Source organism: Variovorax sp. J2L1-78 (assembly GCF_030317205.1).
GTDB lineage: Bacteria > Pseudomonadota > Gammaproteobacteria > Burkholderiales > Burkholderiaceae_C > Variovorax > Variovorax arabinosiphilus.
The window spans coordinates 449,542-504,899 of the sequence record NZ_JASZYB010000001.1 but is presented as its reverse complement, the minus strand read 5'-3'; the positions used below and the strand labels follow the sequence as shown (position 1 = coordinate 504,899).

Genomic DNA, 55,358 nt, shown 5'->3' with positions numbered 1-55,358 from the left:
GAGCAGCAACACACGACGCCATCTGATGGTCGGCGGCGCGGCCACGGTGGCCGGGGCCCTGGCGGGCTGCGCGAGCCCGGCGGGCCGCAGCGGATCGACCCGGACGCCGTTCGACGTCCCGTCAGTGACCATTCCCATCGTGGGCACCGACCAGGTGTTTCCGGTGCGGCGCATCTACTGCATCGGTCGCAACTACGCGGCGCACGCGCGCGAGATGGGATCCGATCCGACGCGCGAGCCGCCCTTCTTCTTCCAGAAGCCGGCGGACGCCATCCAGGTGGTCACGCCCGGCGAGGTGGCCGACCACCCCTACCCGACGCTCACGAAGAACTACCACTACGAGGTGGAGCTGGTGGTGGCGTTGTCCAAGGGCGGGCGCAACATCGCCGCCGCCGACGCGCTGAGTCTGGTGTACGGCTATTCGCTGGGACTCGACATGACGCGGCGCGACCTGCAGCGCGAGATGGGCGACCAGAAGAAGCCGTGGGAGATCGGCAAGAGCTTCGACCACTCGGCACCGGTCGGCCCCATCCACCCGGTGGCGAAGGTCGGACACTTCGCCGACGGTGCGATCTGGCTCAAGGTGAACGGCCAGACCAAGCAGAGCGCCACGCTCAAGTACATGATCTGGTCGGTGGCCGAGCAGATCAGCCGGCTGTCGCAGGCCTTCGAGCTGATGCCCGGCGACATCATCTATTCCGGCACGCCCGAAAACGTCGGGCCGGTGGTGCGCGGCGATCTGATCGAGATCCACATCGACGGCTTGCCGAACCTGTCGGTGCGAATCGTCTGAACGCGGACGCGCGGGACATCCCGACCCTCTTCAGGGTTTGAACGTGCCTTCACACGTACGCGACAAAAAACTGGGGGGGCAAGATGCGGAGATTCGTCGTCTGGCTTTGTTCGATGGTTGCGGCCACCGCTTTTGCGCAGGAGTTGCAGCCTTGGCGAATGTCGCCCCCTCAAGAGCAGCACCTCGACGCAGCCGTCTTCGAAGGCTTCGACGAAGGTATTGCCACGGGCCTGGGTGATGTCCAGAGCGTGGTGGTCGTTCTCCAGGGCCGCAAGGTGTACGAGTATTACCGTGATGGCAATCCCGATACTCTGCGAGACGCGCAGTCCGTCAGCAAGAGCGCCATGGCCCTGCTGGTGGGAACCGCTCTGCAGCGCGGGCAGCTTGCTTCGTTGGAACAGCCGGTGGTCGACCTCATCCCCGAGTGGCGCGCCCTCAACTCGGACCCTCGTTCGCAAGCCATCACGCTTCGACATCTCCTCGCCATGACAACTGGCTTCGAGGTGGATGACGCCACAGGGACTGCCGCGCCACTCGCTCCAGCGGTGGCTTGGGCCCGGCCGATTCGGGCAGCCCCAGGCGAGCGGTTCGCTTACGACAACAGCGGTCCGCTCATGGTTCAAGCCATTCTCGAACGAATCACCGGCCGCCGCATCGCCGACCTGGTGCGCGACCAACTTGTGACGCCACTGGCTTTACGGGAGCCCCAATACGTTCACAACAGTGCGTGGATGAGAACGGTGGACATGACCAAGGTCGGCGCGCTGCTGCTACAGGACGGGCGATGGGCAGACCACCAAGTTCTGCCCCGCGGGTTCGTAGCGCAGCTGGTTAAACCTCAAACTGCCGGCGGGCCGCCCGTCGGCTTGCCGTACGGACTGGGCTGGTGGATCGCGTCCGGTCCGACGTACATCGCAAGCGGCTACGCAGGCCAGGTGATCTGGGTTCACCCGCCGCTGGACCTGGTCGTGGCCGTGAACTCGACGGTCTCGCCAGAGAGCCAACAGCGCGGGCAGGCCATGCGGCTCGCACGGGGTCGCATCTTTCAAGCCGCGCAGAAGCGGCTGGCACTGAACGGCAAGTAGTCAGCTTTCGGCGGAGGCGGGTGAAGCCATTGGCATAGCGCAAGGCGATGGTGCCGTTGGTTGTGCAGCTGCCCTGCACTTTGTCGCGGCACGACGGCCTGCACCGGCGCCCTACGCGCAGGGCCGGGCCCCAGGCCTATGATGGCTCTGTGAAGGACCTGCGATATTTCGACCCTCACCGGCGCGCGACGTGGCTGGAGCTGTTCTTCGACCTGATCTTCGTCGTTGCCCTGCACGGCGCCGGCGAGATTCTGAGCGAAGCGCATGAGGGCCACATCGGGGGGCAGCAGGTCATGCGCTTCGTACTGGTGTTCCTGCCGCTGTGGTGGATCTGGGCGGGCCACACGATCTACGCCAACCGCTTCGACACCGACAGCCGCCAGCATCGGCTGTCCACCCTGCTGATCATGTTCCTGCTGATCGTGATCTCGGCGCAGAGCTCCGCCGGTACCCAGGAACACTACGTGCTGGCCGTAGCCTGCTACTGCGGGGCGCGGCTGATCATCGCCGCGATGTACTTCGTCTCCAGGCGCAAGCACCACGACGGGGGCGGCTTCGCGTCGACGGTGGGCACCGTGTTCGCCGTCGGCGCCGCGATCAGTCTTTCCTCGGTCCTGCTGGAGCCACCGTGGCGCTACCTGGTCTTCTATGCCGGGATCGTGTTCGACATGGCGGCCCTGGTGCTGCTGCGCCGGAGACTGCACGTCGTGCCGGCGCACGCGGCACATCTGGTCGAGCGAGTGGGCCTGCTGACCATCATCATGCTGGGCGAATCGGTGATCAGCATCTCCGCGGCGCTGGCGCACATCGCGTGGGACCGTTCCAGCGTCATCGCCGCGGTCAGCGGATTCGTCATGGTGTCGGCCATCTGGTGGATCTACTACGACAGCTTCCACCTGCTGGAACAGCGCAAGTTGGCGACCGGGCACTCGATCCTCTATTCGCACTTCTTCCTGTTCATCGGCCTGGCGATCCTGGCCTCGCTGATCCGGCATGCGATCCTGGATGACCTCGACCCGGACGACTTCCGTCGGCTGGCCGCGGCCGGTACGGTGCTGTTCTTCCTGGGCAAGCAGTACGGCTACTACATGGAGGTGCCCGAGCTGCGGCCTTACCTGCTGTCCAACACGGCGGCCGTGTTCGCGCTGACGGCACTCGTGCTGATGTTGCCGCTCGGGCTCTGCGCCATGCTGGTGGGCATCACGACGACCATGATCTGCTACGTGCTGCTCAACCTGCGCTACCGCCACCTGGTGCGCTAGGCAGGAGGCGGCCTGAGCCGCTGCCTGCGCAGCTTGAGGGATGAGGCGAGCACGACCGCCTTCCTCGACTCGCTTGATTCCTCACACGGCTGCCGGCCCTCCGTCACCGGCGCCGGCCTTGCCTGGGTTCGAGACGTCGTCCGAGGCATCTCCGGCCGGCCTGAGCGCCGAGGTCCGCCGCCGGGCTGCGACCGCACGAACGGAACATCCCCCGCACTTTCATTCAAGACCGGCGGACATCCGATCGCTAACGTCGGCGACACCAATCCCTGCCATTGAACCTGAGGAGAACCCGCCATGGCTGCATCCACCCACCTGCTCACGCCGGAAAACTGCGCACTGGTCCTGATCGATCACCAGGCCGGACTGGCCTTCGGCGTGCAGTCGATGGACCGGCAGGTCCTGCTGAACAACACGGTGGCGCTGGCGCGCACGGCCCGGGCGTTCGACCTGCCGATCGTCATCAGTACGTCCGCGACGAAGGTCTACAGCGGGCCGCTGCTGCCCGACCTCCAGGCGGAGTTGCCGGCGCACCCCGTGATCGATCGGCGAAGCATGAACGTGTTCGAGGACGAGGCTGCCCTGGCGGCCATCGAGGCCACCGGTCGAAAGAAGCTGCTGTTCTCGGGCATGCTGACCGAGGCATGCATCAGCTTCGCGGTGCTGAGCGCCCAGGAGGCCGGCTTCGACAGCTACGTCGTCGCCGACACCTGCGGCGGCCTGACCGAGACGGGACACGAACTGGCACTGCGCCGCATGCAGGACGGCGGCGCCACGATGACCAGCTGGCTGCAGGTGGTGCTGGAGCTGCAGCGCGACTGGACACGCAAGGCCACCTACGATGCCGCGCGCGCCGTGATCGCGCGCAACGGCGGCGGCTATGGCATCGGCTTGAACTACGCGCGGGACATGCTGCCCCGTTAGCCGCGTCGATCCCGGTGGCCGGCCCAGGAGGCCGGCGGGCCGTCAGTCGGCCTCGATCTTCGCGGCCTTCACCACCGCGGCCCAGTCCTCCGACTCCTTCTTCACCTTCGCATCGAGCTGCGTCGGCGTCTGGTAGTCGGCCGTCGCGCCCTGCTCTTCGGCCTTCTTCTGGAAGGCCGGGGTGCCCACCACCTTGGCGATGTCGGCCGACAGCTTGTCGACGATCGGCTTCGGCGTCTTGGCCGGCGCATAGACGGCGAACCAGGAGGTCGCGTCCAGCTTCGGCAGGCCCGCCTCCGCGGTGGTGGGCACATCGGGCAGGCTGGGCAGCCGGGCCTTGCCGGTGGTCGCGAGCACCCGCAGCTTGCCGCTGTGGATGTGCGGGATGAAGGGCGGCGCGGTGCCGAAGGTGATGTCGACCTGGCCGGCCAGCAGGTCCTGCAGCGCCGGCCCGGTGCCCTTGTACGGGATATGCGTCATGCGGATGCCAGCCTGTTGTTCGAGCATGGCGCCGGTCGCGTGCTGCAGCGAGCCGTTGCCCGACGAGGCGTAGTTCACCTTGCCGGGGTTGGCCTTGGCGTAGGCCACGAACTCGGCCATCGTCTTGTACGGCAGGTCGGCGCGCACCACCACGATCTGCGGGGCGGAGATGACGTTGGCCACGGCCGTGAGGTCCTGCGGGCCCCATTGCGGCGTCTGCTTGCTGACCAGCGGCGTGATGACGTGGTAGCCCGAGTACTGCATCAGCAGCGTGTAGCCGTCGGCCTCGGCGCGCTTGACCGCGATGGCCGCGATGGCGCCGTTGCCGCCGCCGCGGTTGTCGACCACCACCGGCTGGCCGAGCGCCGTACCCAGCGGCACGCCGAGCATGCGTGCCGAGATGTCGGTCGTGCCGCCGGCCGCCGTCGGCACCAGCAGCGTGACCGGACGGCTCGGGTAGGTGCCCGGCTGGGCCGATGCACCGAGGGTGACTGCGGCGAGCAGCGCGGCAGAGGCCGCCAGCGTGCGACGGCGGGACAGAGGAAGGGAACGCATGAGGAAGTCTCCGTGGCTATAGGTATGGGATCGGGGGATTCAGTCGGTCAACCGCGCGCCGCCGCACGCGCGCGCCAGGTCTCGAAATCGGGCGGCGGCGCGTGCAGGTCGAGGCGGCGGCCGGCCTTGGCGATCTGGCTCGGCGTGTCGTGGCCGATGAGGGCGGGCAGCCGGCGTGCGGCTTCCAGCAGCACCGCGAGGTCGCAGCCGGTATCGAAATCCATCAGTTCGAGCGCATGCACGATCTCCTCGGTGCACACGTTGCCGCTGGCGCCGGGCGCATACGGGCAACCGCCCAGGCCGCCGAGCGAGGCGTCGAAGCGGTCCGCACCGGCGTCGATGGACGCCAGCACGTTGGCCAGGCCCATGCCGCGCGTGTTGTGGAAATGCAGGGTCAGTTCAGTGTCGGCGAAGCGCTCGCGAAAGCCGCGCGTCAATGCCGCGACCTGGGTCGGGAAGGCCATGCCGGTGGTGTCGCACAGCGTGATGCCGCGCGCACCGAGTGCGACGAAGCGCGCCGCCCAGTCGAGCACCACATCCGGCGGCACGTCGCCTTCCATCGGGCAGCCGAAGGCGCACGACAGCGACACGTTGATGGGCACCTGCGCCTGCTGTGCCAGCGCCATCACGGCGGTCAGTGCGACGAAGGACTGCTCGCGCGTCATGCGCAGGTTGGCGAGGTTGTGCGTCTCGCTGCACGACATCACCAGGTTCAGTTCGTCGGCCCGGGCCTCGATGGCGCGTTCGGCGCCGCGCAGATTGGGCACCAGGCAGGTGTAGACGATGCCCGGCGCGCGGCGGATCTCGCGCAGCACGATCTCGGCATCGCGCAGCGCGGGGATGGCCTGCGGCGACACGAAGGAGGTCACCTCGATCTTCGCCAGGCCCGCGGTGGACAGCAGGTCGACCAGTGCGATCTTGTCGGCCGTGGGCACGAAGGCCTGCTCCATCTGCAGGCCGTCGCGCGGGCCGACGTCCTGCAGGTGGATGCGCCGGCGCCCGCCCTGCCAGGCCGTCGATGCAGACGTATTCAGTGTATTCATGCCACGATGCCTTTCTCGCGCAAGACCGCGATCTGCGTGTCGGTGAGGCCGGCTTCGCGCAGCACGGCATCGGTGTCGTCGCCGAGCCGCGGCGCGGACGAGCGGATGCTGCCGGGCGTGCCCGACAGCTTGGGCACGATGCCCGGCACGTCCACCGTGTGGCCGTCGCGGGTCTGCTGCGCCAGGATCATGTCGCGCGCCCGGTAGTGCGGGTCCTCGTGGATGTCCTTGGCGGTGTAGACCTTGCCGGCCGGCACCTTGGCCGCGCCCAGAACGGCCAGCACCTCGGCCATGGGCCGCGTGCGCGTCCAGTCGCCGATGGCGGCATCGAGTTCCTGCACGCGGGCCACGCGGCCGGCATTGCTCTGAAGGTCGGGCGCGCTCGCCAGGTCGGGCCGGCCGATGGTGTCCATCAGGCGGCGGAAGATGCTGTCGCCGTTGCCCGCGACGAGCACGTAGCCGTCGGTGCAGGCGTAGGCGTTGCTGGGCGCGATGCCCGGCAGCGCACTGCCGGCGGCGTCGCGCACCGCGCCGAAGGCGCTGTACTCGGGGATCAGGCTCTCCATCACGTTGAACACCGCCTCGTGCAACGCCACGTCGATCACTTGGCCCTGGCCGCCATTCACCTTGCGGTGGTAGAGCGCGGTGAGCACACCGATGGCGCCGTGCAGCGCGGCCAGCGTGTCGCCGATGGACACGCCCACGCGCACCGGCACCCGGCCCGGTTCGCCGGTGAGATGGCGCAGGCCGCCCATGGCCTCGCCGATCACGCCGAAGCCCGGCAGGTCACGGTAGGGGCCGGTCTGCCCATAGCCGGAGATGCGCAACATCACGAGGCCCGGGTTGCGCTCGCGCAGGTCGTCCCAGCCCAGGCCCCAGCCCTCGAGCGTGCCGGGGCGGAAGTTCTCGATCAGCACGTCGGCTTCGCCGATGAGCTTGCGCGCGATCTCCTGGCCTTCGGCGCTGCGCAGGTCGAGCGCGATGCTGCGCTTGTTGCGCGACTGCACCTGCCACCAGACGGACGTGCCGTCCTGCAGCAGCCGCCAGTTGCGCAGCGGATCGCCGCTGCCCGGTGCCTCGATCTTGATCACCTCGGCGCCGAAATCGCCGAGCGTCTTGCCGCAAAAGGGGCCGGCGATCAACTGGCCCATCTCGATGATGCGGACGCCGGCGAGTGCGCCAGTATGCGCGGCGGGGACAGTGGTGGCGGTGTTCATGGGGTTGTCTCTCTTCGCTCGGCCCCGTCGGAAACGGCAGGCGGCAAGCTCGAGATGGATGATCGCCAGGCAGGCGCGGTCTGCAAAGCGCTCATCGACGAGCCCACCATCGCAATCCGCGATGATGGGCGATCATCATGAAACTCGATCCGATATCCCTGCGCCTGTTCGTCGCGGTCATGGAGACCGGCACCATCGCCGCCGCGGCCGCACGCGAACACATCGCCACCGCCGCGGCCAGCCGGCGCATCAGCGAGTTGGAAGGCGCCCTGTCCGCCGTGCTGTTCGCGCGCAGCAACAAGGGCACCGAGCCGACCGCCGCGGCCTATGCGCTGCTCGGCCTGGCGCGCGGCGTGCTCAACGGCCTGGACGACATCGCTGCGCAGATGCAGGGCTACGCCGACGGCGTGCGCGGCCAGGTGCGCGTGTCGGCCAACATCTCGGCCATCACGCAGTTCCTGCCGCGCGAGCTGCGCGACTTCATGGACCGCTACCCGCGTGTGCAGGTGCATCTGCAGGAGCGCATCAGCACCGCGGTGGCCCGCGAAGTCGCCGAGAACATCGCGGACATCGGCATCCTCAACGCCGGCCATTTCGGCGACGAACGCATCGCGCTGCTGCCCTACCGGGAAGACGAACTGGTGGTGGTGGTGCCCAAGGGGCATCCGCTGTCGCGCCGCCGCATCGCGCTGCGCGACGCCCTGCCCTTCGACTTCGTGGGCATGCATCCGGGCAGCGCCATCAACAACCGCGTCACGCAAGCAGCGGCCGAGATGGGCCTGCCCCTGAAGACGCGCATGCAGGTGACCGGCTACGACGCGCTGTGCCTGATGGTCGCCAACGGCATGGGCTTCGGCGTGATGCCGCGCGGCAGCGCGGGCCTGTACCTGCGCGCGCTGGCCCTGGTGGCCGTGAAGCTCGACGAGCCCTGGGCACGGCGCGAGCTGGTGCTCTGCGTGCGCCAGGGCAGCGAGCTGCTGCCGGCGACCCGCCTGCTGGTCGAGCACCTGCAGCAGCGCCGGGCCGACGAACGGGCTAGTCCATAAGACCATTCGCGCGCGAGCAGACGGCTGCCTACACTCGGCGGCAGCCCGAACACACCCTCGCATGAACGATCGGATCGACGCCATCTATGCGCTCTGGGAAGAGCTGGCGGACTTTCCCATGGGTGAAAGCGATGCGGCGCTCACCCACCTGCTCACATCGCTGTGCGACATGCTCGGCGCCCAGAACGCCCTGTGGTCCGCGCTGGTGCGCCTTCCCACGCCTCCGGCAGGCGACCGGCTGGAAGGCTGGCGTCCGCGGCTGGTGCGGCTGCTGCACCCAATCCCCGCCGTGGTCGAGTCGATGCGGCAACAGCAGGACCAACTCTGCTCACCCGAGGTCGACGTCTCGCAGGTCCTGGCGGTCTCGGGGGACGAGCCCTTCCGCACGCGGCTGCTCTTCGAAACGCTGCCACCCGAATGGTTCGATGGCGAGCACTACCGCCGCCACTACCTGGGCATCGGCTTTGCAGACAGCCTCTCCGTGCGCTGGGCCCTGAACGACGACGTGCGGGTGCACCTGTTTCTCTTTCGCAGCGCAGCGGCGCCTCGCTTCACCGCCGACGACAAGGCGCCGCTGGCCCTGGCGATGCGGGGATTGAAGTGGTTTCTGCGGCGGCAGCTGCTCGGCCACGGCCTGCTGATCGCCAGCACGCCGCTGACCCCGACGGAACGCAAGGTCCTGCGGGCCCTGCTCGACGGCCAGGGGGAAAAGCAGATCGCTCAAGACCTGGCGCAGAGCCCCACCACGACGCACGTCCAGGTGAAATCCATCTACGGCAAGTTCGGCGTGACCAAGCGCTCGGCGCTGACGGCGCTGTGGCTGGGGAACCTTCGCTAGGCCGGGCGCGCGAAGCCCTCCACCTACAGCACGCGCCGCCCGCCGCCGACAGGTCGAAAACGCCCTTTCGGCGACGCTATGGCTGTCGTCAACAATGAGGAGCCCTTACGTGAATTCCATCATCTACATCGTCGGTCTGGTCGTGGTCGTGGTCGCCGTTCTTTCTTTCTTCGGACTGCGCTGAACGCTGCCATCGGCGTTCAGTCGATCCGAACGGGGCCGCTTGCGGCCCCGTTCGCCGTTGAGGCGCTGCATCGAGGCGCACGAAGCGGCCGGCAGCGCACGGCATAATTTCCCGCCCGCCGGTGCGCCGCACCGGTGCCGCAGACACAAGGGAAGCCGTTGAACATCGCACCGCGCCCGTCCGCCCTTTCAGGCGCGGTGGTCACCGAAGCCGTCCGGCTCATCGAAGAAGCCGGCCCCCTGGACGACGCGGCCGCCATGCGCCAGGCCGCTGCCGCCCGCACCACGCTCCCTGCGCGCATCGCGCACCGTGCCGACCTGCTCGGCCGTCGCATCGGGCTCGACCGTGAGCTGGCGCGCATGCGCCAATGGTCGCCCTGGGTCGGCGCCGGACTCGTGCTGCTGATCGTGCTCGCCGGACTGGCCCTGGCCGGCAGCGTGGTGGGCGGCAGCGATCGGCGCATCAACATCATGGCGGCGCTGCTCAGCCTGCTGGGTGCGCACCTGCTCACCCTGGTGGCCTGGGGGCTGGGCCTGCTGCTGCCGCTGCGCGCGCCGCGCGCCTCCTTCGGCTGGCTGTGGATGACGCTGACGGCGCGCGTCGCCGGGGGCCGCCGCGGCCAGGCGCCATTGCTCATGCGCGCCTTCACGCGGCTGCTGCAGCAGGCCCGCCTGCTGCCCTGGGCGCTGGGCCTGGCCAGCCATGGCATTTGGGCGCTGTCCTTCGTCGTGGTGCTGGGCACGATGCTGTTCGCGCTGGCCTTCCACCGCTACACGCTGAGCTGGGAAACCACCATCCTCGAGCCGCAGTTCTTCCTGCAGACGGTGCAGGCGCTGGGCCGCATCCCTGCCTGGTTCGGCTTCGCCACGCCGGACGCGAGTGCGGTGCTCGCGCCGCAGCCGAACGACGCCGCAGGGCAGCGCGCCTGGGCATGGTGGCTCACCGGCTGCATCGCCGTCTACGGCCTGCTGCCGCGCCTGTTGCTGCTGCTGGCGAGTGCCGCGATGTGGCAACTGCGCAGGCGCGATCTGCAACCGCCACTCGAGGCGCCCTACTACCGCCAGCTCGCATCGCGCTTCGAGGCGCTGGCACCAGCCGCCATCGTCGATGCCGACCCCGGCGCCACGCATCTTCCCGCGCCGCCGCGCGCCGCCGACACCACGGACGCCTTCGTCGTCGCGGCCTACGAGCTGCCGCCCGAGCATCCCTGGCCGCCGGCCGGCCTGCCCGGCACGGCCGCGGCCGTGCTGCGCGTCGACGGCAGCGCCGCCGACCGACGCATGCTGCTCGACACCGCCGCCCGCCTGCGCCCGCGCGCCCTGCTGCTGGCTTGCCGCGCCGCCGCCAGCCCCGATCGCGGCACCGAGCGCCTGCTGCGCGAGCTGCTGGCGCACTGCGGCGACTGCCGGCTCTGGCTGGTGCCCGAGGTCGACACGCCCGCACCGCCCGGCGACACCGCCCCAGCCCGTTGGCGGCGCTGGCTGGCCGAGGGCGGCCTCGCGCGCATCACGGCGCACGATACCCTGGCGGGCGCGCTGGCAGACACGCTGGCCGACACTGGGGCACAAGGGTGAGCATGGACGAACAACCCCTGCGCATCGCCGTCGTCGGCCACACCAACGCGGGCAAGACCTCGCTGCTGCGCACGCTCACGCGCCGCGCCGATTTCGGCGAGGTGTCCGACCGGCCCGGCACCACGCGCCACGTCGAGCGCATCGAACTGAGGGTGCGCGACCGCGCCGCGGTGCGCTTCTTCGACACACCGGGCCTGGAAGACGCGGTGAGCCTGCGCGAGCACATCGATCGCATCGCCGATGCCGGCACGCCGCCCGAGCGCATCCGCCGTTTCCTGCAGGGGCCGGAGGCGCACGGCGTGTTCGAGCAGGAAGCCAAGGTGCTGCGCGCCCTGCTCGACGTCGACGCCGCCTTCCTCGTGATCGACGCGCGCGAACCGGTGCTGCCCAAGTACCGCGACGAGATCGAGCTGCTGCGCTCCTGCGCCCGGCCGGTCCTGCCGGTGCTCAACTTCGTGCGCGACCCGGCCAGCCGCGAGGTCGCCTGGAAGGAACTGCTGGCCGCCTACGGCATGCATGCGGTGGTGCGCTTCGATGCGGCCGCGCCCTTCGTCGGCGCCGAGCGCGACCTGTACCAGGACCTGGTCACGCTGCTGCGCGATCGGCGCCAGGCGCTGGAGGCGGTGGTCGCGTCGCTGGCGCAGGAAGCCACCGAACGGCGCACCGCCGCCGCAGCGCGCATCGCCGAACTGCTGGTCGACGTGGCGGCCCTGCGCCGCCACGTGGCCGCCGTCGACTTCGAGGACGAAAGCCGCCGCGCGCCCCTGGTGGCCGACCTGCGGCAGGCCGTGTTCGACAAGGCGCAGCGCTGCGCGTCCGACCTGCTCGCGCTCTACCGCTTTCGCGACGACGACGCCAGCGAGGCACCGCTGCCGCTGCTCGAGGGCCGCTGGTCGATGGATTTCTTCAGCCCCGAAGCCATGAAGGACGCCGGCCTGCGCCTGGGCAAGGGCGCCGCCGTCGGCGCGGCCGTGGGCGTGGTGGCCGACCTGGCCGCGGGTGGGCTGTCGCTCGGTGCCGGTGCGGCGCTTGGGGGGGTGATCGGCGGCGCCATCTCGCAGGGCCTCGGCCCGCTCGGGCGCAAGCTCTTGAACACGCTGCGCGACGTGCACGAACTCAGCGTCGACGACGGCGTGCTCTTCGTGCTGGCCGACTGGCAGTGGGCCCTGGTGCGCGCCCTCGAGCGCCGCGGCCACGCCGCCATGTCGCGCATCCAGGTCGAGCCCGAACGCGGCGCCGGCCACAGCCAGGCGCTGACCGCCGCCGTGCGTGCGACGGCGCCGGCGCGCAGCCACCCCGACTGGGCCCGCGCTCCGGGCCGCCACCGGATGGACGACGCGCCCCAGCGCCAGCAAGCGGTGGCCGAGGTGGCGCGCCAGATCGCCCGCGCCTTCGACACGGGCGCATGAGCCCATGAAAGAAACCCGCACCGTCGGGCGCATCCCGTACCGGCTGCGGCATGATGGGGCCCACGTGCCGACCGCGGCGCTGTGCGCCTCTTCCTTCATGCCATGAACATCACCGACGCTGCCTTTCTGACCAGCGTCATGGACCTGCTGGTCGACACCATCTGTGTGGTGAACGTGGAGGGACGCTTCGTCTTCGTGAGCGCGGCCTGCCGCCAGACCTTCGGCTACACGCCGGCCGAAATGATCGGCCAGCCGATGATCGACTTCGTCCACCCGGACGACCGCGCGCGCACCCTGGCCCGCGTCGACAACATCTACGCCGGGACGAAGGAGCCGCACTTCGAGAACCGCTACGTGCGCAAGGACGGCAGCACGGTGCACATCATGTGGTCGGCACGCTGGTCGCCCGAGGCCGGCGTGCGGGTGGCCGTGGCGCGGGACGTGACGGAGCGCAAGCGGGCCGAGTCGATGCAGGCGGCGCTCTACGCCGTCTCAGAGGCGGCGCATACCGCCGAAGACCTGCTGGCGCTGTTTCGCCATGTGCACCAGATCGTCGGCGGGCTGCTGCCGGCCGTGAACTTCTTCGTCGCGCTGTACGACAAGGCCGCGGACGAACTGTCCTTCCCCTACTACGTCGACGCACAGCACGAGGCACCGGCGCCACGCCCGCTCGATTCGGGCACGCTGAGCGCCGAGGTGATCCGCAGCGGCCAGGCGATGCTGTTGCGGGCCGACACCGCGCTGGACCTGCCGCCGCGGGTGAAGCTGGACGTCGGCCGCAATTCGCTCGACTGGCTCGGCGTGCCGCTGCAGACGCAGCAGGGTCCGATCGGCGTGCTGGTGGTGCAGAGCTACACCGGCGATGTGCGCTACACCGAGCGCGACCTCGAACTGCTGCAGTTCGTCTCGACCCAGGTGGCGACCGCCATCGAGCGCAAGCAGATGGACGCGCGGCTGCGCCACATCGCCCGCCACGATCCGCTCACCGACCTGCCCAACCGCACCCTGCTGCACGAACGCATCCAGGCCGCGCTGCAGCACGCGCGCGACGAACGCCGCCGGATGGCGCTGCTGTATGTCGACCTCGACATGTTCAAGGAAGTCAACGACCGTTTCGGCCATTCGGCGGGCGACCTGCTGCTGCAGGAAACCGCGGTGCGCCTGCGCCGCGGCGTGGCGCAGGCCGGCATGGTCGGGCGCATCGGCGGCGACGAATTCCTGGTGCTGCTCGACAGCGACTGCCCGGTCGAACAGACCCTGGCGATCGCGGAGTCCCTGCGCTCGCACCTGAGCGAGCCTTTCACGCTGGCCGGCGACGCGGTCACCGTGTCGCCCAGCATCGGCATTGCGCTCTACCCGGCGCACGGCGACGAGTACCAGCAGCTCATCCGCTGCGCCGACGAAGCCATGTACGCGGCCAAGACCTCGGGCGGCAACCGCGTGCGGCTCGCCGGCGGCCCGGTCGCGCCGGATTGAACCTACAGGAGGCGGCGCGCAATTGCGCTAAGGTCCGGCACAGCGCTCCGCCGGAATGCGCGCTTTTTTCCGACCTCTTCCGAGGGACCCCGCCATGTCTTCTTCACCCTCCCAGGCCGATCCGGCCCGCAAGCATTTCTCGATGCTTCGCGGGTTCCACCTGGCCGACGCCTTCACGCTCGGCAATGCGGCCTGCGGCGTCGGCGCGGTCTTCCTCGCGATGGCCTACATGGCGAGCCAGTCGCTGGGGCACTTCCTGTGGGCGGCCGCGCTCGCACCTGCGGCCTTCGTGTTCGACGTGTTCGACGGGCGCATCGCGCGCTGGCGTCAGACCCACTCGGCCCTCGGCCGCGAGCTCGACTCGCTGGCCGACGTGATCTCCTTCGGCGTGGCGCCGGCGGCCCTGGCCTTCGCGGCGGGCCTGAACGGCGGCTGGGACTGCGCCGTGCTCATCTACTTCGTCGGCTGCGGCGTGAGCCGCCTCGCGCGCTACAACGTGACGGCCGAGACGCTTTCCGAAGGCGCCGACAAGGTGAAGTACTTCGAAGGCACCCCGATCCCGACCAGCGTGGTGCTGGTCGGCGTGCTGGCCTGGGCGGCCTGGCAGGGCCGCGTGGGCGACGCGCTGTGGGGCGGTGCCTGGGCGGTCGGGCCGTGGACGCTGCACCCGCTGGTGCTGCTGTTCGCGCTGTCGGGCACACTGATGATCAGCAAGACCCTGCGCATCCCCAAGTTCTGAGACGATCCGCATGAGCACACCCCACTTCACCCAGCAGCACCCGGCCGGCTTCGACGCACTGGTGCGTCTGGCTGCCACCGAACCGATCACGCCCGAGGTCGACCACTTCTACTTCCTGCGCCACGGCCAGACCGGGCGCAACGCTTCGCGCATCTTCCAGGCGGTGGACGAGCCGCTGAGCGAACTGGGCCAGCAGCAGGCCGCGCGGGCGGCCGAGCGCCTGGCCGGCGAGCCGATCCGCACCATCGTCGCCAGCGATTCGCGTCGCGCCTTCGACACCGCCAACACCGTGGCCGAGCGGCTGCGCATCGTGCCGATGCCGCGCGAGGATCTGCGCGAGCGGCACTTCGGCGCGCTCATCGGCACCTCGTCGGTCGACCTGGACTGGGCCTGCGCGCCCGAGGGGGGCGAGACGCTGCAGCAGTTCGTCGACCGCAAGCGCGTCGCGCTGCGCTTCGCCCTGGCGCAGCCCGCGCCGGTGCTGGTGGTGGCGCACGGCGGCACGCTCTACGTGCTGACCGCGCTGCTCGGCGTGTCGATCGAGCCGGCGGTGCTCGGCAACGCGCAGCCATTGCGTTTCCAGCGCACCGGCCCCACCTGGACGATCGAACCCCTGCTGGCGCGGACGACTGAAGCCGCGTCGCTGGCCTAGAAATGTGACCCACCCCCGAAGCGGCGCACTGCGTGTCGCCGCCTCCCCCTCGAGGGGGCGATACCAACAGCCCGGCAAAGCCGGTTCTGCGGTATCCCTGGCATCAGGCCTCGCCCCATCGGACGGCGGCTGGTCACGGTGGCGAGTGGGGCATTGAACAGGATCGGAACCGAGATGGACTTCAAGGACTACTACAAGGTGCTCGGCGTCGAGCGCACCGCGTCGGACGACGAGGTGCGCAAGGCCTACCGCAAGCTCGCCCGCAAATACCACCCCGACGTCAGCAAGGAAGCCGACGCCGAGTTGAAGATGCGCGACGTGAACGAAGCGAACGACGTGCTGCGCGACAAGGAGAAGCGCGCGGCCTACGACGCGCTGGCCGACCGCGTGGCGCGCGGCGGCAGCCCCGAGGGCGACTTCCGGCCGCCGCCGGGCTGGGACGAAGGCTTCGAGTTCCACCGCGGTCCGTCCTCGGGCCCGGCCGACCACGCCGAATTCAGCGACTTCTTCTCCTCGCTGTTCGGCGCCGCCGAGCGCCGCAGCGCGACGCGCCAGAACCGCCGTGCGCGCGGCGAAGACCACCACGCGGCCATCGAGATCTCGCTGGAAGACGCGCTCAACGGTGCCGAGCGCGAGATCACGCTGCGCGGCATCGAGACCGGCGCCGACGGCCAGCCCGAACTCAAGACCCGCACGCTGAGCGTGAAGATTCCGCCCGGCATGCACCCGGGCCAGTACATCCGGCTCGCCAAGCAAGGCATGCCGGGCCACGGCGGCGAGCCGGCGGGCGACCTGTACCTGGAGGTGCGGATCGCGCCGCACCCGCGCTACCGCATCGAGGGACGCGACCTGTACATGACGCTGCCGGTGACACCCAGCGAAGCCGCGCTCGGCGCGCAGGTCGAGGTGCCCACGCCCACCGGCGGCACGGTCGAGCTGACCGTGCCGGCCAAGGCGCGCAACGGCCTGAAGCTGCGGCTCAAGGGACGCGGCCTGGGCGGCAACCCGCCCGGCGACCTGTACCTGCTGCTGGAGATCGTGCTGCCGCCCGCCGACAGCGAGGCCGCGCGGCAGGCCTACGAACAGCTGGCCGCCGCCAGCACCGCCTTCAACCCCCGCCGTCACCTGGGAGCGTGATGACCATGGCCACCGTATCCGTCACCACCACCGCGCCGGGCCTGGCGCACCCGCTGGCCGCCCATGAATTGGCCCACGCCTGCGGCGCCGAGATCGAGTGGGTCGTCCAACTGGTCGAGGTCGGCATCGTCGAGCTGTCGGCACCGTCGCCGCGGCCCGACGAGTGGCGCTTCCAGAGCGCCGACCTGCAACAGGCGCTGGCCGCTCGCCGGCTGGAGCGCGACTTCGGCGTCGGGCTCGACGCCGCCGCGCTGATCCTCGACCTGCAGCGAGAGGTGCGGCGCCTCAAGGCAGTGCTGCACGCCCAGGGCCTCTCGCCGGGACGGTGAGCGGCTTGCCTCGCACGGGCACGGCTGAACGGGAGGGGTCGACACGGGCTGCTGCCCTACGCAGGGGGCTCTATGCGAGGACTACAAAGGTTCACTAGATTCAAACTCCGGAGAACTTCCCATGGCCACGCGCACCGAAACCAAATCCGACAACCTCAGCGCCACCCAGAAGCAGCAACCCAGCGAGGTCGCCCCCGACCTCGACCAACGCAGCCACGAGACGCAGAAGTTCGGCGAGATCGTCAAGTTGCCGAACGGCCTGTCCGAGAAGGTCTGCAAGGACAGCGTCGCCCTGTTGAACCAGTGCCTGGCGGACACCATCACGCTGCGCGACATGTACAAGAAGCACCACTGGCAGGTGGTCGGCCCGACCTTCAACCAACTGCACCTGATGTACGACCAGCACTTCGAGGCCCAGGTGCTGATCGTCGACATCCTGGCCGAGCGCATCCAGCTGCTCGGCGGCATCGCACTGGCCATGGCGGCGGACATCGCCGAGACCACCAAGATCAAGCGCCCGCCGCGCGGTCGCGAGCCGGCGGCGGTCCAGATCCGACGCCTCGCCGAGGCGCACGAGCACATCATCATCGAAGCGCGCAAGGCGGCCAAGGCGGTCGACGAGGCGGGTGACGACGGCAGCAACGACGTGTTCGTCAGCAACGTGCTGCGCACCAACGAGCTGCAGGTGTGGTTCCTCACCGAGCACCTGGTCGCCGCCTCGCCGGTGAGCGCCTGACCTTCGCCCGATCCCTGACCGACGGGTCGCCATTGCCCGGCGGGCAGACCCATGGTCGGGATCGACGCGATGTGGTGGTGATCGGTGCCGGCTCGGGCGGACTGACCGCCCTGTGCAAGCTGCTGGCCGCCCTCCCCCGGACCTTCGACGCCGCCGTCCTGCTGGCGCTGGACGTGGGTTCGCAACCGGCATCCAGCGTGCTGCAGATCCTCTGCGGCTATTCACGCATGCCCGTCATCTATGCCACCGACGGCCTCATGGTGCGTCGGGGCCGCGTGGTGGTGGCACCCGCGCGCCAGCACATGGTCATCGTGCCGCCGGACATCATCGCGCTGGAGTACGAACGTGCCTTCTCCGAGGGGGGTCCCTCGGTCAACCGCCTTTTCGAAACGGCGGCGGCGACGTTCGGGCGGCGGGTGATCGGCGTCGTGCTCAGCGGCGCCTCGCACGACGGCACCGCCGGGCTCACGCGCGTCGAGGCGGCCGGCGGGATCGGCGTGGTCCAGGACCCCGGCGAGGCGGTGGAGAGCGGCATGCCCGCCAGCGCGCTCCGGCTGGACCACCCGGACTACTGCTGCACGCTCGACGACATGGCCCCGTTGCTCGTCCAACTGGTCCACGGCGATCTGCCGGCCCTCGCAGCGGAACAAGCCAGCAAAAAGAAGTAAGCCGCGGCGCCAGTCGCTCCGGCAATTTCGCACCGAATCCTCCAAACCATCCAGGTGGATGGTGTTAGGATGGCGTATGGCTGCCGAATTCGCATCATCTCCCGTCAAGCTTCCCGAGTCCGAGAAGATCACGATCAACCTGGGCTACGTCGACCTCGGCCACATCGACCTGCTGGTGGCCGAGCGCTTCTACGCGAATCGGACCGACTTCATCCGTACCGCCATCCGCGGGCAGCTGGCCATCCACGCCGACGCCCTGCGGCAGGCCGCCTCCCGCAAGATGCTGGTGCTGGGCCTGCAGCAGTTCTCGGCCAAAGACCTGGAAGCGGCGCGTGCCGCGAACGAGCGGCTCGACATCCGCGTGCTCGGGCTGGCCGTGATCGGCCGGGACGTCTCGCCCGAACTGGCTGCCGCCACCATCGACTCCATCACCGTGCTCGGCGCCCTGCACGCCAGCGCTTCCGTCAAGGACGCCCTGGCCGGGCGCATCCATTGATCCAGTGATCCGCCCACCGAAAGACCTCTTGAACCCTCTTCTCCACCGCATGAGCGACGCCATGCAGCAGACCCGGCTCGGGCAACTGATGGACGCCACGCGGGCGATCCAGCGCGCGCTGCGCGGCCCGAGCGCGCAGCGCCAGGACACCGTCGATGCGCCCAATCCCGCCCCCGTCGCGCAGCGGGTGCCCCCCGCAATGCCGACGGGCGAGCGCACCGCGCACGGCACCGAGCGGTGGCTGGACGGCAGCGCCAGCCACCGGGGACGCACCCTGGCCTACAAGCTCTATGTGCCACCCCACGCCAGCGACAGCGGCGCGGCGCAGCGCCCGCTGATCGTCATGCTCCACGGCTGCACCCAGGGCGCTGCGGACTTTGCTGCCGGCACGCGCATGAACGTGCTCGCCCGCGAGGCCGGGGCACTCGTCCTGTACCCCGAGCAGACCCAGCACGCCAATGCGCAGCGGTGCTGGAACTGGTTCAAGCCACAGCACCAGGCGCGCGGCGCGGGCGAGCCGGAAGCGCTCGCGATGCTCATCCGATCGATCGCGGCCGAACACGACGTCGATGCGTCCCGGATCTACGTGGCGGGGCTGTCCGCCGGCGGTGCCATGGCCGACATCCTCGGGCGCTGCTACCCCGACCTGGTCGCCGCCGTGGGCGTGCACTCGGGCCTGCCCAGCGGGGCGGCCAGCGACCTGCCGTCGGCGCTGGCGGCCATGCGCCATGGCGTGGGTTCGGACGCCGGCAACGGCGTGTCGGCCCCGGTTCCGCCGACGATCGTCTTCCACGGCGATGCCGATGCCACGGTGCACGTGCGCAACGCGACGGCCATCGTCGACGCGGTGCGGGCAGCCCACCGCGACCCGTCGGGCGCGTTGCCCGAGGCGAAGGCTTCCGAGGGAAGCGCGCCTGCAGGCCGGCGCTACACGCGCACCGTCTACACCGACCGCGACGGCGGCGCGCGGGCCGAATACTGGCGGCTGCACGGTGCCGGCCACGCCTGGTCGGGCGGCAGCACGCAAGGCAGCTACACCGACCCCACGGGCATCGATGCGAGTGCGCAGATGCTGCGCTTCTTCCTCGCGCATCGGCTGCAGACCGTCATCGACGCGTAGCCGCCCAGCACCCGGCGAGCCGACGCGCCGCCGGTCGGCTCACCGCTCGAAACGGCTCGGCAGGTAAGGCGCCGGGTCGGTGAACGGCGTCTCGCCATCCATCATCTCAGTCAGCAGGCGCCCCGTGGCCGGGCCGAGCGTGAAGCCCTGGTGCGAATGGCCGAAGTTGAACCACAGGCCCGCGTGCCGCGGCGCCGGGCCGATCACCGGCTTCATGTCGGCGGTACACGGCCGGGCGCCCAGCCAGGGCACCGCCTCCACCGGCGCGCCGAGGTCGATCAGTGCCTGCGTGCTGCGCTCGGCGTGGCGCAACTGAACCGGCGTCGCCGGGGCGTCGATGCGGGCGAACTCCGCGCCGGTGGTCAGGCGCAGGCCGAGCGACATCGGCGCCAGCATCACGCCATGGGCCACATCGAGCATCGGCGCGTTCAGCCGCACCGGCGTAGCGTAGTGGCGGTGGTAGCCGCGCTTGACGAAGAGCGGCAGGCGGTAGCCGAGCTGGCGGGTGAGCGTGCCGGCCCATGGGCCGAGCGCCACCACCATGCGTTCGGCCTCGACCGGGCCGTCGTCCGTCTGCACCGACCAGCCGCTGCCGCGCTGGCGCAGCGTCGACGCATCGCCATGGGCGAAGCGGCCGCCGCGGCGCACGAAGAGCTGCGCATAGCGCGCCACCAGTTCGCCGGGGTCGCTGATCGACCACGGGTCGCGCCAGTGGATGGCCCCGGCCAGCGGAAGGCGCAGGGCCGGCTCGGCCACCGACAGCGCGGCGCTGTCGAGCACCACCGCATCGAGTCCGGTGCGCTGCGCCAACTGGCGTGCCGCCGCGGCCGCCGCCTCGAAGCCCGCCGGGTCGCGGTAGGCCTGGCGCCAGCCGTTGCGGCTCACCAGCGCGTCGGCGCCGGCGTCGGCGATGAGCGGGCGGTGGGCCTCGATGGACTGCGCGATCAGCTTGCCGTAGGCGTCGGCGATGGGCGCATAGCGCCGGGGCGCCGAGGCATGCCAGTAGCGCGCCAGGGGCGGCAGCAGCGACCACAGGGCGCCCAGGTGGTAGTTCGCGTCGTTGCTGCGACCGGTCGCGACGCGCAGCAGCGTGGACAGGTCGCGCGGGAAGGCATAGGGCTCGACCGCCTCGCGCTGGATGATGCCGGCGTTGCCGTAGGAGGTTTCGCGGCCGGGCCGCTTGCGGTCGACCAGCGTGACCGCATGGCCGCGCTGCTGCAGCGCCAGCGCGGTGCCCAGGCCGACCATGCCGGCGCCGAGCACGACGGTTGCGGTGTTCTTCATGGGAGATGAGTGCGTGGAAGGAAGCTGCCGGAATTGTGCCGCCGGGCCGCCTCCGGCGACGGTGCCGCGGCCGCAATTAATCGAACCATCGATTGCCGTTACGGCAATCTGTTGGCCGCTCTCGTCCGCTAGATACCGGCCTTGATCGCATCCGTCAGGTACTGGACGAAGGCCTTGCCAGCCTCCGGCAGCGGGCGGCCGGCCAGCGTCTCGACCTCGAGGTAGCGCTCGTTCATTTCGCGGTCGCGCAGCGGGATCGCCACCAGGGCGCTGCTCACCAGCCGCGTCCGGATCGACAGCTCGCCATAGAAGGCGATGCCACCGCCGCCGGCGGCCGCAAAGCTCACGAGCGCGTCGGCGTGGTTGCTCGACATGGCGACCTCGTACTGCAGGCCCTGGCGGCTGCAGCTGATGTCGAGCAACTGCCGCAGCGAGCTGTGCTTGAGCGGCAGCGCCAGCGGGTAGGCCACCACCTGGCTCAGCGACAGCTGGCGCTGCCCGGCCAGCGGATGGCCGGCGGCCATCACCGCAAGGATGGGGCTCGGGTGGCGCAGTTCCAGCTTGATGCCGGCCTCGGGCACGCCGCTGAGCGTGAGGCCGACATCGGCCTCGCCGTCGCGGATGCGCCGCGCCACCTCGCTCTGCCCGCACACCTCCAGGTGGAAGCGGATGCCGGTGTAGCGCTCGCGGAAGCGCGCGATCAGCGTCGGGATGAAGTCGAAGGCGAAGCCCTCGGCACTGACCACCCGCACATGGCCGCTGCGCAGGCCGCGCAGCGCCGAGATGTCGCCGGTGACGCGCTCGATGTCCTGCTGGGTGCGCTTGGCATGCGCAGCCAGCAATTCGCCGGCGGCGTTGGGCACCATGCCGCGCGAACGCCGTTCGAAGAGCAGCGTGTCGAGCTCGCTCTCGAGCCGCGCCACCTGGCGGCTCACCGCCGAGGGCGCGACGTTGAGCTTGGCCGCGGCGTCCTTGATCGAGCCGGCCTTCACCACTTCGAGGAAGTAGCGGACCGCGGTCTCCTGCAGGGCATGGCTGGGCGGCATGGGCGCTTTCGTCGTGGTTGACCTAGGAATTCTGGCCGGTCGATTGCCTTTTTGGCAATCCAATATTCTAAACATGGTGCTTGTCGCAACAGAGGTCGACGCCTAGCATCGCGTCATGAAAGCCTCCACCGCCCTCACCCGCCTTGCGACCGCCGGCTGCCTCGTGGCCGCCACGCTGGCCGCGCCGTTCGCCGCCGTCGCGGCCGACTACCCGACCAAGCCGATCACGCTGGTGATCCCCTTCCCACCAGGCGGCGCCACCGACGTGCTCGGCCGCGTGATCGGCCTGCGCCTGGGCCAGGAACTGGGCCAGCCGGTGGTGGTGGAGAACCGCGCCGGCGCCGGCACCGTCATCGGTGCGGCCTACGTCGCCAAGGCGCCGGCCGACGGCTACACGCTGCTGGTGAGTTCGGGCACCACCTTCACGGTGAACCCGGCCATCCGCAACAACCTGCCCTACGACCCGGTCAAGAGCTTCGACCCGATCGGCATCACCGGCCGCACCAGCCTGATCCTGCTGGCCAACAAGGACGTGCCGGTCACCACGGTGAAGCAGTTCGTCGACTACGTGAAGGCCGCGCCGGGCAAGTACGCCTACGGCTCCTACGGCAGCGGCACCACGGCGCAGTTCGCCGGCGAGACCGTGCTGTACGCCGCCGGCTTGAAGATGACGCACGTGCCCTACAAGGGCAGCGCACCGGCCATGACCGACCTGATGGGCGGGCAGATCCCCTTCAGCGTGGACACCGTGTCGGCGGCCATTCCGCAGCTCAAGAGCGGCAAGATCAAGGCCATCGCCGTGACGGCGGCCAAGCGCTCTGCCCTGCTGCCCAACGTGCCGACGATGGCCGAGAGCGGCTACCCGGACATCGACATGGACACCTGGCTCATCCTGGCGGCGCCGAAGGGCCTGCCGGCGGACGTCAAGGCCCGCCTCGAAAAGGCGCTGGCCGTCACCATGGCCGACGCCGACACCCGCGCCAAGCTGGTCGCCCAGGGCTTCGAGCCGTCGTACAGCAACGCGGCCGCCTCCGCCGCGCTGATCAACCGCGAACTGCCGGTGATGCGCGCCCTCGCCGTACGCGCCAACATCACGGCAGACTGAGGCCCATGAGCGAACTCGTCGAAACCTCCGCCGTCGAACTGCGCCGCCTGATCGGCCGCAAGGCCATCTCCCCCGTCGAACTGCTCGATGCCTGCATCGCGCGCATCGAAGACCTCAACCCGCATGTCAACGCCGTCACCGCGACCGCCTTCGAGCGCGCGCGGGGCGAAGCCCAGGCCGCCGAACGCGCGGTGCTGGCGGGCGAGCCCCTCGGCCTGCTGCACGGCCTGCCGCTGGGCGTGAAGGACCTCGAGCCGACCGCGGGCCTGCTGACCACCTGGGGCTCGCCGATCTACCGCGCCCATGTGCCCGACGAAGACATCGTGCTGGTCGCGCGGCTGCGTCAGGCCGGCGCCATCGTCGCGGGCAAGACCAACGTGCCCGAGATGGGCGCGGGCGCGAATTCGCGCAACGTCGTGTGGGGCGCAACCGGCAACCCCTTCGACCCGAACCTCAACGCCGGCGGCTCCTCCGGCGGCTCGGCCGCGGCGCTGGCCTGCGACATGCTGCCGCTGTGCACCGGCTCCGACACCGGCGGGTCGCTGCGCATTCCGGCGGCCAAGTGCGGCGTGGTGGGCTTCCGCCCCTCGCCCGGCGTGGTGCCGAGCGTGCGCAAGCTGCTGGGATGGACGCCCATCTCGGTCGTCGGCCCCATGGGCCGCAGCGTGGAGGACGCCTGCCTGCAGATGGCCGCCTCCGCCGGCATGCATGCGGGCGACCCGCTGAGCTACCCGCTCGACCCGCTGGCTTTCCTCAAGCCGCAGGACGTCGACCTGAGCCGCCTGCGCGTGGCTTACACCGAAGACTTCGGCACCTGCGCCGTCGACAACGACATCCGCGCCACCTTCCGCCAGAAGATCGCCGCGATGAAGCACCTGTTCGCCCGTTGCGACGAGGTCACGTTCGACCTCGGCGAGGCGCACCGCTGCTTCGACGTGCTGCGCGCCGAAGCCTTCGTGGCCGGCATGCACGCCGCCTACCAGAAGGACCCGGCCAGCCTCGGCTCCAACTCGCGCGCCAACTACGAGATGGGCGCACGCATGTCGCTGCCCGACAGCGCCTGGGCGCAGGCCGAGCAGACCCGGCTCATCGCCCGCTTCCAGCGCACCTTCGCCGAGTACGACCTGGTGCTCTCGCCCACCACGCCGGTGTCGCCCTTCCCGTGGACGCAGATGTACGCCGACACCATCAACGGTGAGCCGCAGGAGAACTACTACCGCTGGCTCGCACTGACCTACGTGGTCACGCTCGCGACCAACCCGGCCATGGCCCTGCCCTGCGGCGTCGACCACCGCGGCATGCCCTTCGGCCTGCAGGTGGTGGGCGGCTTCCGCGCCGACGCGCAAGTGCTCGGCGCGTCGCATGCGATGGAACAGGCCTTCGCGGCCATCCCCGAACTGCGCCGGCCGCGGCCGGATCTGGCGAAGCTGCGGGCATCGAAGGTCGAGCCAGCGCTGCGGTCGATCGTGACTGCGCCGCCGGTGTTGGAGGGGTCGGGCGCGGCGCAGCAGGTGACGTCGGCGGTCTGACGCCGGAGCGGACGGGCCGCTACTTCACCTGCTGCTTCCCCAGCTTGCGCGCCAGCGTCCGCCGGTGCATGCCCAACCGACGCGCGGTCTCGGAGATGTTGAAACCGGTCTCGGCCAATGTCTCGTGGATGCGCTCCCATTCGAGCGTCTTGATCGAGGTCGAGCGGTTGGTCAGCTCGACGTCGATCGTTCCTTCGGCCCGGCCGAAGGCGGCCTCGATGTCGTCGGTGTTCGACGGCTTGGCGAGGTAGTGGCAGGCACCCAGCTTGATGGCCTCGACGGCGGTCGCGATGCTGGCGAAGCCGGTGAGCACCACGATCAGCATGTCCGGGTCGTGCGCATGCAGGCGCTGCACGCAGGCCAGGCCCGAGGCCTCGCCGCCGAGCTTCAGGTCGACCACGGCATACACGGGCGATTCGGGCGACCCCGGCGCCTTCAGCAGGTCTTCCACGTCCTCCAGGCTGGTCGCGAGCATCACCGCATAGCCGCGCCGCTCGAAGGAGCGGCCGAGCGTGCGCGCAAAGGCCGCATCGTCCTCGACGATCAGCAGCCGGCGTGCCGGCGGCCCGGGATCAACTTGCATTCGGTTCCTCTTCTTCCAGGATGACGGCGGACAGCGGCAGCGAGATGCGCACCAGCGCACCGCCCTCGGCGAGGTTGTGCGCCGTCACGTTGCCGCCGAGCGTGCGCAGCACATTGACGACCAGGAAGAGCCCGAGCCCGCCACCGGGCCGGCCCTTGCTCGACTGGTAGGGCTTGCCCAGCTGCGTCAGCATGTGCGGTGCAAAGCCGGGGCCGGCATCGGTCACCGTCAGCACCAGGCGATCGTCGACGCGCTCGACGTCCAGCGTCACGCGATGCGGCGACGCCTCCAGGGCATTGTCGAGCACGTTGTGGATGGTCTGCTTCAACGCCGAATCGGAGACCATGGGCAGGTCGTGGCCGAAGCGGTTCTCGTAGACGAAGGTGGTCACGGGACGGCTGTCGCGCCACTCCTGCACCAGGTCGTCGAGGAAGGTGACGACGGTGGTGGCCGTGGACGATTCGCCACGCGCTTCCCCGGCCGACAGCAGGATGCCGCTCACGATGGTCTTGCAGCGCTTGAGCTGCGCCTGCATCTCGTCGACCTCCTGCAGCAGCTCGGGGTTCGAGGTGAATTCGGGCATGCGCTTCCAATCGCCCAGGATCACGGACAAGGTGGCCAGCGGCGTGCCCAGCTCGTGCGCCGCGCCCGATGCGAGCAGGCCCATGCGCACGATGTGCTCCTCTTCCGCCGCGCGCTGCCGCAGGCTCGCCAGGCGGGCGTCGCGCGCGCGCAGGTTGGCGTTGATGCGGGTGATGAAGACCAGCAGCAGCGAGGCATTCAGCGCGAAGCACAGCACCATGCCCTGGATGTAGGGGCTGGCCAGCCCACGGTCGAGGTCGAGCGGCAGTGCCAGCGGACGCGAGAAGAGCGCGAGGCCGATCAGGCACAGGCCGGTGATCACCACCAGCGCGGCGCTGGACCACGCCTGCAGCAGCACCGCGCCGAGGATCACCTGCAGCAGGTACAGCGAGGCGAAAGGGTTGGTGGCGCCGCCGCTGAGATACAGCTGAGCCGTGAGGGTTGCGACGTCGACCAGCATGGCGACGAAGAGTTCGGTATTGGTCGCCTCGCGGCCGGTGCGCCAGCGCAGCAGGCTCGCCACGTTGAAGCCGATCAGCGCGGCCAGGACGATGAGCATCGGCTCCAGCGGCAGCGGGATGCGGAAGCCGTAGTGCGCGACTTCGATGGTGACGATCTGGCCGAACACGGCGAGCCAGCGCAGCTGGATCAGCTGCTGCATGTTCTTGAGCCGGGTGCGGTCACCCGGCGCGTCCTCCAGGTGGTCGGCCGGCCACATGCCGGCCAGACCCGGAGCCTCATTCGTGCGCAGCATCCTTGCTTTCGGGATCGATGGAATGTCCATTGTCCCCAATGTGGCGGCGCCGCAGCCGGCGCTCGTCGCGCGACACATAACCCGCCGCCAGCGCGACCATCAGCGCCAGCCCGTACCAGGTCACGGCATAGACGAAGTGGCTGTTGGGAAAGGCGATGACGGTGAGACCGCCGACCGGCCAGGTGCCAGGCGGGCCGGCGTCGGCATCGACGAAGTACGGCGCCACGGTGCCCAGCCCGCGCGCCGCCGCGATGGCCGGCAGTTCGCGCGAGAACCAGCGGTCGGCCGCGGGGTCGTTGCGCCGCGGAAAGAAGCCGCTGCGCTCGCTCATGCGCAGGAAACCGGTGACAGTCACGGTGCTGATCGGCACCCCGCCGCGCGAGGTGGGGTCGCGTTGCTCCGGCGGGACGAAGCCGCGGTTGACCATCACCAGGCTGCCGTCGGCAACACGCAGCGGCGTGAGCACCCAGAAGCCGGTGCCGATGGCCGTGGAGGCCTGCACCAGCGTCTCGCGGTCGTGCAGGAAGGTGCCGGTGAGACGGACGCGGCGGTATTCGTCCCGGCTGGCCTCGACCGTGGGCCACGCCGCCTGGGCCGGCGCCTCGACCGGCGCCGCGTGGATGCGCTGGGCGACGCGTTCGATCAGGTCGAGCTTCCAGGCGCGGCGCTCGACCTGCCAGGTGCCCAGCGCGACGAAACCGCAGAAAACGGCGAGCGCCAGAAACGCCAACGCGGCCAGGACGGCCGCGGAGCGTGGGCCGCGTTCGGCGGCCGGTTCGGCTGGCCGGTGCCCGCTCAAGGCATGTTCTTCATGTCGTGCAGCGACGGCATCATGTTGTGGTTGAGGTGGTACATCACCCACAAGGAGCCGGCCAGCGTGATGACCACGAGCACCAGCGTGAAAATCAGCGCCAGCATCGACCAGCCGCCTTCGACCTTGGTGTTCATGTGCAGGAAATAGATCATGTGCACCACGATCTGGACGGCGGCGAAACCGAGGATGACCAAGGCGGTGGTGCTCGAGCTCTCGAACACCTTGCCCATCACCAGCCAGAACGGGATGACGGTGAGGATGACCGACAGCACGAAGCCGATGGTGTAGCCCTTGAGCGTGCTGTGGGGCACGCCTTCGTCGTGGTGATCGTCGGTGTCGTGGCCGTGGCCGTGCGTGTCGTGACCTGCGCTCATGGCAGCACTCCCATCAGGTAGACAAAGGTGAAGACGCCGATCCAGACCACGTCCAGGAAGTGCCAGAACATCGACAGGCACATCAGGCGGCGGCGGTTCTCCACCGTGAGGCCGTGGCGCGACACCTGCACCATCAGCGTGACCAGCCAGATGATGCCGAAGGTGACGTGCAGGCCGTGGGTGCCGACCAGCGTGAAGAAGGACGACAGGAAGGCACTGCGCTGCGGCACTGCGCCTTCATGGATCAGGTGGTGGAACTCGTACAGCTCGAGCCCGATGAAGGCCGCACCGAACAGGCCCGTGATGGCCAGCCACACGAGCACCTGCTTCACCAGCTTCTTCTGCATGGCGATCATGGCGAAGCCATAGGTGATCGACGACAGCAGCAGCATCGAGGTGTTGAGCGCGACCAGGGGCAGGTCGAACAAGTCGGCACCCGACGGGCCGGCCGCGTAGCTGCGACCCACCACCGCGTGCACCGCGAACAGGCACGCGAAGATGAGGCAGTCGCTCATCAGGTAGAGCCAGAAGCCCAGCAGCGTGCCGTTCTCCGGGTGGTGGTCGCCAGGGACGTAGAAGCGCTGGTTGTCGGGCGCGTGGACGTCGCCCGAATGCAGGGTGGCGGCGGTATCAGACATGGCTGGCAAGGAGACGGGTGCGGGCGCCTTCGGTGCGGATGACTTCGTCCGCATCGATGTGGTAGTCGCGCTGGTAGTTGAAGGTGTGGAAGATGGCGGTGCCGACCAGCAGCACGAAGCTCAGCACGGCCAGCGGCCACATGTGCCAGATCATCGCGAAGCCGAAGACGGTGCTCAGGCCGGCGAGCACGATGCCCGCCCAGGTGTTCTTGGGCATGTGGATCGGGCGGAAGCCCTGCAGCGGGCGCTCGTAGCCGCGTTGCTTCATGTCCGACCAGGCGTCGTTGTCATGGATGACCGGCGTGAACGCGAAGTTGTAGGCCGGCGGCGGCGACGAGGTCGACCATTCCAGCGTGCGGCCGTTCCATGGGTCGCCCGTGAAGTCGCGCAGGGACTCGCGGCGGCGGTAGCTCACGACCAGCTGGATCAGGAAGGACGCGATGCCCAACGCGATCAGGAAGGCGCCGAAGGCGGCGATCTGGAACCAGATCTGCAGCGACATGTCCTCGAAGTGGCTCACGCGGCGCGTGACGCCCATCAGGCCGAGGATGTACAGCGGCATGAAGGCCATCCAGAAACCGATCAGCCAGAACCAGAAGGACATCTTTCCCCAGAACGCGTCCAGCTTGTAGCCGAAGGCCTTCGGGAACCAGTAGTTGATGCCGGCGAACAGGCCGAACAGCACGCCGCCGATGATCACGTTGTGGAAGTGGGCGATCAGGAACAGGCTGTTGTGCAGCACGAAGTCCGCCGGCGGCACGGCCAGCAGCACGCCCGTCATGCCGCCGATCACGAAGGTGACCATGAAGCCGACGGTCCACAGCATCGGCACTTCGAAGCGGATGCGGCCGCGGTACATCGTGAAAAGCCAGTTGAAGATCTTCGCCCCGGTCGGGATCGAGATGATCATCGTCGTGATGCCGAAGAAGGAATTGACGCTGGCGCCCGAGCCCATCGTGAAGAAGTGGTGCAGCCACACCAGGTACGACAGGATGGTGATCACCACCGTGGCGTAGACCATCGACGCGTAGCCGAACAGACGCTTGCCCGAGAAGGTCGAGACGATTTCCGAGAACACGCCGAACAGCGGCAGGATCAGGATGTAGACCTCGGGGTGGCCCCAGATCCAGATCAGGTTCACGTACATCATGGCGTTGCCGCCGAAGTCGTTCGTGAAGAAGTTCGTGCCGACGTAGCGGTCGAGCGACAGCAGCGCGAGCACGGCGGTCAGCACCGGGAAGGCGGCGACGATCAGCACGTTGGTGCACAGCGACGTCCAGGTAAACACCGGCATCTTCATCATGCCCATGCCGGGCGCGCGCATCTTCACGATGGTCGCGAGCAGGTTGATGCCCGAGAGCAGTGTGCCCACCCCGGCGATCTGCAGCGACCAGATGTAGTAGTCGACCCCGACGTCGGGGCTGTGCAGGATGCCCGAGAGCGGCGGGTAGGCCAGCCAGCCGGTGCGCGCGAACTCGCCGACGAACAGCGAGGCCATGACCAGCACGGCGCCGCTGGCGGTCATCCAGAAGCTGAAGTTGTTGAGGAAGGGGAAGGCCACGTCGCGCGCGCCGATCTGCAACGGCACCACGTAGTTCATCAGGCCCGTCACCAGCGGCATCGCCACGAAGAAGATCATGATCACACCGTGGGCCGTGAAGATCTGGTCGTAGTGGTGCGGCGGCAGGAAGCCCTGGTTGTCGCCGAAGGCCATGGCTTGGTGCAGGCGCATCATGATCGCGTCGGCAAAGCCGCGCAGCAGCATGACGATGCCCAGCACCATGTACATGATCCCGATCTTCTTGTGGTCGATGCTGGTGAACCAGTCGCGCCACAGCACGCCCCACACCTTGAAATAGGTCAGCGCGGCGAGCAGTGCGAAGCCGCCGAGCCCGACGGCGATGAAGGTCGCGATGAGGATCGGCTCGTGCAGCGGGATGGCTTCCCAGCTGAGCTTGCCGAAGATGAGCTTCGTGAGGTCGAGTGATTCGAACATGGAGATCCGGGAGAACAATTACAGCGGCTGCGTGGCAGCGGGCACGGAGAGCGGGAACGCATCCACCGGATCGTTCACGGAGCACATGGCACCGACGTAGGTGCGGGCGCGGCCCAGCTCGGCGCCGGGTGCCAGACCCTGGCGGGCTCGCGTGGCAGCGTCCATCGAGGCGACGTTGAAGGCGCCGGGGATGCCCTGGCCGCCGTTGGCGTCGATCGCCATGATGTCCTTCATGCACATCCGGTTGGCTTCGACGCAGCGGTTCAGGATGGCGTCGTACAGGCCGGGCGCGACCGTGGCGAAGCGGCGCACCGGGTCGCGCTCGGACGGCTTTTCCAGCTGCAGGTAGGCGCCGCGGGTGAGCTCGCCGCCGCCGGCCTTGTTGCTCTGCACCCACTTGTCGAAGTCGGCGTCGTTCAGGCCGTGGAACTTGAAGCGCATGCCCGAGAAGCCGGCGCCGCTGTAGTTGGCGGAGAAGCCGTCGTACTCGCCCGGCTTGTTGATGACCGCGTGCAGCTTGGTCTCCATGCCCGCCATGGCGTAGATCTGGCCGGCCAGTGCGGGGATGAAGAAGGAGTTCATCACCGTCGACGAGGTGATCTTGAACTGGATCGGCCGGTCGACCGGGGCCGCCAGCTCGTTGACCGTGGCGATGCCCTGCTCGGGGTAGAGGAACAGCCACTTCCAGTCGAGCGCCACCACCTCGACCACCAGCGGCTTGGTGTCGGCCGGGATCGGCCGCTGGGCGTCGATGCGCGCCAGGGGCCGGTACGGGTCGAGCGTGTGGGTGCTGATCCAGGTCAGGGCGCCCAGCGCGATGATGATGAGCAGCGGCGCGCCCCAGATGGCCAGCTCGAGCTGGGTCGAGTGGTCCCAGTCGGGCGAATAGTCCGCTTCCTTGTTGGACTGGCGGTACTTCCAGGCGAAGAACAGCGTCATCGCGATCACCGGCACGATGATCAGCAACATGAGGATCGTGGAAATCACGATCAACCGGCCCTGCTGCGACGCGATGTCGCCCGAGGGGTTGAGCAGCACCATGTTGCAGCCCGCCAGCAAGCTCAGCGGCAGCAGGAACAACACACGCGGAATCTTGAAGGAAGGCATGCCAGGGAAAGAGAGCTTGTGTTTGGGCAGGAAGCCTGCGAATCTACGACGAATGGCACCCGACGGGCATTGGACGTTTTGTCCTACGGTGGCAGAGGCAGGCCGGTGCAAAGCTCTGTTTTGACGCAGTTCGCATCGGTCTTCAGACGTTGAAATGCGCCAATTTTCTTGGGTTTTTGCAGGGATCTCATGACCACGTCCGCTATCGCACCACAAGGCAGCCACTTTGGCCAGAGCGCCAGTTCCACCGGAAGGGATATCGCCCACGCCGTCGGCGGCGACAAGGAGCACGTCAGCCCCAGCGACATCGCCGTCGGCGTCGTGATCGGCCGCGCTTCCGAGTATTTCGACTTCTTCGTCTATGGGATCGCCTCCGCACTGGTCTTCCCGTCGGTGTTCTTCCCCTTCGCCGACCGCCTGACGGGCACGCTCTACGCCTTCGCGATCTTCGCCCTCGCCTTCATCGCCCGCCCCTTCGGCACCGCGCTGTCGATGGCCATCCAGCGCCGTTATGGTCGCGAGGCCAAGCTCACCGCCGCGATCTTCATGCTCGGCACCGCGACCGCGGGCATCGCCTTCCTGCCGACGTACGAGAGCGTGGGCGCCACGGCCATCGTGCTGCTGGCGGTCTTCCGCATCGCCCAGGGCATCGCACTGGGCGGCAGCTGGGATGGCCTGCCGTCGCTGCTGGCGATGAGCGCTCCGCAGAACCGGCGCGGCTGGTACGCCATGCTCGGCCAGCTCGGCGCGCCCTTCGGCTTCCTGACGGCGGCCACCCTGTTCGCCTTTCTCACGGCCAGCATCCCGGCGGAGGACTTCCTGTCCTGGGGCTGGCGCTATCCCTTCTACGTCGCCTTCGCCATCAACGTCGTGGCGCTGTTCGCCCGTCTGCGCCTGGTCGCAGCCACCGAATACTCCAAGCAGCTGGACGAGCGCGAGCTCGAACCCACCGGCATCGTCGAGATCTCGCGCGCCCAGGGCGGCAACATCCTGATCGGCGCCTTCGCGGCCTTGGCCAGCTACGCCCTCTTCCACATCGTGACGATCTTCCCGCTGTCGTGGATCACCCTCTATTCCGAGCAGTCGGTCAGCCAGTTCCTGGTGATCCAGGCCATCGGCGCCTGCCTGGCCGCACTGGCGATGGTCGCTTCCGGCAAGATCGCCGACCGCATCGGCCGGCGCCGCACGCTCGGCTCGCTGGCGGTGGCGATCGCGGTCTTCAGCGGCTTCGCGCCGACGCTGCTGGACGGCGGCAACCTCGGGCAGGACACCTTCATCCTGGTCGGCTTCGTCCTGCTGGGCCTGTCCTATGGCCAGGCCTCGGGCACCGTGACCTCGAACTTCGCCGCCCGCTTCCGCTACACCGGCGCGGCCCTGACGGCCGACGTGGCCTGGCTCATCGGCGCGGCCTTCGCACCGCTGGTGGCCCTGGGCCTGTCGGCGCACTTCGGCCTGGGCTACGTCAGCGTCTACCTGCTGTCGGGCGCGGCCTGCACGCTCACCGCGCTGTGGGTCAACCGGACGCTCGAGCAGCAGCGCGACTAGCGACTAGTCACGCTGCGCGAGCAGTTCAGGGACCTGCGCCGGCATCCATCGCTCAGAAGCCGAGACTGCGCAGGTCATCGGCGTCGAGCGACTGGCCGCTGCGGTTCTTGACGCTCGGTCGGTCGCTGACCTTCACGCGCCATGCCGCGAGCGCCGTATAGCGCTCTGGAATGGGAATGCCCGCCAGATCCGCGAACAGCAGCCCGACAAAGAGCGTGATGTCGGACATGGAGAACTGCTCCCCCGCCACGAACGGCGTCGCCTCCAGCACGCCGTTGAAGTAGCTCAATCCTGCCTCGGCCTTTGCCCGCTCCCGCGCCGCCCATTCGGTGCGGTGGGCCCATTCCGGACTCTTGTAGACCTGAAGCTGCGCACCAAGCCCAGGCGTGCCGTGGTGGAAGTAGATGCCGATCGGGTCGAGCACCATCGCCTCGGCGCGCCTCTGCATCATATGGATGACGCCCTTCTCCTTGGGCGTTCGGCCCGTCAGCACCGGATGGCCATCGAGGTTGTCAAGGTATTCCGTGATCGCCGTGCTCTCGGAAAGATAGGTACCGTCGTCGAGCTGAAGCACCGGAAGCACGCCGAGCGGGTTCTTTTTCAGAAACTCGTCCTGTTTGTGCTCGGCGGCGATCAGGCTCACCTTTTCGAACTGCATCTGGTCGTCGATCCCCTTTTCTGCCAACACGATCCGGATGCGTGCAGGGTTGGGGGCGCCGGGATTGTCGAGTAACTTCATGCATATCTTTCATTACTACCATGTGGTAGATAGATTAAAATAACGTTCGCACAGAGATGACAAAAGCAAATCGACGCTTGTCTATCTACTGATAGGTAGATGCTAGAGAACTAAGCATCCCGCGTCAAGCGTTTTGATAGGAGCAGGTTGTGGCCTCAGGATCGATCGATACCAAAGAAACCATCATGGCGGCGGCTCGCCTCATGGTTCAGGCACGTGGCTACAAGGCCCTGAGCTTTCGCGAGTTGGCCAAGGAAGTGGGCATCAAGAGCGCGAGCATCCACTACCACTTCCCGACCAAGGACGACCTCGCCGTCGCGCTCGCCCGCCGCTACACCGAAGACTTGGCACTGCTTCTGGAACATCTGACGACCGATGTCGCCGAGCTCCCGGCGCGCATGGCGGCATACACGAACATCTTCCGGGATGCCCTGTTGCGAGACAACCGCATGTGTCTCTGCGGCATGCTCGCCTCGGAGAGCACCGACTTGTCACCGCAAGTGAAGGCTGAGGTCGAAAGGTTCAACGCCACCAACATCGCATGGCTATCGACAATGCTGGCGCGCGAGCGATCCGACCTGGACGATGCGGCGATCCACAACCGCGCCGTCGCCATCTTGGCGGCCGTCGAGGGCGCGCAACTGGTCGCGCGCGGCTACGGCGATGTCAGACGCTACGACCAGGCCATCGGCGCCTACCGCACCGCCGGGCTGATGCCCTGAGACCCGGACCTCGCTCCAGGCCTCAGAACCTCAGAAGGCAGCCACGATCCCGTCCGAGCGCGGGTCGAAGCCGCCTTCGAGGCTGCCGTCGGGCTTGCGCAGCAGGCAGCCGGCGTGCCCGAAGGTCTCGTCGAAGTCGCCCAGCACATCGACCTCGTGGCCCCGCGCACGCAGCGCCGCCACCGTCTCGGCGGGGAAGCGTGACTCCAGCTTGAGCGAATCGGTGCTCTGGCCCCAGGTGCGGCCGAGCAGCCAGCGCGGCGCGCTCACCGCGTCCTGCGGATTCAGGCCGTGTACGACGGTGCGCGTGAACACCGCCGACTGGCTCTGCGGCTGTCCGTCGCCGCCCATGTTGCCGTAGACCATCGTGCGGCCGTCGGCCAGCAGCGCCAGGCCGGGAATCAGGGTGTGGAAGGGCTTCTTGCCCGGCGCCAGCGTGTTGATGTGCTCGGGCTTCAGCGAGAAGGACGCGCCGCGGTTCTGCCAGTTGACGCCGCTGCGCGCCAGCACCACGCCCGAACCGAACTCGTGGTACACGCTCTGGATCATCGAGACCGCACGGCCCTCGCCATCGATCACACCCATCCACACCGTGTCGGCCGGCCCCTTGCCGCTGCCCCACGGTGCCGCGCGGGCCATGTCGATGCGCGCGGCCATCGCGTCGAGTGCCGCCGGCGTCAGGAGTTCGGCGGCCGCGATGCGCATGTGGGCCGGGTCGGTGATCTCGCGGTCGCGCACCGCGAAGGCCTGCTTGACCGATTCGACCGCGGCATGCACGTAGTCGGCGCTCAAGTGGTCGTAGCGCTCGATGCCCAGGCGCTCCATCAGCCCCAGGATGATCAGCGCGACCACGCCCTGCGTCGGCGGCGGCATGTTGAAGATGCGGCCATGGCGATGCGCCAGTTCGAGCGGTTCGCGCAGCAGGCCGTGGTGCGCGGTGAAATCCGCCAGGGCGATCGGGCTACCGGCACGCTGCAGGTCGTCGGCCATCGTGCGGGCCAGGTCGCCGCGGTAGAAGTCGTCGAGGCCGGCGCGCGCCAGATGTTCAAGCGTGGCGGCGAGCCGGGGCTGGCGGAACAGCGTACCGGTCGATGGAACCTCCCCGCCTGGCAGGAAAGTTTCCGCGAAACCATGCACGCCTGCGAGCTCGGCGCGCTTGCCGCGCACCGTGCGCGCCTGGCTGGCCGTGACCGGCGCGCCATGCGTGGCGTAGTCGATCGCATCGGCCATCAGGCGGGGCAGCGGCAGGCGCCCGCCGAGCGTGTCGCGACTCAGCGCCAGCGCCCGGTCCCAGCCACTGACCGTGCCGGCCATGGTGATCGCCGCCGAACCGCCGCGAAACGGAATGGCCTGCTGGCCCGCGTACTGCGCCCGGTCCACGCCCCCGGCCGCGGCGCCCGAACCATCGATGGCCACCACGTCGTGCGCGCCGCCAGTCGGCGTGGCCACCAGCCAGAAACTGTCGCCGCCGATGCCGTTCATGTGCGGGTAGACCACCGCGATGGTCGCGGCCGCGGCCACCATGGCCTCGATCGCATTGCCACCCTCGCGCAGCACGGCCAGGGCGGATTGGGAGGCGAGCGAGTGCGGCGCGACCGCGATGCCGCGGCGGCCCTGGATGGCGTTGGCCATGACGGATCCTTCTGTGGATTGAACGGGAACGGGCAACGCGCCCGCGCCGACCCGAAGAGGTCCGCAAGTTCCGTGCGCGCGCCGTGATGTTAAGAGGCGCGCGCGGTCACGTTCACTCCGCCTCGATGCCGGCCGCCTTCACGATGCGGCCCCACTTCTGCGACTCGGCGGTCTGGAACTTCGCCATCTCTTCGGGCGTGGTGGTGAAGACCTCGGTGCCGGTCGGCTGGTAGAAGGCCGCCTTGGCCGCCTCGCTCTTCGCGGCCTTCACCAGCAGCTCGTTCAGGCGCTTGACCACGGCGGGCGGCGTCTTGGCCGGCGCGTAGGCGGCGAACCAGTAGCCCATCTCGTAGCCCTTCACGCCGGCTTCGGCGATGGTCGGCACCTCGGGCGCCAGCGGCGAACGCGCCGCACTCGACATACCCAGCGCGCGCAGCTTGCCGGACTTCACCTGCGGCAGGCCGGTCGTGGTGTCGGTGATCATCATGTGGATCTGGTTGCCCAGGAGGTCGGTCACGGCCAGCGTGTTGCTCTTGTACGGCACGTGCAGCAGCTTGATGTCGGCCATCTGCTGGAGCAGTTCGCCGGCCATGCGGCTCGACGAGCTGCCGCTGCCGAAGCTGTACTTGCCCGGCTCCTTCTTCGCCAGCGCCACGAACTCGGCCACCGTGGTCGCCGGAAACGACGGGTTGACCACCATGATCTGCCCGCCCTTGCCCAGGGCGGTGATCGGCGCGAAATCCTTCACCGGGTCGTAAGGCAGCTTCTTGTAGAGGTGCTCGTTGGCCGCATGCGTGGTGTTGGTGGTGATGAGCACGGTGTAGCCGTCCGCCGGCGCCTTGGCCGCGTACTGCGATGCGATGAAGCCGCTGGCGCCCGCCCGGTTGTCAATCACGACCGACTGCTTGGTTTCGGCCGTGACGCCGTTGCCGATGGCACGCGCGATCTGGTCGGTGGCGGTGCCGGCCGCGAAAGGCACGACGAAGGTGATCGGCTTGTCGGGGAAGGCCTGCGCCTGGCTCAGCGCCGGCGCCAGGGCGAGCGCGGCGGCAGCCAGGGCGAGGGTCGAAATTCTGTTCATGGGTCTTGTCTCCTGGGGTTGGCAAAGAATGGGTCAGCCTTCGGGTGGGCCGGCGAGCAGGTGCTGCAGATCGGCCGGCACGTCGATGCGCAGGTCGAGCAGCAGAAAGGACAGCGACTTGCCGTGCGTGTCGAGGTTCAGCGCGTCGTTCACGCCGCCGTCGAGCACCGCATCGAGCACGAAGTTCATCGCATGCAGCTTCGGCAGCAGGAAGCGCTCGACGCGAGACGGTGCGCGGTGGCGGAACTGCGCAGCGACCGCCTCGGGCGTGACCTGTTCGACCAGCAACGGCCACAGCGCCGGGTGCCAGGCGATCACGCTGATGTTCGAACGGTCGCCCTTGTCGCCGGTGCGGCCGTGGGCGGCGCGGTAGAGGGGAACGGTGACCAGGGTCATACCGCCACCTCTACCATGGCGAAGCCGACCGGCACGCGCTCGCGCGGCAGCAGGCACGAGATCGTGTTGAGACGCGGCGTGAGCGCCGTGCGCACGCCGCCACCGCCAGCCGGGCCGCAGGTGTAGAGCGCCATCACCTCTCGGCCCAGCCGCTCGGCTTCGGCACGGTCGGCATGGGCAGCGGCCACGCGCAGACGCACGTCGCGCGCGCCGCCGTCGGGTGTGTCGGCCAGCGCACGGCCGGCATCGTCGGCCAGGATGCTGAGGGCGCCGATCAGGTCGATGCGCAGCGTGAGCCCGAGGAGCCGGCGGCGCAACACATCGGCCGCCAGCCGGGCCCGCGCCTCGGCGCGCGGACCGGCGTACGAGATCTCGCCCTCGGCCAGCCACCCGCCTTCGTGGCAGACGTTGACCTTGTAGTGCGTCGGCCGCGCATGGCCGCGCACGCCGGTCAGCGCCACCCGGTCGTCGCCGAGCGCCTGCACTTCTGCCTCGCCGATGTCGGCCACCACGTCGGGCGTGAGGTAGGCAGCAGGGTCGTGCACTTCGTAAAGGAGTTGCTCCTTCACCGTTGCCACGTTGACGAAGCCGCCGGTGCCTTCCGACTTGCCGATGGTGCAATGGCCGTCTGCCGCGATCTCTGCGATCGGGAAGCCGACGTTGTCGAGCCCCGGCACGTCCTTGTAGCCGGGGTCGGCGAAATAGCCGCCGCAGACCTGGGCACCGCATTCCAGCAGATGGCCCGCCATGGTCGCGCGGCCGAGCACGTCCCAGTCGTCGGGCGCCCAGCCGAAATGCGACATCGCCGGCCCGACGGTGAGCGAGGGGTCGGCCACCCGGCCGCACACCACGATCTGCGCGCCGGAATCGAGCGCAGCGGCGATCGGCTCGGCGCCGATGTAGGCATTGGCGCTGACGATACGCAGGCCGTCCATCGCGGCGCCCAGCGTGTCGTGCAGCAGCGCCTGGTGTTCCGGCGCCGACAGGTCGTCGCCCTCCACCACCGCGATGCGCGGCGCCGGCTGGCCGAGCTCGCGCGCCATGCGGGCGATGTGCCGGGCCGCAGCACGCGGGTTGGCCGCGCCGAAGTTGCTGACGATGCGGATGCCGTGGGCCAGGCAGGTCGCCAGCACCGGACGCAGCATCGCATCGAGCAGGGGCTCGTAGCCCGCCTCGGGGTCGGTGCGGCGGCGCAGTTGCGCCAGCGCGAGCGTGCGCTCAGCCAGGGTTTCGAAGATGAGGAAGGCGCGCTGGCCCGGCGGGCCGGACGCCAGCCGGGCGACCAGCGTGTCGACCACGGGGCCGGCCACGTCGGTGCGGTCCCCCGAGAAGCCGGCCGCGCAGCCGATCAGCAGGGGCGCACGCAGGGGCAATGCCGAAGGGGCCTGTGGTGTCATGTCTCCGATGTCTCGCTTCGGGTGTCGTGGCGTCAATGTAGGCCGGGTTACGCCATCCGTAAAATCGAAAGTTCAGATCGATTCATTCGAAAGACGGATCACGCCATGAAGATGCCCGACCTCACGGCACGGCAGTTGCGGGCCTTTGCCGCGCTGGCCGAGCAACGCAACTTTACCCGCGCGGCACAGCTGTGCCACTTGTCGCAGCCCGCCTTCAGCGCGCTTATCCGCACGCTGGAGGAGGCGTTGGGCACCCGGCTGTTCGACCGCGACACGCGCAGCGTGCAGCTCACGCCCGAGGGGCGGCTGTTCGAGGACGCGGCGCAGCGGCTGCTCGACGACATGCGCGGCGTGGTCGCCGACCTGGCCGACCACGTCGAGCGCCGCAAGGGGCGGGTGCGGGTCGCCGCCCTGCCCTCGCTCGCCGCCGGCTGGCTGCCGGCGGTGTTCGCCGAATTCATGGCCGCCTGGCCGGGCATCACCATCAGCCTGGACGATGCCCTGTCCGACGCCTGCATCGCGCGCGTGCGCAGCGGCGAGGCCGACTTCGCGCTGGCCTCGTCCGGCGCGGGCACCTCGGCCGCCGGCGACCTGCGCAGCCGCAAGCTGTGCAGCGACCGCTTCCACCTGGTGTGCCGCGCCGACCACCCGCTCGCCGCCGAGACGCGCCTGAGCGTCCGCAAGATCGCGCCCTACCCCTTCATCCAGATGGCGCGCCACAGCAGCGTGCGCCAGTCGCTCGACGCGGCGCTGCACCCGCTGCGGCTGAACGCCGTGTTCGAGGTCGAGCACCTGGCCACCGTGATGGGGCTGGTCGAAGCCGGGCTGGGCATCAGCGTGGTGCCGGCGCTGACGCTCTTTCACTTCCGCCGCGAGTCGCTGGTGACTCGGCCGCTGCCGGTTCCGGGGCTGCTGCGCACCGTCTATCTGGTGCAGCGGCGCGAGGGCAGCCTGTCGGTGGCGGCACAGACCTTGCACGACCTGATCGTCGCGCGGCTGGGCAACCTCGCCCTGAAGTGACACCCTGCGGCCGATAATTCAACGCCATCCAACGACTCCACGACAAGGCACCCCGCCCATGCTCGACCTCCTCGTTCGCAATGCCACCCTCCCCGACGGCCGCACCGGGATGTCGATCGCCGTGCAAGGCGACAGCATCGCCGAGGTCACCGAAGGTCTCGATGCGCCCGCCCACGAGACGCTGGATGCGCAGGGCCTGCTGGTCACGCCGCACTTCATCGACCCGCACTTCCACATGGACGCGACGCTCAGCTACGGGCTGCCGCGCGTCAACGAGAGCGGCACGCTGCTTGAGGGCATCGCGCTGTGGGGCGAGCTCAAGCCGCTGCTCAAGCAGGAGGCGTTGATCGAACGCGCGCTGGCGTATTGCGACTGGGCCGTGGCCAAGGGCCTGCTGGCCATCCGCACGCACGTCGACACCAGCGACCCGAGCCTGCTGGCGGTCGACGCGCTGCTGGAGGTCAAGCGCCTGGTCGCGCCCTACCTCGACCTCCAACTGGTCGCGTTCCCGCAGGACGGCGTGCTGCGCTCGCCGGGCGGCGTCGACAACCTGAAGCGCGCGCTCGACAAGGGCGTCGATGTGGTCGGCGGCATTCCGCATTTCGAACGCACCATGGCCGACGGCGCGGCCAGCGTGACGCTGCTGTGCGAGATCGCGGCCGAGCGCGGGCTGCTGGTCGACATGCACTGCGACGAATCCGACGACCCGCTCTCGCGCCACATCGAGACACTCGCCTTCGAGGCGCAGCGCCTGGGCCTGCAGGGCCGCGTGACCGGCTCGCACTGCACGTCGATGCACAGCATGGACAACTACTACGTGAGCAAGCTGCTGCCGCTCATTGCCGAAAGCGGCGTCGCCGTGATCGCCAACCCGCTCATCAACATCACGCTGCAGGGCCGCCACGACAGCTACCCCAAGCGCCGCGGCATGACGCGCGTGCCCGAGCTGATGGCCGCGGGTGTGAACGTCGCCTTCGGCCACGACTGCGTGATGGACCCGTGGTATGGCATGGGCTCGGGCGACATGCTCGAGGTGGCGCACATGGGCCTGCACGTGGCGCAGATGACCAGCCAGGCCGGCATCCGCCGCTGCTTCGACGCCGTGACGACGAATGCGGCGAAGGTCTTCCATCTGCCGGCCTACGGGCTCGAGGCGGGCGGCGACGCGAGCTTCGTGCTGCTGCAGGCGCGCGACCCAATCGAGGCGATCCGCCTGCGCGCCACACGACTGAAGGTGTACCGGCGCGGCAGGCTGCTGGCCGAGACGCCGCCAACCACCGCGGCGCTGCATCTGCCGGGGCGCGTCGGCGGCACGTCGTTCATGCTGGCGCGACCCGGCGCGGCCTGACGCCGCTTCGGCGCGCCATGCGGCATGACGGGTGCTTCTCCCGCGTCCAGGAAACCGCCCCTTTCCAACCGCACACCCCCCACTCAGCCCTTGTGCCGCCCGACGTACTCGATCAGTGCCTTCAGCTTTGAAGGTTGATCGTGCCGGCTGGGGTAGTACAGGTAGAAGCCGGGAAAGGTCGGCGAGAAAGCGGTCAGCACACGCTTCAGACGCTTGGCTCGGATATATGGCCGCGCAAGCTGCTCGAAGGTGTACGCCAGTCCGATGCCGTCGAGCGCCGCGTCCAGGCTGAAGGTCGTGTCGCTGATGATGAGATTGCCGCCTACTTCGTAGTCCACCAGACGATCGCCCACATCGAATTCCCATTTGTAGATCGCGCCCGTGGTCGCGAAGCGCAAGCGCACGCAGTTGTGGTGCACGAGATCGTCTGGATGGCGGGGCGCCGGCACGCGTTGGAGGTATTCCGGCGACGCAACCACCGCGACCGCGGCGGGCCCGCCGATGGGGACGGCGACCATGTCCCGGTGGATGCTCTCGCCAAAACGGATGCCGGCGTCGAAACCTCTTTCGACGATGTCGACGAAGCCTTCGTCGTTCGTCAGTTCGAGTTGAACATGCGGGTGGGCGCGAAGAAAACCGTCCAGAAGCGGACGCAGGACCAAGGCGATGGAGATCCTTGCGGCATTGAGTCGCAAGATGCCAGACGGCTTCCCCTGGAGGACGTTGAGTTCGTCGCCCGCCTCGATGACCTGGCCCAGTGCCGGGCCGACACGGGCGAGATAGGCCCGGCCTGCTTCGGTCAGGCTCACGCTGCGCGTGGTCCGGTTCAACAGTCGGACGCCCAACCGCGTCTCCAACTGCCGGATCGCCTGGCTCAAAGCGGAGGGTGAGACGGCCAGATCCGCGGCCGCCGCAGTGAAGCCGCTGTGTTCGGCGACCTTCCAGAACGCGATCAATCCGTCCAGCTGATTGAGTTTCATCCTTGAAGCTTACCTTCACAAGGTATGCAGCATCACCCCATTTTTCTTTGGGGCGCCAGTCCATAGAGTGCACCACTCGGCCCACCAAGGATGAATGAATGCACGACAGGAACAAAGCAGTACCGATCAGCCGGCGCACCTCGGCCCGGCGACGTGCGCTGGTTGGCGTTCTCGCTTCTGCCATGGTTTTTTGGGCGGGCATCGCGCTGCCGATCCGGGCTTCGGCGAGCCCGGCACTGACACAGCGGTATCTGTGCATCGCCTGCCATCAACCGGTGGCCAAGACGGCCGGGCCTTCGTGGAAGGACATCGGTGCAAGGTACGGCGAGGGCAAGGGAACGGCCGCGCAACTTGCAGCCAGCATCAAGAACGGAAGCGCCGGAAAGTGGGGCGCCATGCCGATGCCTGCACAGGCGCAGGTGTCGGACGCCGACGCGCAGGCGATCGCCCAATGGCTGATCGACGGTGCCAAGTAGTCACAGCAATCCCGAGCCGTCGCAAGGAATACATCATGAGCAAAGTTTGGTTGATCACCGGTGCGGGCAGCGGCATCGGCGCGGGCACCGTCAAGGCCGCCCTCGCGGCGGGCGATCGCTTCGTTGCGACGGGCAGGAATCTGCAGAAGCTTCGCAGCGCCTTCAGTGAGGTAGAGAACGACCATCTGGCGCTGGCGCAGCTGGACGTGTCCGACGAGGCGCAAGCGTCTGTCGCCGTCGATCAGGCCATGCAGAAGTTCGGCCGTGTCGATGTGTTGTTGAACAACGCGGGCTACAGCTTGGTCGGCAACTTCGAGGAACTGACGACGAAAGAGATCGAGCGTCAGTTCGCCACCAACTTCTGGGGAGTGGCCCATGTGATGCGCGCCGTATTGCCGGTCATGCGCAAACAACGCTCGGGCCACATCATCAACATGAGCTCGGTGGCCGGCGTCGTCGGGATGAAACACTGCAGCGCCTATGGTGCGAGCAAGTTCGCCGTGGAGGGGTTGTCGCTGTCGGTCGCCGAGGAAGTCGAGAAGTTCGGCATCCAGGTCACCGTCGTCGAGCCCGGTTTCTTCCGCACCAGCCTGCTCGACGCCAGCAACGTTCATTGGACGAGTCGCCGTGTCGATGACTACGCGGCAGCCGAGGTGAGTGCTCAGGCGATGTGGTCCCCGTACGCGGGCCAGCAGCCCGGCGACCCTGAGAAGCTCGGCGGGGTTCTGGTGGAGCTCTCCCGCATGGACAGGCCGCCGCGCCTCTTCGTCGCAGGCGCCGATGCGATCGACATGATCGTGCCCGCCGTCGAGGCCCGGCTGAAAGCGGTGCATGCGTTCGATGCGCTCTCGAAGTCCACGGCAGGGCGTTTCTGATCCGAGCAACGAGCGTCGCCGCCATGAACCCCGGTGCTCGCGCCGCTGCCGGCCCTGCGTCCCGTTTCCCCACCTTTTACTGAGAAACCCACATGAGCACGCTGAACATCAATGGCCGCGACCACACGGTCGACGTCGACCCCGGCACACCCGTCCTCTGGGCCCTGCGCGATTCGCTGGGCATGACCGGCACCAAGTTCGGCTGCGGGGCGGCCCTGTGTGGCGCCTGCACCGTCCATCTGGACGGCCAGGCCATCCGTTCGTGCGTCACGCCCATCTCTGCCGTCGAAGGCAAGAAGATCGTCACCATCGAGGCCGCGACCGACGGCCGCGACCCGGTCGGTGCTGCGGTCCACGCCGCCTGGGTCAAGCACGACGTGGCGCAGTGCGGCTACTGCCAGAGCGGCCAGATCATGAGCGCCACGGCATTCCTCAAGTCGCAGCCCAAGGGCAAGCAGCCCTCGGCCGCCGACATCGACGCAGCCATGGCGGGCAACATTTGCCGCTGCGGTACCTATGCACGCATCCGTGCCGCGGTGGCCGATGCCGCCCAAACCCTCGCCTGAAGGAGTCCTCGCCATGATGCCCACCCCGATCGACCCCAGCGAACTCCCGCGTGCCCTGCAACACCTGATGGCCGCAGCCCCGCCTGAAGGACCCGCGGCGCTGCCTCGCAGAAGCTTCCTCAAGATGGCCGGCATCAGCGGCCTCGCGATCGGCACCTTTCCCCATCTGGCCGTGGCGCAGGCCAATGGCGCAGCGAGGCCCGATGCAGCGCTGAAGCCAACGCAGCAACCCTCGGCCTTCCTGCAGATCGCGCCCAATGGCGAGGTCACCGTGACCATCAACCGGCTGGAATTCGGCCAGGGCGTGCAGACCGGCCTGCCGATGATCCTGGCCGAGGAGCTCGACGCGGACTGGCGCCTGGTGCGAAGCAAGAGCGGCACCAACGACGCCGCGTATCACGACCCCCTGTTCGGGATGCACCTGACCGGCGGCTCCAACTCGATCAAGAACAGCTACACGCAGTACCGCGAGCTCGGCGCGCGCGCGCGGACCATGCTGCTGTCCGCTGCCGCCCAGAAGTGGAACGTCGATGTCGCCAGGCTGCGCACGCAGGCCGGTACGGTGCTGGGCCCCGGTGGGCGCAAGGCGAGCTATGGCGAACTGGCCGAGGCTGCCATGGCGCTCCCGGTGCCCGAGAAGGTCACGTTGAAAGACCCGAAGGAGTTTCGCATCATCGGCAAGCCGACCACGCGCCTGGATGCCCGCGCCAAGAGCAGCGGGCGTCAGGACTTCGGCATCGACGTCAAGCATCCAGGCCAGCTCACCGCCGTGGTGGCGCGTCCGCCGGTCTTCGGTGGCCGGCTGACCTCGGTGGACGACAGCGCGGCACGCGCCGTGAAGGGCGTGAAAGCGGTGTTGCGCATTCCGGTGGACGGGGGCGGCAAAGGCGTGGCCGTGGTGGCCGATGGCTACTGGCCGGCCAAGCTCGGGCGCGATGCGCTCAAGCTGCAATGGGACACGGCCGCCGTGGAGAAGGTGGACAGCGAAAAGCAGCTGGCCCAGTTCCGGGAACTGGCCAAGCAGCCTGGCCCGCGCAAGTACGACGCGGACATGTCCGCACTGGACAAGGCGCCACACCGGATCGACGCCGAGATCCTGTTCCCCTACCTGGCGCACGCGCCGATGGAACCGCTGAACTGCACCGTGCGGTTGACCGCAGACAGCGCCGAACTGTGGGTCGGCACCCAAAGCGCCGGGCTGGACGCCGGCGCGGCGGCGAAGACGCTCGGCCTGAAGCCTGAACAGGTGAAGGTGCACGTGCAGGTGGCGGGCGGTGGCTTTGGCCGGCGCTTCGTGGGCACGAGCGATTACGTGGTCGAGGCTTGCGAGATCGCCAAGGGCGCGCGCACCGCCGGCCTGAATGTGCCGGTGCGCCTGCTCTGGAGCCGTGAGGACGACATCAAGGGCGGCTACTACCGCCCCACGCACCTGCACCGCGCAAGCATCGGTTTCGACGAGCGCGGCAAGGTGCTGGCCTGGGACCACGTCCTCGTCGGCCAGTCCATTCTTGCGGGAACGGTCTTCGAATCGTTCCAGGTGAAGGACGGGATCGACGCCTCGGCCACGGAGGGCATGCGCGAGCCGTACGACCTGCCGATGCGCCTGACCGTGCACCATCCCAAGCTCAACGTGCCGGTGCTGTGGTGGCGCAGCGTGGGCTCCACGCACACTGCCTTCGTCATGGAGACCCTGCTCGACGACATCGCCCGCACCACGAAGCAGGACCCGGTGGCCTACCGGATGGCGCTCTTCGGCGACAAGCATCCGCGCCACCGCGCCGCGCTGCAGATGGCGGTGGACAGGAGCGGTTACGGCAAGACGAAACTGCCCGACGGCCGCGCCTGGGGCGTGGCGGTGCACGAGTCTTTCGAGACGGTGGTGGCCTACGTCGTCGAGGCATCGGTCAAGGACGGCCAGCCGGTGCTGCACCGTGCCACGGCGGGCGTGCATTGCAACCTGGCCATCAACCCGCGCAGCGTGGAAGCCCAGATACAAGGCGCCGGGCTCATGGGCCTGTCGATGTGCCTGCCGGGTGCCGCCATCACGTTGAAGGATGGCGTCGTGCAGCAAAGCAATTTCGGCGACTTCGTCGTGCCGCGGATCACCGACATGCCGGAGTTCGCCGTGCACATCGTGCCGAGTGCGGAGCCACCGAAGGGCATCGGCGAGCCGGGCCTGCCGCCGCTGGCACCCGCCTTCGCCAATGCCATCGCGCAGCTGACCGGCAAGCCCGTGCGTCAGCTGCCGTTCAACCTGTAAACCCGAAGGAACGCCTCGTGCCTGGATTGTTCGACCCGTACACCTTGAAGGGCATCACCCTTCGCAACCGGCTGGCCGTCTCGCCGATGTGCCAGTACATGGCCAGAGAGGGCTTGGTGACCGACTGGCACCTGCCGCACTACACCAGCCTGGCGCGCGGCGGTGCCGGCCTGGTGGTGGTCGAGGCGACCGCCGTCTCGCCTGAAGGCCGCATCACGCCCGGAGATCTCGGGCTCTGGAGCGATGCGCACGTCCAGGGCCTGGCCGCCGTGGCCCGGTCGATTGCCGATGCGGGTGCGGTGCCAGGTATTCAACTCGGCCATGCGGGACGCAAGGCGGGCTGTACGCCGCCCTGGGAAGGCGGGGCACCACTGCCGAAAGCGGACCCGGCCCATTGGGAACCCATCGCGCCTTCCGCATTGCCATTGATCGCCGAGCAACCCCATCTGCCTCGCGCCATGACAGGGGCCGACATCCGCCGGGTTCAGCAAGACTTCGTGGATGCGGCGCAGCGCACGCATGACGCGGGCTTCCAATGGCTGGAATTGCATTTTGCGCACGGCTTCCTCGCACAGAGCTTTCTGTCGAAACATTTCAACGCACGCGACGACGCCTACGGCGGCAGCCTGGAGAACCGCGCTAGGTTCCTCGTCGAAACGGTTGCCGCGGTGCGGCAGGTGTGGCCGGCGTCACTTCCGCTCACGGCAAGATTGGGCGTGCTGGAGTTCGATGGTGACGACGGCATGAACTTGGCGGAGTCCATCGAGGTCCTCGCGCACCTCAAGGCGGCAGGGCTGGATCTGGTGGATGTCGGTATCGGCTTTTCCACCCTGTCGCCAGTGCCCTGGGCACCGAACATGCTGGTGCCCGTGGCCGAACGCGTCCGTCGAGAAACCGGATTGCCGGTGGCCACCAGTTGGCTCATCACCGACGCAAAGGAAGCGGACGGCTTCGTGCGCAAGGGCCAGCTCGACCTGGTGATGTTCGCGCGGCGCTTTCTCGACAACCCGCACTGGACGCAACAGGCGGCGCGCGCGCTTGATCTTCCAAAGCCATCGTGGGTGCTGCCAAGCCCCTATGCGTATTGGCTCGAAAACTGGGCCACCCCATGAAGCGCCGCGATGTGCTGGTAGGCGCCGCCATGGCTTCGGCCGGGTGGGCCGCTGCTTCGTCGACGTGGGCTGCGGCTGTCAACGAAAAGGAAAAAGGAACCATGACTCGACGCAAACTCGGAACCCTCGAGGTCTCCGCGATGGGCGCCGGATGCATGAGCATCAGCGCCAATTACGGCCCCCCGGCCGACCCTGCACAGGGGATCCAGACGCTGCGACTGGCCCACGCGCTGGGCGTGAGCTTTTTCGACACGGCCGAGGTGTATGGCCCCTACACCAACGAAGAGCTGGTCGGCGTCGCGCTCAAGCCCATCCGCGACCAGGTCGTCATCGCCACGAAGTTCGGCTTCGAGCTCGAGCAGCCGGGCGGTGGCCTCAACAGTCGCCCAACGCAGATCAGGAAGGTTGCCGAAGCGTCGCTCAAGCGGCTGAAGACCGACCACATCGATCTCTTCTACCAGCACCGTGTCGATCCCAACGTGCCCATCGAAGACGTGGCCGGCGCGGTCAAAGACCTCATTCAGCAAGGCAAGGTGCGTCACTTCGGCCTGTCGGAGGCCAGCGCGAAGACGATTCGGCGAGCACACGCCGTTCAGGTTGTGTCTGCCGTGCAGACCGAATACTCGTTCATGGAGCGCAGCCCCGAGCGCAACGGTGTCCTGGCCACCTGCGAAGAACTCGGCATCGGGTTCGTCCCCTGGGGACCGGTGGGAATGGGCTACCTCACCGGCGCGCTCGATGCGCGCACCAGGCTCGACGAGAAGACGGATCTGCGCGCCGGCTTCGACCGGTTCAAGCCGGACGCCCTGGCCTCGAACCGACCCATCGTGGATCTGCTGCGCGGCTTCGCTTCCAGGAAAGAGGCCACACCCGCGCAAGTGGCCCTGGCCTGGTTGATGGCCCGCAAACCCTGGATCGTTCCGATCCCAGGCACCCGGAATCCGGTGCACTTGCGGGAGAACCTTGGCGCCATCGACTTGCGTTTGACGCAAGAAGACATGCACGAACTCGACACCGCCTTTGCACGAATCGCAGTACAGGGCGGCCGCATGAACGAAGCGCAGATGGAATTCGTCGACCACTGACCGAGCGATCTGGTGGTCTTGGAAACGATCAGCGGGGCGTGCCTTGCACGGTGTAGACGCGCGAGGTGGCCGACTTGTGTCGAATGGGCTTCAGCGCTGCATACGCGGGAGAGTCGTACCACGCCAGCGCTTGCGCCATGCTCGGGAACTCGATCATGACAATGCGCTTGTTGGGCGTGCCCTCTTGCGACACGACATGGCCGCCCCGCACGATGTAGCGGCCCCCGAACGGCGCGAAGGTCGCGTCGACCTGGGCGCGGTACGGCGCCATGCCTTCGGGGTCCGTGATCTCGAACTCGGACACGTAGATGGCCGGACCTTCCGCCGAAGGGTTGGTTTGCCCCTGTGCGCCGTGGAGCGACAAGGCCGCGAGGGCAGCGGCCAGCGCAACGGTGGCACACGATTTGCGAGACAGCATCAAGAGCTTCCTTTGAAGGGTATTGGGCGCGGCGTCATGTGCCGGCCGCCCGACTCTGCCCTGACGCACACTGTCCGCCAAGGCGATGAGGTGCAATGGATCCCTGTTCATTGCGCAGCAATGAACGCGTGACATTCACACGACAGCTTTCCATGGACACACAGCATCTGCGAACTTTCATCGAGGTCGTGCGCCAAGGCAGTTTCGCTGCGGCGGCTCGCCGGCTGGATCTCGCCTCGTCGCAGGTGACCCGTGCCGTGGCGGCCCTGGAGGCCGAGCTGGGCGCACGGCTGATGCACAGAACCACGCGCAAACTGACGTTGACCGAATCGGGGGCGGCCTACTTCGGACGCGTCAGCCAACTGATGGACGAACTCGACGCCGCCTCGGACGACGTGCGTGTCAGTACGGGCGAGATTTGTGGACTGGTGCGGCTGACCGCGTCGGTGGCACTCGGGCAGAAGCTGGTGTTGCCGCTCTTGAGCAAGCTTCACGCGCAGTATCCCGGCCTCCAGTTGGACATCCGCTTCACGGACATGGTGGTCGACCTGATCGGCCAGCAAGTGGACATCGCACTGCGGCAGAGCCCCACCGTGGATGGATCGCTGATCGGTGTCCGGCTCGCTAAACTTCGCTTTCGCGTCTGCGCAAGCCCCAAGTACATCTCACGGCACGGTCGACCCAAGGTGCCAGCCGAGTTGTCGCACCGCGACTGCTTGCGCTTCGCCCTGCCTGGCTTCCAGAGCGCGTGGTCGTTCAAGGCAAGGGGCGCTCCCGACGCGGACATCGAGGTGGTCGCTATCGGCGGGTGGCTGGCAGCCTCGTCGGCGTTGTCGCTGCTGGAGGCAGCGGTAGACGGACTCGGGCCGGTGTTGCTGGCCGACTGGCTGGTCGACCCCGACATCGCAGCCGGTCGCCTGGTCGATCTGTTTCCGCAGTACGAAGCCACGTCGACCACCTTCGACAACGGCGTCTGGCTGCTGTTCGCCTCGCGCGAGCACCTCCCCCGGCGCGTGCGCGTGGTGGTCGATTTCCTGCGTGAGGAGCTGCAGGCGCTCATCGGTGATTCGAACAAGCTGCCGTTCGTGCCTGCGGCCGACGGCTCGCTCAGGCGCTGAGGCCCGCCTTCACGTCGATCACGAACCGGTAGCGCACATCCTTCTTCACCACGCGATCGAAGGCTTGGGCGATCTGATCCGGTCGGATCAGTTCGATCTCGGCCTGGATGTTGCGCTGGGCGCAGTAGTCCACCACTTGCTGCGTCTCGGCAACGCCGCCGATCAGCGATCCGGCCAGGCTGCGGCGACCCCGGATCAATCCGGCGCCGCGCACTTCCTGCAATGGATCGAACGAACCGAGGTTCACCAAGGTGCCGTCCACTTTCAAGAGGTTCATGAACGGTTGGACCGCATAGGAGCTGGGCACCGTCGCGATCAGCAGGTCGAACTTGCTGGCCAGACGCTGCATGGCAACCGAATCGCTCGGCAGTACGACTTCGCGTGCACCCATGCGCTGCGCGTCCGCGACCTTGCCCGGCGAGGTGGTGAAGACAGTGACATCGGCGCTTCGCGCCACGGCCAACTTCAGCGCCATGTGCCCCAAACCGCCGAGGCCGATGACGCCCACGCGTTGGCCCGCTTCCAGCTTCCAGTGCTGCATCGGCGAGAAGGTCGTCACCCCGGCGCAGAGCAAGGGTGCGGTAGCGGCGAGATCGGCACCTGGAGGAATGGTGATGACAAAGCGCTCGGTGACGACGATGCGTTCCGAATAACCGCCCAGGGTGTGCCCGCCGTGGACCCGGTCGGGCCCGTTGTAGGTCAGCGTGTTGCCGTTCAGGCAGAACTGCTCGATACCGGCCTTGCAGTTGTCGCAGGTGCCGCACGAATTCACCATGCAACCCACGCCCGCCGCGTCACCGACCTTGAAACGGCGAACCTCGTCGCCCACCGCAACGACGCGACCAACGAATTCATGGCCTGGCACCAGCGGATAGGACGGCGGGCCCCAGTCACCACGCGCGATGTGAATGTCGGTGTGGCAGACGCCGCAATACAGAACATCGATCAGGACATCCTTGGGCCCGACCGCGCGGCGCGGGATCTGCAAGGGACCAAGGGCTGCGCCTGCCGCGGCCATACCCCAGGCCCGCACCGACGAAGCGCCCAGGTTCGAGCCGACCGCGGCGGCAGGCGACTGCTGGGCCCGAGCGCTAAGAGGCACACCGCCCAACAGCGGTGCGGCGGCCAGCCCCAAACCCGTGAAAAGGAGCTGGCGCCGTTCTCGCAGCCCCGCACGCCCGTCGTGGTTCGAATCGCCGCACTTGATGCACATGGTCTCGCTCCGTGGATCCGTCTCTCGTGAAAGGGCCCGCTTCAAAATTGCGCACGCCGAACGATTCGCCCAGGTGTGCAAGGGAGTGCCAAGTGTCGGGACGGTGTCACCGGTTGCACAGCAGCGCCGCAGCAGTGGATCGTTGCAAGGCGTGCAGCAATGCATCCCGATCCGGGGCTCGGCGGCGGGCGTTCGACACACGTAGTCGTGCGGCGTCTGTTTTCGAATCCGTTCCCCAACAGACCTCGACCGCCGCTTGAAGAACCGGCTCTCAGCGGTCCTGCGCTGCCGCAGCGTCGGCGACACGCTCGGCCACCCACGCGGCGAAGGCGCGTTCGGCGTCCATGCGGAAGGCGTTGCGCGCCTGATTGCAGGCCCCATGCGCCAGGCGCCGGTGCTTCTGCGTGCGCACGCTGCCCAGGGTGGCGTCGTTGAGGTGCTCGATGGTGGCCGACTCCGGCCGGCCGTGCGGTTCGGCGAAATCCATCGCCAGCCCGCACCAGTGGCAGCGGTCACCGAAGGTCGATCGCAGCGCCTTGACGCTCATGTGTCGAGGTGCGTCGCCAGCGCCGTCAAGGCTTCGCCGACCGGCTGCGCGACCTTCAGCGTCAGCAGTTCGTCCGCCCGCGTGCGGCCGAGGTTGACGGCGGCCACCGGCTTGCCCGCCGAGACGGCGGCCTGGACGAAGCGGAAGCCCGAGTAGACCATCAGCGACGAACCGGCGACCAGTACCGCGTCGGCGGCGGCCAGCGCGTCGAAGGCAGCCTGCACGCGCTCGCGCGGCACGCTCTCGCCGAAGAACACCACGTCGGGCTTGAGCATGCCGCCGCACAGCGGGCAGTCGGGCACGTCGAAGGCGGCGAAGTCCTGGCCTTCGAGGTCGGCGTCGCCGTCCGGTGCGGCGCCCGCCTCCAGTGCGGCCCAGGCGGGATTGCGCGCACGCAATGTCCGCTGCAGTTCTGCGCGCGGCGTGCGCGTCTCGCAGCCGAGGCAGCGCACGGTGTCGATGCGCCCGTGCAGGTCGATGGTGTGGCGGCTGCCGGCGGCCTCGTGCAGGCCGTCGACGTTCTGCGTGAGCAGCATCCCGACACGGCCTGCGGCCTCGAGCCGGGCCAGCGCATGGTGCGCGGCACCGGGCCGTGCGGTCGCCATGGTCGGCCAGCCGACCAGGCTGCGTGCCCAGTAGCGGCGGCGCGTGCGTTCGTCGCCGGTGAAGGCCTGGAAGGTGACCGGCGACGGCCGCTTCCAGTCGCCGTTGACGTCGCGGTAATCGGGGATGCCCGAGTCGGTGCTGCAGCCGGCGCCTGTCAGCACGAAGAGGCGGGGATGGCGCTCGGCGAAATCGGTGAGCGAGGCGGAGGAATCCATGGCGGTGGAGGATACGGCGACGGGCCTTGCCGCGCAGGCGTCGGGGCTCTACCGGAACTGCTTGCGCAGGAAGGGCTTGTGCCGCTCGATGTGCGCGAGTTGCGCCTCGGCGACGAGGCCGCCCAGGTCCACGCCGTCGCCGTTGAGCACCGCGTTGGCCTGCACCAGTGCGCGGGCGACCACCTCCTCCTCGCTGACGCCCACCTGCGCGGCCAGGTCGAGCGCCACGCGCTTCATGGCGCGCTGCGACAGCATCCACATGGCGCCGAAGGCATCCCACGCCGCGGCCGCTTCCTTGAAGCGTTCGCGGTCGGCCAGGATCTCGTTGAGCGGCTTGGCCAGCAGCTCGTTGACCGCGTCGAGCTGCTCGGCCAGTGCCTCATGCTTCGCCTGGGCGTCGCGCAGCGCATCGGCCGCACTGTCGGCCGGCGGTGGTACCGGTGCGGCGAAGCTGCCGTCGGGCTGGGGTCGTGGAATCTGGAGATGGTCGGTCAGGGACATGGCGGTGCCTTTCTTCGTGGGCGATCGGCGATCAGACGCCGGTCAGCGCGCGATAGGCCTCGCGCGTCTTCGGCGACACCGAGGCCAGCGCCATCGCGTGCGAGGTTTGATGGCGCAGCTGGATGCGGGCCGAGGCCACCGCGCGCGAACGGCAGAACCAGTGGCAGGTGTGCTGCATGAGAAAGAGCTCGGCCGACATCGTGAAGGCCTTGGCTTTGGGGCTCTGGCCCGCGACGTTGGCCGCAGCGTCGGCGATGCCGCGCGCATGGATCGCGAAGGCCTCGCGCGCATCGAAGGTCATGGCCGGCAGCAGGCGGTCGACCATCGGAACCGCGATCGGCAGCTTGCTGACGCGCGCCTGCGCCGCGTCGACCTTGGCGAAGTCGCCCGCGAACCGTTCGAACTGCGATGCGAGGCTCTGCTCGCTCTGCGCCAGCAGCGACCAGATCTGCGCCTGCCGTTCTGCGTCGTTCTCGCCCAGGCAGCGCAGGTAGCCCTCGGTCAGCGTCTCCATCAGCTTCTCGATCTGGTAGTGGCCCAGGTGGCCGCTCAGCAGGCGGATGCGGCGGGCCTGGTCCGTGGCCTTGAGCACGTAGAGGCCGATGGCGACGAAGACCACCAGGGTGAAGAATTCCATGCGATGCGAACGACGTTGGTTGGGGACGAACGTCGAGTGTAGTGACCGCGCCGCACACGGCGGCTATACGCCACCGTTGCGCAGCGCGGCCCGTGGCCGTCCTTACTTCGGCAGCAGCACCTTGTCCACCACGTGGATCACGCCGTTCGACTGCACCACGTCGGCGATGGTCACGGTGGCGGTACCGCCCTTCTCGTCGGTGACCATCACCTTGCCGCCGCTGGTCTTGGCGACGAGCGTGCCGCCGGCCACGGTCTTGAACGACGTGGTGCCCTTGCCGTCTTCCATCATCTTCATGAGCATCTTGGCGTCGATCTTGCCCGGCACCACGTGGTAGGTGAGGATGCTTGTCAGCGTGGCCTTGTTCTCGGGCTTGAGCAGCGTGTCGACGGTACCGGCCGGCAGGGCCGCGAAGGCTTCGTTGGTCGGCGCGAAGACCGTGAACGGGCCCGGTCCCTTGAGCGTGTCGACCAGGCCTGCGGCCTTGACCGCGGCGACCAGCGTGGTGTGGTCCTTCGAATTGACCGCGTTGTCGATGATGTCCTTGTTGGCGTACATCGGCGCGCCGCCGACCATCACCTGGGCGTAGGCGGTGACGGCCCCCACCGAGAGCGCGGCGGCGAGCGTGAGGGAAGCGAGGTGCGAGAAATTGCGTGGCATGGATGTCTCCTGTTGGATGTGCCGCCACGGAGATGCGCGGCGACATCCACTCATACGCAGCGGGTCCGCGCCTGGATTCCAACGCGCCGCGCTGCAGCGCTTCGCGCGGCCCTCTCCTACGTCCTAGACCGCTACGCCAGCGGGTTGATCACCCCCGCGGCCGGGATGTTGCCCTGGCCCTTGTGCTTCTCCGTGAAGTTGAAGAGGTCGCTGATCTTGAAGCGGCCATCGGCCGACGGGAGTTCCTCGCCGGGCTTGGGCGGATTGCCCAGCAGGCTCTCGGGGTCGTCCTTCAGCAGGCCGACGAACACCTCCGCGACGATCGCTGCGCCGGTCGGCCCGAGGTGCTGGCTGCCGGCCTTCACCTCGGCTTCCTTGAGCAGATAGAACCACAGCGGCGTGTGTTCGCCGATGTTGAACTTCTTGATCACCGCGCCGCCGGTGCCGCTCTCCAGTTCGGCCTTGGTCAGCAGTGGCATGCCCATGCGGCCGGCCACGGCCTGGCCGGTGGGCAGCTTGTAGTGCATCGAGCCGCGCAGCAGGTTGAGGGCGGCCAGCGGGCGCCCCGTCGGTCCACCGATGATCAACTGGTCGGAGATCGACGCGTCGATCGCCGAGGCCATCTGCGGCGTGC

At 68.5% G+C, this 55,358-nt stretch carries 56 protein-coding genes (2 of these 56 only partly in view); 30 read left to right on the top strand and 26 right to left on the bottom strand.

The window, feature by feature from the left end:
• The 4 genes from QTH86_RS02415 to QTH86_RS02400 all read left to right on the top strand — a co-directional run.
• Positions 1 to 793, top strand: the 3' portion of a protein-coding gene (locus QTH86_RS02415; RefSeq protein ID WP_286646257.1) for a fumarylacetoacetate hydrolase family protein. Its footprint begins 2 nt before the window's first position; the window shows 793 of its 795 coding nt (coding positions 3–795); its start codon straddles the left edge of the window (only 1 of its three bases is visible, at position 1); the stop codon is at positions 791 to 793.
• Between the two features lie 113 nt (positions 794 to 906).
• On the top strand, positions 907 to 1,878 hold the full coding sequence (locus QTH86_RS02410; RefSeq protein WP_286646258.1) for a serine hydrolase domain-containing protein: 972 nt from the start codon (positions 907 to 909) through the stop codon (positions 1,876 to 1,878).
• A 149-nt stretch (positions 1,879 to 2,027) separates the two neighbouring features.
• Positions 2,028 to 3,140 (top strand): low temperature requirement protein A, encoded by a 1,113-nt coding sequence (locus tag QTH86_RS02405; RefSeq protein WP_286646259.1) that lies wholly within the window; start codon positions 2,028 to 2,030, stop codon positions 3,138 to 3,140.
• 297 nt (positions 3,141 to 3,437) lie between these two features.
• Positions 3,438 to 4,064, top strand: coding sequence for a hydrolase (locus QTH86_RS02400; protein ID WP_286646260.1), 627 nt, complete (start codon positions 3,438 to 3,440; stop codon positions 4,062 to 4,064).
• A gap of 42 nt (positions 4,065 to 4,106) precedes the next feature.
• Here the strand turns inward: QTH86_RS02400 and QTH86_RS02395 are convergent, their stop codons facing one another.
• The 3 genes from QTH86_RS02395 to QTH86_RS02385 are packed head-to-tail and all read right to left on the bottom strand — an operon-like array spanning position 4,107 to position 7,359.
• On the bottom strand, positions 4,107 to 5,099 hold the full coding sequence (locus QTH86_RS02395; protein WP_286646261.1) for a Bug family tripartite tricarboxylate transporter substrate binding protein: 993 nt from the start codon (positions 5,097 to 5,099) through the stop codon (positions 4,107 to 4,109).
• A 47-nt stretch (positions 5,100 to 5,146) separates the two neighbouring features.
• Entirely contained in the window at positions 5,147 to 6,142 is a 996-nt protein-coding gene (locus tag QTH86_RS02390) for a hydroxymethylglutaryl-CoA lyase (protein ID WP_286646262.1), read from the bottom strand.
• Positions 6,139 to 7,359, bottom strand: coding sequence for a CaiB/BaiF CoA transferase family protein (locus QTH86_RS02385; protein ID WP_286646263.1), 1,221 nt, complete (start codon positions 7,357 to 7,359; stop codon positions 6,139 to 6,141). Before QTH86_RS02385 ends, QTH86_RS02390 begins: the two co-directional genes overlap by 4 nt.
• Positions 7,360 to 7,496: 137 nt before the next feature.
• Here QTH86_RS02385 and QTH86_RS02380 point away from each other — a divergent pair, with 137 nt between their 5' ends.
• The 13 genes from QTH86_RS02380 (at position 7,497) to QTH86_RS02320 (ending at position 19,763) form a co-directional block, all read left to right on the top strand.
• Positions 7,497 to 8,405: a LysR family transcriptional regulator gene (locus QTH86_RS02380; protein ID WP_286646264.1), complete on the top strand. Its 909-nt coding sequence runs from the start codon at positions 7,497 to 7,499 to the stop codon at positions 8,403 to 8,405.
• A 61-nt stretch (positions 8,406 to 8,466) separates the two neighbouring features.
• Positions 8,467 to 9,243 (top strand): helix-turn-helix transcriptional regulator, encoded by a 777-nt coding sequence (locus QTH86_RS02375; RefSeq protein ID WP_286646265.1) that lies wholly within the window; start codon positions 8,467 to 8,469, stop codon positions 9,241 to 9,243.
• 342 nt (positions 9,244 to 9,585) lie between these two features.
• Complete coding sequence (locus tag QTH86_RS02370) at positions 9,586 to 11,001, top strand: DUF2868 domain-containing protein (RefSeq protein WP_286646266.1); 1,416 nt, start codon at positions 9,586 to 9,588, stop codon at positions 10,999 to 11,001.
• 2 nt (positions 11,002 to 11,003) lie between these two features.
• Complete coding sequence (locus QTH86_RS02365) at positions 11,004 to 12,410, top strand: GTPase/DUF3482 domain-containing protein (RefSeq protein ID WP_286646267.1); 1,407 nt, start codon at positions 11,004 to 11,006, stop codon at positions 12,408 to 12,410.
• A 102-nt stretch (positions 12,411 to 12,512) separates the two neighbouring features.
• On the top strand, positions 12,513 to 13,886 hold the full coding sequence (locus QTH86_RS02360; RefSeq protein ID WP_286646268.1) for a sensor domain-containing protein: 1,374 nt from the start codon (positions 12,513 to 12,515) through the stop codon (positions 13,884 to 13,886).
• A 94-nt stretch (positions 13,887 to 13,980) separates the two neighbouring features.
• A complete protein-coding gene (locus QTH86_RS02355) occupies positions 13,981 to 14,625 on the top strand; it encodes a CDP-alcohol phosphatidyltransferase family protein (RefSeq protein WP_286646269.1) in 645 nt (214 codons plus the stop codon).
• Between the two features lie 10 nt (positions 14,626 to 14,635).
• Positions 14,636 to 15,277 carry a histidine phosphatase family protein gene (locus QTH86_RS02350; protein ID WP_286646270.1) on the top strand — a complete coding sequence of 214 codons (642 nt, stop codon included), beginning with the start codon at positions 14,636 to 14,638 and terminating at the stop codon, positions 15,275 to 15,277.
• Positions 15,278 to 15,451: 174 nt separating this feature from the next.
• Positions 15,452 to 16,414: a DnaJ C-terminal domain-containing protein gene (locus QTH86_RS02345; protein ID WP_286646271.1), complete on the top strand. Its 963-nt coding sequence runs from the start codon at positions 15,452 to 15,454 to the stop codon at positions 16,412 to 16,414.
• 5 nt (positions 16,415 to 16,419) lie between these two features.
• A complete protein-coding gene (locus QTH86_RS02340) occupies positions 16,420 to 16,743 on the top strand; it encodes a chaperone modulator CbpM (RefSeq protein WP_286646272.1) in 324 nt (107 codons plus the stop codon).
• Between the two features lie 121 nt (positions 16,744 to 16,864).
• Positions 16,865 to 17,479 (top strand): Dps family protein, encoded by a 615-nt coding sequence (locus QTH86_RS02335; RefSeq protein WP_286646273.1) that lies wholly within the window; start codon positions 16,865 to 16,867, stop codon positions 17,477 to 17,479.
• Positions 17,480 to 17,553: 74 nt separating this feature from the next.
• Complete coding sequence (locus QTH86_RS02330) at positions 17,554 to 18,147, top strand: chemotaxis protein CheB (RefSeq protein WP_286646274.1); 594 nt, start codon at positions 17,554 to 17,556, stop codon at positions 18,145 to 18,147.
• Positions 18,148 to 18,223: 76 nt separating this feature from the next.
• The gene (locus QTH86_RS02325) at positions 18,224 to 18,643 is read left to right on the top strand and encodes a ribbon-helix-helix domain-containing protein (RefSeq protein ID WP_286646275.1); all 420 of its coding nucleotides are present in this window, start codon (positions 18,224 to 18,226) and stop codon (positions 18,641 to 18,643) included.
• A gap of 28 nt (positions 18,644 to 18,671) precedes the next feature.
• Positions 18,672 to 19,763, top strand: a complete 1,092-nt coding sequence (locus QTH86_RS02320; protein WP_286646276.1) for an extracellular catalytic domain type 1 short-chain-length polyhydroxyalkanoate depolymerase — start codon at positions 18,672 to 18,674, stop codon at positions 19,761 to 19,763.
• A gap of 39 nt (positions 19,764 to 19,802) precedes the next feature.
• On the opposite strand, the gene QTH86_RS02315 is transcribed toward QTH86_RS02320, so the two are convergent.
• Positions 19,803 to 21,047: an NAD(P)/FAD-dependent oxidoreductase gene (locus QTH86_RS02315; RefSeq protein WP_286646277.1), complete on the bottom strand. Its 1,245-nt coding sequence runs from the start codon at positions 21,045 to 21,047 to the stop codon at positions 19,803 to 19,805.
• 128 nt (positions 21,048 to 21,175) lie between these two features.
• On the bottom strand, positions 21,176 to 22,093 hold the full coding sequence (locus tag QTH86_RS02310; protein ID WP_286646278.1) for a LysR family transcriptional regulator: 918 nt from the start codon (positions 22,091 to 22,093) through the stop codon (positions 21,176 to 21,178).
• Positions 22,094 to 22,208: 115 nt separating this feature from the next.
• Between QTH86_RS02310 and QTH86_RS02305 the strand changes: the two genes are divergently transcribed.
• Together QTH86_RS02305 and QTH86_RS02300 are read left to right on the top strand one after the other, a co-directional pair.
• Positions 22,209 to 23,198, top strand: a complete 990-nt coding sequence (locus QTH86_RS02305; RefSeq protein ID WP_286646279.1) for a Bug family tripartite tricarboxylate transporter substrate binding protein — start codon at positions 22,209 to 22,211, stop codon at positions 23,196 to 23,198.
• Positions 23,199 to 23,203: 5 nt separating this feature from the next.
• A complete protein-coding gene (locus QTH86_RS02300; protein WP_286646280.1) occupies positions 23,204 to 24,727 on the top strand; it encodes an amidase in 1,524 nt (507 codons plus the stop codon).
• 19 nt (positions 24,728 to 24,746) lie between these two features.
• Here the strand turns inward: QTH86_RS02300 and QTH86_RS02295 are convergent, their stop codons facing one another.
• The 7 genes from QTH86_RS02295 to cyoA are packed head-to-tail and all read right to left on the bottom strand — an operon-like array spanning position 24,747 to position 31,575.
• Positions 24,747 to 25,310: a response regulator transcription factor gene (locus QTH86_RS02295; protein WP_286646281.1), complete on the bottom strand. Its 564-nt coding sequence runs from the start codon at positions 25,308 to 25,310 to the stop codon at positions 24,747 to 24,749.
• Positions 25,300 to 26,610 carry an ATP-binding protein gene (locus QTH86_RS02290; RefSeq protein WP_286646778.1) on the bottom strand — a complete coding sequence of 437 codons (1,311 nt, stop codon included), beginning with the start codon at positions 26,608 to 26,610 and terminating at the stop codon, positions 25,300 to 25,302. Before QTH86_RS02290 ends, QTH86_RS02295 begins: the two co-directional genes overlap by 11 nt.
• Positions 26,611 to 26,629: 19 nt before the next feature.
• A complete protein-coding gene (locus tag QTH86_RS02285; RefSeq protein ID WP_444813541.1) occupies positions 26,630 to 27,445 on the bottom strand; it encodes an SURF1 family protein in 816 nt (271 codons plus the stop codon).
• Positions 27,442 to 27,834, bottom strand: a complete 393-nt coding sequence (gene cyoD, locus QTH86_RS02280; protein WP_286646282.1) for a cytochrome o ubiquinol oxidase subunit IV — start codon at positions 27,832 to 27,834, stop codon at positions 27,442 to 27,444. Before cyoD ends, QTH86_RS02285 begins: the two co-directional genes overlap by 4 nt.
• Positions 27,831 to 28,472, bottom strand: coding sequence for a cytochrome o ubiquinol oxidase subunit III (gene cyoC / locus QTH86_RS02275; protein WP_286646283.1), 642 nt, complete (start codon positions 28,470 to 28,472; stop codon positions 27,831 to 27,833). The genes cyoD and cyoC overlap by 4 nt, the downstream gene beginning before the upstream one ends.
• Positions 28,465 to 30,468, bottom strand: coding sequence for a cytochrome o ubiquinol oxidase subunit I (cyoB, locus tag QTH86_RS02270; RefSeq protein WP_286646284.1), 2,004 nt, complete (start codon positions 30,466 to 30,468; stop codon positions 28,465 to 28,467). Before cyoB ends, cyoC begins: the two co-directional genes overlap by 8 nt.
• An 18-nt stretch (positions 30,469 to 30,486) precedes the next feature.
• Complete coding sequence (cyoA, locus tag QTH86_RS02265; RefSeq protein ID WP_286646285.1) at positions 30,487 to 31,575, bottom strand: ubiquinol oxidase subunit II; 1,089 nt, start codon at positions 31,573 to 31,575, stop codon at positions 30,487 to 30,489.
• 189 nt (positions 31,576 to 31,764) lie between these two features.
• Between cyoA and QTH86_RS02260 the strand changes: the two genes are divergently transcribed.
• Positions 31,765 to 33,120, top strand: coding sequence for an MFS transporter (locus QTH86_RS02260; RefSeq protein WP_286646286.1), 1,356 nt, complete (start codon positions 31,765 to 31,767; stop codon positions 33,118 to 33,120).
• 52 nt (positions 33,121 to 33,172) lie between these two features.
• Here QTH86_RS02260 and QTH86_RS02255 read toward each other — a convergent pair whose 3' ends face one another.
• The gene (locus QTH86_RS02255) at positions 33,173 to 33,859 is read right to left on the bottom strand and encodes a glutathione S-transferase family protein (protein ID WP_286646287.1); all 687 of its coding nucleotides are present in this window, start codon (positions 33,857 to 33,859) and stop codon (positions 33,173 to 33,175) included.
• A gap of 149 nt (positions 33,860 to 34,008) precedes the next feature.
• Between QTH86_RS02255 and QTH86_RS02250 the strand changes: the two genes are divergently transcribed.
• A complete protein-coding gene (locus tag QTH86_RS02250; RefSeq protein WP_286646288.1) occupies positions 34,009 to 34,581 on the top strand; it encodes a TetR/AcrR family transcriptional regulator in 573 nt (190 codons plus the stop codon).
• A gap of 30 nt (positions 34,582 to 34,611) precedes the next feature.
• On the opposite strand, the gene QTH86_RS02245 is transcribed toward QTH86_RS02250, so the two are convergent.
• The 4 genes from QTH86_RS02245 to QTH86_RS02230 all read right to left on the bottom strand — a co-directional run bounded on the left by QTH86_RS02245 (position 34,612) and on the right by QTH86_RS02230 (position 39,087).
• Positions 34,612 to 36,213, bottom strand: a complete 1,602-nt coding sequence (locus QTH86_RS02245; RefSeq protein ID WP_286646289.1) for a gamma-glutamyltransferase family protein — start codon at positions 36,211 to 36,213, stop codon at positions 34,612 to 34,614.
• 112 nt (positions 36,214 to 36,325) lie between these two features.
• Positions 36,326 to 37,294, bottom strand: a complete 969-nt coding sequence (locus QTH86_RS02240; RefSeq protein WP_286646290.1) for a Bug family tripartite tricarboxylate transporter substrate binding protein — start codon at positions 37,292 to 37,294, stop codon at positions 36,326 to 36,328.
• A gap of 33 nt (positions 37,295 to 37,327) precedes the next feature.
• Entirely contained in the window at positions 37,328 to 37,690 is a 363-nt protein-coding gene (locus QTH86_RS02235) for an AtuA-related protein (protein ID WP_286646291.1), read from the bottom strand.
• Positions 37,687 to 39,087: an acyclic terpene utilization AtuA family protein gene (locus tag QTH86_RS02230; protein ID WP_286646292.1), complete on the bottom strand. Its 1,401-nt coding sequence runs from the start codon at positions 39,085 to 39,087 to the stop codon at positions 37,687 to 37,689. Before QTH86_RS02230 ends, QTH86_RS02235 begins: the two co-directional genes overlap by 4 nt.
• Positions 39,088 to 39,192: 105 nt before the next feature.
• On the opposite strand from QTH86_RS02230, the gene QTH86_RS02225 reads away from it, so the two are divergent.
• Together QTH86_RS02225 and QTH86_RS02220 are read left to right on the top strand one after the other, a co-directional pair.
• Positions 39,193 to 40,107, top strand: coding sequence for a LysR family transcriptional regulator (locus tag QTH86_RS02225; RefSeq protein ID WP_286646293.1), 915 nt, complete (start codon positions 39,193 to 39,195; stop codon positions 40,105 to 40,107).
• Positions 40,108 to 40,165: 58 nt separating this feature from the next.
• Positions 40,166 to 41,455 (top strand): amidohydrolase family protein, encoded by a 1,290-nt coding sequence (locus QTH86_RS02220; protein ID WP_286646294.1) that lies wholly within the window; start codon positions 40,166 to 40,168, stop codon positions 41,453 to 41,455.
• An 83-nt stretch (positions 41,456 to 41,538) separates the two neighbouring features.
• Here the strand turns inward: QTH86_RS02220 and QTH86_RS02215 are convergent, their stop codons facing one another.
• Positions 41,539 to 42,435 carry a LysR family transcriptional regulator gene (locus tag QTH86_RS02215; RefSeq protein WP_286646295.1) on the bottom strand — a complete coding sequence of 299 codons (897 nt, stop codon included), beginning with the start codon at positions 42,433 to 42,435 and terminating at the stop codon, positions 41,539 to 41,541.
• A gap of 98 nt (positions 42,436 to 42,533) precedes the next feature.
• Here QTH86_RS02215 and QTH86_RS02210 point away from each other — a divergent pair, with 98 nt between their 5' ends.
• From QTH86_RS02210 to QTH86_RS02185, 6 genes are all read left to right on the top strand, one after another.
• Positions 42,534 to 42,911 (top strand): c-type cytochrome, encoded by a 378-nt coding sequence (locus tag QTH86_RS02210; RefSeq protein WP_286646296.1) that lies wholly within the window; start codon positions 42,534 to 42,536, stop codon positions 42,909 to 42,911.
• 35 nt (positions 42,912 to 42,946) lie between these two features.
• Entirely contained in the window at positions 42,947 to 43,786 is an 840-nt protein-coding gene (locus QTH86_RS02205) for an SDR family oxidoreductase (protein ID WP_286646297.1), read from the top strand.
• A gap of 92 nt (positions 43,787 to 43,878) precedes the next feature.
• A complete protein-coding gene (locus tag QTH86_RS02200) occupies positions 43,879 to 44,352 on the top strand; it encodes a (2Fe-2S)-binding protein (protein WP_286646298.1) in 474 nt (157 codons plus the stop codon).
• A 16-nt stretch (positions 44,353 to 44,368) separates the two neighbouring features.
• Positions 44,369 to 46,612 carry a xanthine dehydrogenase family protein molybdopterin-binding subunit gene (locus QTH86_RS02195; protein WP_286646780.1) on the top strand — a complete coding sequence of 748 codons (2,244 nt, stop codon included), beginning with the start codon at positions 44,369 to 44,371 and terminating at the stop codon, positions 46,610 to 46,612.
• Between the two features lie 17 nt (positions 46,613 to 46,629).
• Positions 46,630 to 47,724: an NADH:flavin oxidoreductase/NADH oxidase gene (locus QTH86_RS02190; protein WP_286646299.1), complete on the top strand. Its 1,095-nt coding sequence runs from the start codon at positions 46,630 to 46,632 to the stop codon at positions 47,722 to 47,724.
• A gap of 101 nt (positions 47,725 to 47,825) precedes the next feature.
• A complete protein-coding gene (locus tag QTH86_RS02185; protein WP_286646781.1) occupies positions 47,826 to 48,809 on the top strand; it encodes an aldo/keto reductase in 984 nt (327 codons plus the stop codon).
• A gap of 28 nt (positions 48,810 to 48,837) precedes the next feature.
• On the opposite strand, the gene QTH86_RS02180 is transcribed toward QTH86_RS02185, so the two are convergent.
• Complete coding sequence (locus QTH86_RS02180; protein WP_286646300.1) at positions 48,838 to 49,227, bottom strand: DUF1330 domain-containing protein; 390 nt, start codon at positions 49,225 to 49,227, stop codon at positions 48,838 to 48,840.
• Positions 49,228 to 49,379: 152 nt separating this feature from the next.
• Here QTH86_RS02180 and QTH86_RS02175 point away from each other — a divergent pair, with 152 nt between their 5' ends.
• A complete protein-coding gene (locus QTH86_RS02175) occupies positions 49,380 to 50,345 on the top strand; it encodes a LysR family transcriptional regulator (protein WP_286646301.1) in 966 nt (321 codons plus the stop codon).
• Here QTH86_RS02175 and QTH86_RS02170 read toward each other — a convergent pair.
• The 7 genes from QTH86_RS02170 to QTH86_RS02140 form a co-directional block, all read right to left on the bottom strand.
• Positions 50,335 to 51,558 (bottom strand): NAD(P)-dependent alcohol dehydrogenase, encoded by a 1,224-nt coding sequence (locus QTH86_RS02170; protein ID WP_286646302.1) that lies wholly within the window; start codon positions 51,556 to 51,558, stop codon positions 50,335 to 50,337. The genes QTH86_RS02175 and QTH86_RS02170 overlap by 11 nt on opposite strands.
• Positions 51,559 to 51,829: 271 nt before the next feature.
• The gene (locus QTH86_RS02165) at positions 51,830 to 52,105 is read right to left on the bottom strand and encodes a hypothetical protein (RefSeq protein ID WP_286646303.1); all 276 of its coding nucleotides are present in this window, start codon (positions 52,103 to 52,105) and stop codon (positions 51,830 to 51,832) included.
• The gene (locus QTH86_RS02160; protein WP_444813539.1) at positions 52,102 to 52,926 is read right to left on the bottom strand and encodes an NAD-dependent protein deacetylase; all 825 of its coding nucleotides are present in this window, start codon (positions 52,924 to 52,926) and stop codon (positions 52,102 to 52,104) included. The genes QTH86_RS02165 and QTH86_RS02160 overlap by 4 nt, the downstream gene beginning before the upstream one ends.
• A gap of 48 nt (positions 52,927 to 52,974) precedes the next feature.
• Complete coding sequence (locus QTH86_RS02155; RefSeq protein ID WP_286646304.1) at positions 52,975 to 53,427, bottom strand: hypothetical protein; 453 nt, start codon at positions 53,425 to 53,427, stop codon at positions 52,975 to 52,977.
• A 31-nt stretch (positions 53,428 to 53,458) separates the two neighbouring features.
• The gene (locus tag QTH86_RS02150; protein WP_286646305.1) at positions 53,459 to 54,064 is read right to left on the bottom strand and encodes a hypothetical protein; all 606 of its coding nucleotides are present in this window, start codon (positions 54,062 to 54,064) and stop codon (positions 53,459 to 53,461) included.
• A gap of 102 nt (positions 54,065 to 54,166) precedes the next feature.
• The gene (locus QTH86_RS02145; protein WP_286646306.1) at positions 54,167 to 54,724 is read right to left on the bottom strand and encodes a fasciclin domain-containing protein; all 558 of its coding nucleotides are present in this window, start codon (positions 54,722 to 54,724) and stop codon (positions 54,167 to 54,169) included.
• Positions 54,725 to 54,855: 131 nt separating this feature from the next.
• Positions 54,856 to 55,358: the final stretch of a peroxidase family protein gene (locus tag QTH86_RS02140; RefSeq protein ID WP_286646307.1), read on the bottom strand. 1,087 nt of this gene lie beyond the right edge of the window; only the last 503 of its 1,590 coding nucleotides appear in the window; the start codon falls outside the window, past its right edge; its stop codon occupies positions 54,856 to 54,858.

Coding starts and splice junctions, on each gene's coding strand:
- QTH86_RS02410 (WP_286646258.1), top strand. CDS start 907: ATGGTTGCGGCCACCGCTTTTGCGCAGGAGTTGCAGCCTTGGCGAATG.
- QTH86_RS02400 (WP_286646260.1), top strand. CDS start 3,438: ATGGCTGCATCCACCCACCTGCTCACGCCGGAAAACTGCGCACTGGTC.
- QTH86_RS02395 (WP_286646261.1), bottom strand. CDS start 5,099: ATGCGTTCCCTTCCTCTGTCCCGCCGTCGCACGCTGGCGGCCTCTGCC.
- QTH86_RS02390 (WP_286646262.1), bottom strand. CDS start 6,142: ATGAATACACTGAATACGTCTGCATCGACGGCCTGGCAGGGCGGGCGC.
- QTH86_RS02385 (WP_286646263.1), bottom strand. CDS start 7,359: ATGAACACCGCCACCACTGTCCCCGCCGCGCATACTGGCGCACTCGCC.
- QTH86_RS02380 (WP_286646264.1), top strand. CDS start 7,497: ATGAAACTCGATCCGATATCCCTGCGCCTGTTCGTCGCGGTCATGGAG.
- QTH86_RS02375 (WP_286646265.1), top strand. CDS start 8,467: ATGAACGATCGGATCGACGCCATCTATGCGCTCTGGGAAGAGCTGGCG.
- QTH86_RS02365 (WP_286646267.1), top strand. CDS start 11,004: ATGGACGAACAACCCCTGCGCATCGCCGTCGTCGGCCACACCAACGCG.
- QTH86_RS02360 (WP_286646268.1), top strand. CDS start 12,513: ATGAACATCACCGACGCTGCCTTTCTGACCAGCGTCATGGACCTGCTG.
- QTH86_RS02355 (WP_286646269.1), top strand. CDS start 13,981: ATGTCTTCTTCACCCTCCCAGGCCGATCCGGCCCGCAAGCATTTCTCG.
- QTH86_RS02350 (WP_286646270.1), top strand. CDS start 14,636: ATGAGCACACCCCACTTCACCCAGCAGCACCCGGCCGGCTTCGACGCA.
- QTH86_RS02345 (WP_286646271.1), top strand. CDS start 15,452: ATGGACTTCAAGGACTACTACAAGGTGCTCGGCGTCGAGCGCACCGCG.
- QTH86_RS02340 (WP_286646272.1), top strand. CDS start 16,420: ATGGCCACCGTATCCGTCACCACCACCGCGCCGGGCCTGGCGCACCCG.
- QTH86_RS02335 (WP_286646273.1), top strand. CDS start 16,865: ATGGCCACGCGCACCGAAACCAAATCCGACAACCTCAGCGCCACCCAG.
- QTH86_RS02325 (WP_286646275.1), top strand. CDS start 18,224: ATGGCTGCCGAATTCGCATCATCTCCCGTCAAGCTTCCCGAGTCCGAG.
- QTH86_RS02315 (WP_286646277.1), bottom strand. CDS start 21,047: ATGAAGAACACCGCAACCGTCGTGCTCGGCGCCGGCATGGTCGGCCTG.
- QTH86_RS02310 (WP_286646278.1), bottom strand. CDS start 22,093: ATGCCGCCCAGCCATGCCCTGCAGGAGACCGCGGTCCGCTACTTCCTC.
- QTH86_RS02305 (WP_286646279.1), top strand. CDS start 22,209: ATGAAAGCCTCCACCGCCCTCACCCGCCTTGCGACCGCCGGCTGCCTC.
- QTH86_RS02300 (WP_286646280.1), top strand. CDS start 23,204: ATGAGCGAACTCGTCGAAACCTCCGCCGTCGAACTGCGCCGCCTGATC.
- QTH86_RS02295 (WP_286646281.1), bottom strand. CDS start 25,310: ATGCAAGTTGATCCCGGGCCGCCGGCACGCCGGCTGCTGATCGTCGAG.
- QTH86_RS02290 (WP_286646778.1), bottom strand. CDS start 26,610: ATGTGGCCGGCCGACCACCTGGAGGACGCGCCGGGTGACCGCACCCGG.
- cyoD (WP_286646282.1), bottom strand. CDS start 27,834: ATGAGCGCAGGTCACGACACGCACGGCCACGGCCACGACACCGACGAT.
- cyoC (WP_286646283.1), bottom strand. CDS start 28,472: ATGTCTGATACCGCCGCCACCCTGCATTCGGGCGACGTCCACGCGCCC.
- cyoB (WP_286646284.1), bottom strand. CDS start 30,468: ATGTTCGAATCACTCGACCTCACGAAGCTCATCTTCGGCAAGCTCAGC.
- cyoA (WP_286646285.1), bottom strand. CDS start 31,575: ATGCCTTCCTTCAAGATTCCGCGTGTGTTGTTCCTGCTGCCGCTGAGC.
- QTH86_RS02260 (WP_286646286.1), top strand. CDS start 31,765: ATGACCACGTCCGCTATCGCACCACAAGGCAGCCACTTTGGCCAGAGC.
- QTH86_RS02255 (WP_286646287.1), bottom strand. CDS start 33,859: ATGAAGTTACTCGACAATCCCGGCGCCCCCAACCCTGCACGCATCCGG.
- QTH86_RS02245 (WP_286646289.1), bottom strand. CDS start 36,213: ATGGCCAACGCCATCCAGGGCCGCCGCGGCATCGCGGTCGCGCCGCAC.
- QTH86_RS02240 (WP_286646290.1), bottom strand. CDS start 37,294: ATGAACAGAATTTCGACCCTCGCCCTGGCTGCCGCCGCGCTCGCCCTG.
- QTH86_RS02235 (WP_286646291.1), bottom strand. CDS start 37,690: ATGACCCTGGTCACCGTTCCCCTCTACCGCGCCGCCCACGGCCGCACC.
- QTH86_RS02230 (WP_286646292.1), bottom strand. CDS start 39,087: ATGACACCACAGGCCCCTTCGGCATTGCCCCTGCGTGCGCCCCTGCTG.
- QTH86_RS02225 (WP_286646293.1), top strand. CDS start 39,193: ATGAAGATGCCCGACCTCACGGCACGGCAGTTGCGGGCCTTTGCCGCG.
- QTH86_RS02220 (WP_286646294.1), top strand. CDS start 40,166: ATGCTCGACCTCCTCGTTCGCAATGCCACCCTCCCCGACGGCCGCACC.
- QTH86_RS02215 (WP_286646295.1), bottom strand. CDS start 42,435: ATGAAACTCAATCAGCTGGACGGATTGATCGCGTTCTGGAAGGTCGCC.
- QTH86_RS02210 (WP_286646296.1), top strand. CDS start 42,534: ATGCACGACAGGAACAAAGCAGTACCGATCAGCCGGCGCACCTCGGCC.
- QTH86_RS02205 (WP_286646297.1), top strand. CDS start 42,947: ATGAGCAAAGTTTGGTTGATCACCGGTGCGGGCAGCGGCATCGGCGCG.
- QTH86_RS02200 (WP_286646298.1), top strand. CDS start 43,879: ATGAGCACGCTGAACATCAATGGCCGCGACCACACGGTCGACGTCGAC.
- QTH86_RS02195 (WP_286646780.1), top strand. CDS start 44,369: ATGCCCACCCCGATCGACCCCAGCGAACTCCCGCGTGCCCTGCAACAC.
- QTH86_RS02185 (WP_286646781.1), top strand. CDS start 47,826: ATGACTCGACGCAAACTCGGAACCCTCGAGGTCTCCGCGATGGGCGCC.
- QTH86_RS02180 (WP_286646300.1), bottom strand. CDS start 49,227: ATGCTGTCTCGCAAATCGTGTGCCACCGTTGCGCTGGCCGCTGCCCTC.
- QTH86_RS02175 (WP_286646301.1), top strand. CDS start 49,380: ATGGACACACAGCATCTGCGAACTTTCATCGAGGTCGTGCGCCAAGGC.
- QTH86_RS02170 (WP_286646302.1), bottom strand. CDS start 51,558: ATGTGCATCAAGTGCGGCGATTCGAACCACGACGGGCGTGCGGGGCTG.
- QTH86_RS02165 (WP_286646303.1), bottom strand. CDS start 52,105: ATGAGCGTCAAGGCGCTGCGATCGACCTTCGGTGACCGCTGCCACTGG.
- QTH86_RS02160 (WP_444813539.1), bottom strand. CDS start 52,926: ATGGATTCCTCCGCCTCGCTCACCGATTTCGCCGAGCGCCATCCCCGC.
- QTH86_RS02155 (WP_286646304.1), bottom strand. CDS start 53,427: ATGTCCCTGACCGACCATCTCCAGATTCCACGACCCCAGCCCGACGGC.
- QTH86_RS02150 (WP_286646305.1), bottom strand. CDS start 54,064: ATGGAATTCTTCACCCTGGTGGTCTTCGTCGCCATCGGCCTCTACGTG.
- QTH86_RS02145 (WP_286646306.1), bottom strand. CDS start 54,724: ATGCCACGCAATTTCTCGCACCTCGCTTCCCTCACGCTCGCCGCCGCG.